Raw genomic sequence first — 55554 nt, forward strand, 5'->3', positions numbered from 1 at the left:
ACCTAGTCTGTCCGTCTCCCCGGACGATGTACTTATAGGTGCACAGCTCACCCAGACCCATGGGGCCACGGGCGTGGAGGCGCTGGGTGGAGATGCCCATCTCACAGCCCAGGCCAAACTGGCCCCCGTCGGTGAATCGGGTGGAGGCGTTCCAGTACACCGAGGAGCTGTCCACCTGGGTGGTAAAGGCCCGGGCGGCGGCCTCGTCGGCGGTGATGATGGCCTCACTGTGGCCGGTGGAGTGGGCGTTGATGTGGTCGATGGCCTCACTTACGCTGTCCACCACCCCCACGGCCAGGATGTAGTCCAGAAACTCCGTGTCGAAGTCCTGGTCTCCCGCCGGGGTGCCGGGGATGATGGCGGCGGCCCGAGCATCCAGCCGCAGCTGCACCGGGTTGGCCTGCCGTCCTTTTACCAGTCTGGCATAGACCATGGGCAGGAACTGCTCTGCCACAGCAGCGTGCACCAGGCACACCTCGCAGGCATTGCACACGGAGGGCCGGGAGCACTTGGCATTCTCCAAAATGTCCAGGGCCATATTCAAGTCCGCCGCTTGGTCCACATACACATGGCAGATGCCGGTGCCCGTCTGGATGACGGGGACGGTGGCCTGCTCCACACAGGCCCGAATGAGCCCCGCTCCGCCCCGGGGAATGAGCAGGTCCACCAGGCCGTTGGCCTGCATCAGTTCCGTGGACGAGGCCCGGGTGGTGTCCTCCACCAGCACCACGCTGTCTCCCGGCAGCCCCGCCTGCTCCAGGCCAGCTTGCAGGGCCGAGACAATGGCGGCGGCGGACTGGTGGGCCTCCTTGCCGCAGCGCAGCACGCAGGCGGACCCGGCCTTGAGGGCCAGGGCGGCGGCGTCCGAGGTGACGTTGGGGCGGCTCTCATAGATGATGGCGATGACACCCATGGGGCTGGCGGTCTTTTCAATGACCAGACCGTTGGGCCGCTCCTCACCCCGCAGCACCTGACCCACCGGGTCGGGCAGCTGGGCCACTTCCCGCATGCCTGTGGCCATGTCCTGGATGCGCTGGGGGGTGAGGAGGAGGCGGTCCAGCATCACCGGGGCGATGGCGCCCTTGGCCCGCTCCATATCCTGGGCGTTGGCGGCCAGAATGTCCGCCTCATGGGCCTCCAGCTGGTCCGCCATACACAGCAGAGCCTGGTTTTTCTCCTCCGTGGTGGCCGCTGCCACCTGTTTTTTGGCCGCCTTGGCGCGGCGCAGCAGTTCCTGGGTGGTCATACGTGTTCCTCCTTTTTGGCACAGAATCGGGTGCCCACCGGCTTTCCCTCCGCCAGATCATACAGCAGCTCCGGGTGCTCGCCGTGGGAGATGACCATGTCGCAGCCCTGCTCCATGACCATCTGGGCCGCCCGCAGCTTGGTGGCCATGCCGCCGGTGCCCAGGGTGGTGCCCGCTCCTCCGGCCAGGGCCAGTATTTCCGGGGAAATATGGTCCACTCGGTCGATGAGTTGGGCATTGGGGTCTTTGTGGGGGTCGGCGGTGTACAGGCCTTGGATATCACTGAGCAGCACCAGCACGTCCGCATGGATGCAGCAGGCCACCACAGCTCCCAAGGTGTCGTTGTCGCCCACCTTGATCTCGGCGGTGGCTACGGTGTCGTTTTCGTTGATGACGGGGAGCACCCCCAGCTCCAGCAGCCGCTCCAGGGTATTCTGGAAGTTCTCACGTCGGTCCGGGTGGTCGATGTCCTCCCCGGTGAGGAGGATTTGGGCTACCGTGTGGTTGTACATGGCAAAGAGCCGGTCGTAGGTGTACATCAGCTCACACTGGCCCACCGCCGCGGCGGCCTGCTTGGTGGGCATATCCTGGGGCTTGCCGGGCAGGTTGAGCTTGCCCACCCCCATGCCGATGGCGCCGGAGGAGACCAAAATGGTCTCGTGTCCTGCATTCTTCAAGTCAGACAGCACCTTCACCAGCTGCTCCACATGGCGAATGTTCAACAGGCCCGTGGGGTGTGCCAGGGTGGAAGTGCCGATTTTCACCACAATTCTCATAACATGTCCTCTCGCTTTAGTGTGTTAGATTGGAGTTATCATACCACGGGGGGAGAAAAAAAGAAAGCCCTATTTCAGGGCTTTCGGGCCACAGGTCATAGGTCCTGTACTTCTTTTCTGTTTTCTTTCACGCCCTTGCAAGGACGCGCTCCGCTGGGGTCCATTTTGAGTGGCCAAAATGGACAAAAAGCCACAAAAGGGGCTCACGCCCCTTTTGAAACCCCAAATGTTTTTATTTGTCTTGTGCAGTAGGGCCCAAGTCGGCCCTGGTTCTGGAAGGGTCACATAGATAGCGCCACACTTCTCTAGCCCATGCCAACTCCGCTGACAACTTCCACTTCTATCTCCAGGGCCTCAAGTCCGGGTGCTGTGCAGCCGATTCCCGGCCGCCGTCGGCCGGGTGCACCAGAAGAAGGGCCGAAATCAAGAGAAACCAGCACTCACCCAGCAGCAACCGGGCTAAAAAGCGTGTTTCATTTTCTGGTATGGCAAAAGCCTTTCGGCCCGATCTGAAAACACCGCAGCTTCTCGCTGTACCGCAGGGAGGATTCCACAAGGAGGGGAAAGGCCCCTCCTTTGGCGATTCTTTCGTCCATTTCTCATCGCTGAGAAATGGACCCCAGCGGAGCGCGTCTCCCCTTCGCCAAGGGGACGCGGCAAATGAAGCGCAAAAAGGCGGGGTGCGGCATGTCAATAACGCCGAACCACCGCCACCACCCGGCCCAGAATGGAGCACCCCTCCCCGTCAATGGGCTGGTACTCCCCGCTGGAGTTCTCCGGGTACAGCCAAACATGGCCATTTTCCCGGCGGAAGGTCTTCACCGTGGCCTCGTCCTCAAAGAGCGCCACCACAATGTCCCCGGGGTTCACCTCCGGCTGCTGGTGCACCACCACCAGGTCGCCAGGGAGAATCCCCGCCTCGATCATGGACTCTCCCCGCACCCGCAGGGCAAAGTGTTCCCCCACCCGGCCCCCGGTGTCAAAGGTCAGATAGTCCTCAATGCACTCCTCGGCCAAAATGGGGCTGCCGGCGGCCACCGAGCCCACCAGAGGCACCTGGTCCCGGCGGTTGTGGCAGCCGTCGGTGATGGTGATGGCCCGGGTCTTCCCCTCCGCCTGGCTGATGAGCCCCGCCTCCCGCAGGCCCTTCAGGTGGAAGTGCACCGTGGAGGGGGACTTGAGCCCCACATGCTGGGCAATCTCCCGCACCGAGGGAGGGTATCCGTTCTCCTGGGCGAAGGACAAAATGTAGTCGTAAATCTCCTGCTGCTTGTGGGTCAATTTACTCATGTGGCCCCGCCCCTTTCTCGCTGATTCCGTCATTTTTTTCATTGTACCATGTCCCCGCCACGATGTCAAACATTTGTTCCATTTCGTCCGGTTTCCAGGGATTTCCCCCGGGAGCGGTTGAAATAAGCCGGATGTTTTGCTATAATAAAAGATAATTTTTCTTAAGGAATGGGACCCTATGAAGTATGATCGGTGGAATCTCCGCCCCAGCGGCCCAGCCGGGTCCAGGGCGGAGCTGGAACGGGCAGGGTTACCCCCCTTGTGCGCCGCCGTTTTGTGTGCCCGGGGAGTGGACACCGCCCCAGCGGCCTCGGCCTTTTTGGCCCACGGCCCCGACCTGCTCCACGACCCCTTTCTCCTCCAAGACATGGAGAAGGCAGTGGAACGCATTTCCCGGGCCATCCGGGAGCAAGAGACCGTCGCCGTCTACGGCGACTACGACGTGGACGGCATCACCGCCACCTGTCTGCTCACCCAGTTTCTCCGCACGCTGGGTGGCCAGGTGGTCAGCTACATCCCAGACCGTACCGAAGAGGGATACGGTCTGAACAACCACGCCATTGACGCCCTGGCCCGCCAGGGGGTCACCTTGATTGTCACGGTGGACTGCGGCATCACCGCCGCCCAGGAGGTGGAGTACGCCCGGGCCCTGGGGGTGGACGTGGTCATCACCGACCACCACCAGTGCAAAGAGGTCCTGCCCCAGGCCGTGGCCGTGGTGGACCCCCGCCGCCCCGACTGCTCCTACCCCTTCCCCGATCTGGCGGGTGTGGGGGTAGCGTTGAAGCTGGCCCTGGCCCTCACCGCCCCGGCCCAGCGTCCCCAGGTGCTGCTGGACTACGGGGAGCTGGCCGCCATCGGCACGGTGGCGGACGTGATGCTCCTGCAAGGAGAAAACCGGGCCCTGGTCCACCTGGGGCTGGAACGGCTGGCCGACTGCTCCCGCCCCGGCCTCCAGGCCCTGCTGCGGGAGGCGGGCTGTCCCCGGGGACAAGTGCCCACCACCGTCACCATCGGCTATGGCCTGGCCCCCCGCATCAACGCCGCCGGGCGCATGGAGCAGGCGGGCACTGCCCTGGAGCTGCTGCTCACCCAGGACCCCCAGCGGGGGCAGGAGCTGGCCCAGGAGCTGTGCCAGCTCAACCGCCTGCGTCAGGCCATTGAATTGGAGATTTTCCAGCACTGCGACCAGCTGCTGACCCACACCCCAGCCCTGTCTGCCCCGGTGATTGTGCTGGCGGGGGAGGGCTGGCATCAGGGAGTCATCGGCATTGTGGCCTCCCGGCTGGCGGAGAAATTCGCCTGCCCCGCCTTTATGATCAGCCTGGACGGGGACAAGGGCAAGGGCTCTTGCCGCTCCTTCGGCGGCTTCAACCTGTTCGGCGCCCTGGAGCGCTGCGCTCCCCTGCTGGACAGCTACGGCGGCCACGAGTTGGCCGCGGGCTTTTCCATCCGGCGGGACAACATCCCCGCCTTCCGGGCCGCTCTGTGTCAGCTGGTGGAGGAGTTTGCCGGACACCAGCCCATGGAGTCCTCCCTGGACGTGGACTGTGAGATTCCCCACTGTTCCCTGCTGTCCACCCAGGACGTGGAGTCTCTGTCCCTGCTGGAGCCCTTCGGCTCGGGCAACCCCAAGCCGGTGTTTCTGCTGCGCTCGGTGTGTGTACTCTCCCACACGGATGTGGGAGGCGGCCGCCACCTGAAATTGAGGCTGCGCCGGGACGGAGTGGTCATGGACGCCATCTTCTTTTCCGCCAACACCGCCGCCTGCGGCATTGAAAACGGCCAGCGGCTGGATATCGCCTTTACGTTACAAATCAATCAGTTCCGGGGCAACCGCACGGTGCAATTGCAGCTGTGCGACCTGCGCCCCGCCCCCACCCGCTCCCAGCTGGAGCGCTCCCTGTTCCGCCGGCTCCAGGCCGGGGAGACCCTGTCCCCCTGGGAGGCGTCTCTGATGCTCCCCCAGCGCCGGGACTTCGCCCACCTGTGGCGGTATTTGGAGCAGCTGTGCGCCGCCGGGCCCGCCCAGGCCCCCATGGACCAGCTGCTGCGCCAAGTCACCCGCAGCTTCTCCGGCCACCGCTCCTACGGCAAGGCCCTGGTGTGCCTGCACGTGATGGATGAGCGGGGGCTCATCCAGGTGGCGGTGCAAAACCAGCAGGCCACAGTGCGGCTGTGCCGCCCCCGGGAGAAGGTGGATTTGGAGCAGGCGGGTATGATGCGCCAGCTCCGCCACGATTTGGGGTAAATCCATCCCCATTCCCTATATATTCCCCACGTTATGGTATGACCATGGACCAGATTGGTCCAGACTATGGAGAGAGAGTTTTGTGTGGGCCCGGCCCACGCCCGTGTCCGTTGCCCGGACGCCCGAGGAGGTATGACCATGGAATCCATCGAAACACGCTACCAGGCTCTGGAGCAACAGGTGCTTCAGCGCAACCCCAACGCCGATGTGAAGCGGCTGCGCACCGCCTTTGACTACGCCAACGCCCACCACGGCACCCAGCTGCGCAAGAGCGGAGAGCCCTACATCACCCACCCCCTGGCGGTGGCGGAGATTGTCAACGAGCTGGACCTGGATTTGGACTCCATCATCGCCGCCCTGCTCCACGACTGCATTGAGGACACCGACGCCTCCCACGACGACATCGCCAAACTCTTTGGCTCCACGGTGGCGGACCTGGTGGAGGGGGTCACCAAGCTGACCCGGATGCAGTACACCTCCAAGGAAGAGGAGCAGATGGAGAACCTGCGCAAGATGTTCATGGCCATGGCCCAGGACGTGCGGGTGATTCTCATCAAGCTGTGCGACCGCCTGCACAACATGCGCACCCTCCAGTACCAGTCGGAGAAAAAGCAGCGGGAGAAGGCCCTGGAGACCATGGAGATCTACGCCCCCATCGCCCACCGCTTAGGTATGCAGCGCATCAAGTGGGAGCTGGAGGACATCTCCCTGCGCTACCTGGACCCCATCGGCTATGAGGAAGTGGAGCAGGAGCTGGAGAGCATCACCACCCGCAACGCCCAGTTTTTCTCCAACATCCAGCAGCAGCTGGAGGAGCGGCTGGCCGCCGACGGCATCCAGTGCAAGGTATACGGCCGGGTCAAGCACATCTACTCCCTGTACCGGAAGATGTACACACAGAACAAAAATTTCAAGGAAATTTTTGATTTATATGCCTTCCGCGTCATTGTCCCAGACATCCCCAGCTGCTATAATGTGCTGGGTTCCATCCACGACATGTATAACCCGGTGCTGGGCCGGTTCAAAGACTACATCGGCACCCCCAAGCCCAACGGCTATCAGTCCCTGCACACCACCGTCATCGGCCGGGACGGCATCCCCTTCGAGGTGCAAATCCGCACCTGGGAGATGCACCAGACCGCCGAGTACGGCGTAGCCGCCCACTGGAAGTACAAGCAGGGGCTGGCCAACGACAAGCTGGGCAGCGAGAAGGAATTTGAGTGGGTGCGCAAGCTGCTGGAGAGCCAGCAGGACACCGACGCCGAGGAATTTGTCAGCACCTTGAAAGTGGATATGTTCGCCGACGAGGTGTTCGTGTTCACCCCCAACGGAGACGTGAAGAGCCTGCCCGCCGGGGCCACCCCCATCGACTTTGCCTACTCCATCCACTCCGCCGTGGGCAACTCCATGACGGGCGCCCGGGTCAATGGGCGCATTGTCACCTATGACACCCCCCTGAAAAACGGGGACATTGTGGAGATCATCACCTCCAAGGCCGCCCGAGGCCCCAGCCGGGACTGGATGAAGATCTGCAAATCCAACGAAGCGCGAAACAAAATTCGCCAGTGGTTTAAAAAGGAGCGCCGGGAGGAGAACATCGCCACCGGGCGGGCCGCCTTTGAGACCGAGCTGAAGCACATGGGCCTGACCATGGCCTCCATCACCACCACCCCCGAGGTCACCGACGCTCTGCTGCGGCGGCTGCGCTACGGGTCCCTGGATGAGGTATACGCCGCCATCGGCTACGGCGGCATGTCCGCCCAGAAGGCGGTGGCCCGCATCAAGGAGGAGTTGCAGCGCATCATCCGAGACGACCAGCACAAGGCGGAGCAGAAGGTGCTCCAGGCCTCTCTGGCCAAGGGAGATACCATCTTCCCCGCCGCTGCCAAGGTGTCCACCCCCACGGGCCAAAAGCCCCGCCACTCCTCCAACGGCATTCTGGTGGAGGGGCTGGACAACTGCACCGTCAAGTTCTCCAAGTGCTGCACCCCCGTCCCCGGAGACCCGGTGGTGGGCTTCATCACCCGGGGCTATGGCGTGTCCATCCACCGCAAGGACTGCCCCAACGCCGACCCCCTGCGCCGCAAGCCGGAGGAGGCGGGCCGCTGGGTGGCCGTGTCCTGGGTGGAGGGCGATCAGATCAACTACCGCACCTCCCTGGAGATCTCCGCCAAGGACCGGGACGGCCTGGCCCTGGACGTGGCCATGGCCCTGTCCACCCAGAAGGTGAAGGTGAACAACCTCTCCGCCCGCTCCCAGCCCGACGGCTACGCCACCATCTTCCTGGAGCTGTCGGTGAAGGACCGCAACGAGCTCACCGGAGTCATCAATAAGCTGTCCCAAATTCAGGGCGTGTTCCTGGTACAGCGTGCCAACGGATAAAAATAATGAAGAACGAAGAATGAAAAATGAAGAATGCAGGCCCTCCAGTTTGCGTCTTTCATTTAAATCCGTGCCGCATGGCGGCGCACCATAATTATTCACTATTCATTATTCATTTTTCACTTAAATATATAGTAAGGAGTCCTCTTTGAAATGGAAACCCATTCCTTCCAGCCCCTGCTCTTCGGCGGGGACATCAACGTATACAGCGTGGCCCGGGCCTTCCACGAGGCCTACGGGGTAAAGAGCATTGCCTTCGGCAAGTTCGCCGCCACCTTCCCCTGCGCCTTCTCCTCCATCATCGACTACCGCCCCTGCCTGGAGAATGAAGACGCCGACGCCTTTTTGAAAAACGTCACCGACGTGGCCCGGGAAGTGGCTCCCAAGACGGTGCTGGTCATCGGCTGCGGCGACAGCTATGTGAAGCTGGCCGCCCACCTGAAAGACAAGTTCCCCGAAAACGTCAAGTGCAACTACATCTCCGGGGAAATGCTGGACCAGCTCACCGACAAAGAGCAGTTCTACGCCCTGTGTGACCGCTACGGCATCGACCACCCCACCACCTTTGTCTACGACCAGGAGATGGGCCACGACTTTAAGCCCCCCTTCGGCGCCCCCTACATCGCCAAGCCCGCCGACGGCGTGGCCTATTGGGCCACCGGCCACCGGGAGCTGAAGAAGGTGTACCTGTGCGACACCTGGGAGGAGCTTCTCTCCGCCCTGGACGAGGTGTACGCCGCCGGGTATCCGGGCAAAATGATTCTCCAGGAGTTCATTCCCGGGGACGACACCTACATGCGGGTGCTGACCAACTACTCCGACCAGCACGGCAAGGTCAAGCTCATGTGCCTGGGCCACGTGCTCCTGGAGGAGCACTCCCCCCACGGCATTGGCAACCACGCCGTCATCATCACCGAGCACCAGCAGGAGCTGTGCGACAAGATTCGGGGCATGCTGGAGGACCTGGGGTATGTGGGCTTCTCCAACTTCGACATCAAGCTAGACCCTCGGGACGGCAAGTACAAGGCCTTTGAGATCAACTGCCGCCAGGGCCGCTCCAACTACTACGTCACCGGGTCCGGCCACAACATCGCCACCTACCTGGTGGGAGATCTCATCGAGGGCAAGGACCTGCCCCTCACCGTGGTGAAAAACCAGAGCCTGTGGCGGATGATTCCCCGGGTTCTGGCCTATGAGTTCATCCCCAAGAACTATCACCCCCAGATGAAGGCCCTCATTCGGGCCGGGGCCGACCACCACTCCATGGAGTACCGCCCCGACTACACTCTGGGCCGGGTGCTGCGGGTGTGGAAAAACCACATCGGCAACATCCACCGCTTCCGCCAGTACTGCAAAAAGCCCCAGAACTAAGGGAGATTCCGAATATGACTGAACAAAAGCTGGGCATTTTGGGGGGCATGGGCCCCCAGGCCACCCAGGTCTTCTATCAATATGTGCTGGACCGCACCGAGGCCAGCTGTGACCAGGAGCACCTGCCCACTCTCATCCTGTCCGACACCAAAATGCCCGACCGCACCGCCGCCATCCTTTCCGGGCACACCCAAGCCCTGTATGAGCGGCTGCTTCGAGACGCCAAGCTGCTGGAGGACTGCGGCTGCACCGCCATCGCCATCCCCTGCAACACCTCCCACTACTTTGTGGACAAGCTGCAAGGGGACCTTCACACCCCCATTCTCCACATGATTCGGGAGACCGCCGCCGCCATCTACGCCCAGGGCCGCCGCCGTCCCGCCATTCTGGCCACCGACGGCACCATCCAGTCCGGACTGTACCAGGCCGCCTGCGCCCAGTATGGGCTGGAGGCTGTGGCCCCGGATGCCGCCATTCAGGCCCTGGTGATGTCCATTATCTACGACGAGATCAAGCAGGGCGAGCGGGGCAGCCGGGAGAAGTTTGCCGCCATCGACAAGGCCATGCGTCAGGCCGGGTGCGACTGCGCCATTCTGGCCTGCACCGAGCTGTCCGTGTTCCGCACCTACCACAATTTGCCCCCCTTCTACGTGGACGCCATGGAGGTGTTGGCGGAGACTGCCGTCACCCGCTGTGGCTACCAGCTGCGTACCATTTAATTTCCCCGTAGGCCAAAAAGCCCTCGGCAGAATTTCCCCGCCCACAGGCGGGGAAATCAATTGAAATCACGTATTTTCCCAGGACATGCGCATGGGAAAATACACTTCTCAGCCCGCAAGCGTGCGCGTTTGCGCGTGCGACGCAGCGGGCTGCAACTCTCTCTTGGCAATGCTGGCATTGCCAAGACGATCATCGAGGTGTCTAGATATGAATCTGACCAAATATTCCCTGGGGGAGTACACCTCCCTCCTCACCACCAAAAACCTCCTGGCCTCCCCTCTGCCCGCAGGGCTGGACCTCTCCCGCACCGTGGAGCTGGTGTCCTACGACTCCAAAAATGTCGTCCCCGGCACCCTGTTTCTGTGTAAGGGCGCCCATTTCCGCCCCGAATACCTGCAGCAGGCTGCCGACCGGGGCGCCTTCGCCTACGTCAGTGAGACCCCCTACCCGGAGGTGGACCTGCCCTGCATCCACGTCACCGACATGCGCCAGGTCATCGCCCCCTTTGCAGTCCAGTACTACAATGACCCCTCCCGTCTGCTGAACGTCATCGGCATCACCGGCACCAAGGGCAAGTCCTCCACCACCTACTACCTCAAGTACATTCTGGACGAGTATCTCTCCAGCCGGAAGGTGCGCTGCGGGGTCATCTCCTCCATTGACACCTACGACGGCGTGGAGGAGTTCGAGTCCCACCTCACCACCCCCGAGCCTCTGGAACTGCAAAAGCACTTTGCCAATGCCCTCTCCTCCGGGCTGGGCTATCTGACCATGGAGGTGTCCTCCCAGGCGCTCAAGTACCACCGCACCCTGGGCACCCGGTTTGCCGCCGCCTGTTTCTTGAACATCGGCACCGACCACATCTCCCCCATCGAGCACCCCGACTTCGAGGACTACTTCCAGTCCAAGCTGAAGATCTTCGCCCAGGCGGAGGTGTCCTGCGTCAACCTGGACTGTGACCACGCCGACCGGGTGGAAGAAGCCGCCCGCCGGGACTGCCGCCGAGTGGTCACCTTCTCCCGCACCAATCCCAAGGCCGACGTGTACGGCTCCCACATCCGCAAGCGGGGCAACGACATCATCTTCCGGGTCACCATCACCGGGGGTCAGTCCCGGGAGTTCCAGCTGACCATGCCCGGCCTGTTCAACACCGAGAACGCCCTGGCCGCCATCGCCGTGTGCCACGCCCTGGGCATCCCCCAGCAGTGCATCTATGTGGGCCTCATGAAGGCTCGGGTGCCCGGCCGCATGGAGGTGTACACCAACGCCAACGACCACATCACCGCCATTGTGGACTACGCCCACAACCGCATGAGCTTTGAGACCCTGTTCAAATCCGTGCTGGAGGAGTACCCCGGGCGGCGCATTGTCACCGTGTTCGGCTGTCCCGGCAAAAAGGCCCTGGACCGCCGGAGGGACTTGGGCGAGGTGTCCGGCAAATACTCCGACCTGGTGGTGCTCACCGAGGAGGACTCCGGCGAGGAGGATACCGTGTCCATCTGCCAGGAGATCGCCACCCATGTGGCCGAGCAGGGCTGCGCCTATGAGATTCAGCCCAACCGGGGCGAGGCCATTCGCCAGGCCATTCTGGGCTGCGACAAGCCCACCGTAATTCTCATCACCGGTAAGGGGGCTGAGACCCGGCAGAAGCGGGGCCTGGAGTACATCGACACCCCCTCGGATGTGGACTACTCCAAGACCTTCCTGCAAGAATATGACGTGATCCACGGCCTGGACGGCCTGGAGAAGGTGCGCTCCATCTCCTCCGTCCTCCCCGCCCTGAAAGAAATGGCGGGCCAGACCGTGGTGGTGAAGTACGGCGGCTCCGCCCTGGGCCCTGACGGGGCAGTGGACTCCATCCTCCAGGACGTGGCCACCCTGCAAATGGCGGGCCTGCGGGTGGTGCTGGTCCACGGCGGCGGCAAGAACATCACCGCCCTGCTGGAGCGGCTCAACGTTCCCACCCACTTTGAAAACGGCTACCGGGTCACCGACGAGGCCGCCCTGGGGGTGGCGGAGATGGCCCTGTCCGCCCAGGTGAACAAGTCCATCGTCTCCGCCCTGAACGATTTGGACGTGGCGGCGGTGGGTGTGTCCGGCAAGGACGGCCACCTCATCACCGCTCAGTGCAAGAATCCCGCCCTGGGCCGGGTGGGTCAGATCACCCAGGTGGACACCCGTCTGCTGGAGACCCTGCTGGGGGCTGGCTTCCTCCCCGTGGTGTCCCCCATCGCTGGCGGCGATGGGGCCGGGTACAACTGCAACGCCGACGACGCCGCCCAGGCCATCGCCGAGGCCCTTCACGCCCACCGTCTGGTGTTTCTCACCGATGTGGGTGGCATCCTCATTGACAGCCACAACACCAAGACCGCCGTGGCCCACATGGACGCCCAGCGGGCCAGAGAGCTCATGGATGCCGGACTCATCGCCGGAGGCATGGTGCCCAAGGTCCAGGGCTGTCTCCACGCCCTGGAGAGCGGCGTGGGAGAGGTGTCCATCCTGGACGGACACTGTGAGCACGTGTTGCTGCTGGATGTGCTGCATCAACGGGTGTCTGGCACCATTCTCACTCCTTAAAAACCAAACAAAGAACCGACCGGAGAGGCAGAAGATTCTGCTTCTCCGGTTTTTTGTTGCTTCCACTACCCGCAGGGCAAACTGAGAGATTGCTCTTCTCCAATTTCTCAGGCGCAGACCAGCGCCCCGCCCGGGGACGCTCCGCTGGGCCCGATTTCTCCCCGATGAGAAATCGGGGAAAGAATCGCTTAGGGCGTTCCCCCCTAAGGACCTCCCTGGGGTACGAGGCTGGCCCTGCGGTGGTTCTCAGGCCGGGCCGAAAAGCAAGTACCATACCAAGGGAGTAAAAAGCTCTGATTTTCTCTATTACTGCCGGGATAGTGCACGTTTCTCCAGGTTTCGGCCCTTTCTGGTCCCCCCGGCCCACGGCGGCCGGGAATCGGCCGCACACCGCCAAACTTGAGGCCCTGGCAAGAGAAACGGAATCTATCAGCGGAGTAGGTATATCCCAGAGAGGCTATACGCCATCTATGTGACCTCTCCAGGTCCAGGGCCGACTACGGCCCCACCGCACAAAACAAAATAAAATCATTGGGGTTTCAAAAGGGGCGGGCCCCTTTTGTGGCTTTTCGTCCATTTTGGCCAGTCAAAATGGACCCCAGCGGAGCGTCCCCGGCTGGGGCGCTGAAGTGTGCCTGAGAAATTGGAGAAGTACACCCCCTCAGTCTGCCTAACGGCAGACATCTCCCCTTCTTTGAGCGTGGGAACCACGCCCGCTAAACCTGCATAGACTGGGTCAAAATCTCTCATCCAGAGGTGTTGACCCATGAAACTTGCCCCTTTGCTGGCCGTGCTCGGCCACTCCTGTGACCAGGATGTGGACATTTCCTCCCTCTCCTGCGACTCCCGCACCGTCACCCCCGGCGCCCTCTTTGTGGCCATCCCCGGCGAACACGCCGACGGCACCCAGTACATCCCCCAGGCCGTGGACCGGGGGGCCGCCGCTGTGGTCTCTCCCGTGTCCCTGCCCTGCTCCGTCCCCCTCTTTGTGGTGGAGGAGCCCCGGGATGCCCTGGCCCACCTGGCCGCCGCCTTCTATGGCCACCCCGCCAAGAGCCTGGCCCTCATCGGCATTACCGGCACCAAGGGCAAGACCACCACCGCCCACATGGTGCGGGACATTCTTCTAGCTGCCGGGCACACAGCCGGGATGATCGGCACCATGGGGGCATACATAGGGCGGGAGAAATGGGCCGACTGCCCCAACACCACCCCGGACCCCCTGCTCCTCCACCAGCTGCTGAGCGACATGGTGGCCCAGGGGTGCACCCACGTGGTAATGGAGGTGTCCTCCCAGGCCATGAAGCACCACCGGGTGGCGGGGCTCACCTTCGCCGCCGGGGTCTTCCTCAATCTCTCCCCCGACCACATCGGCCCCGGGGAGCACGCCGACTACGCCGAGTACGCCGCCTGCAAGGCCGCCTTCTTCGCCCAGTGCGCCGGAGCGGTGGGCAATGGGGAGGACATGGCCTGGCCCCAGATGGCCGCCCAGCTGCCCCCAGAGGCCCCAGTGGCCACCTTTGGGTTCTCCCCCACCTGCGGGGTGCAAGGGGTCACGGTGGCCCCCATAGAGGCTCCCAGTGCCCTGGGCAGCCGCTTCACGGTGGCGGGCTGTGACACCCCCTATACCATCCCCCTCCCCGGACGGCACCACGTCCAGGACGCCCTGGCGGCGGTGGCGGTATGCCGCCAGCTGGGGCTGCCGGAAGAGGCCATCCGCCAGGGGCTGGAGGGAGCCGCTGTGCCCGGGCGGGCCCAGGTATTCCCCAACCACCGGGGGATTCGGGTGGTGGTGGACTACGCCCACAACGCCGCCAGCTTCCGGGCCATTCTGAGCTGCCTCCACTGCTACCCCCACGGGAACATCATTGTGGTGTTTGGGGCCGGGGGCAACCGTCCCCCCATGCGGCGGCTGGACATGGCCCAAGTGGCGGCGGAACTGGCAGACTGCGCCATCGTCACCACCGACAACCCCCGGTGGGAGCCGGTGGAGGACATCTGCCGCTCCATCACCCAGGCCCTGGGCCGTCAAATTCCCTGGGAGGTGATCTACGACCGGAGAGAGGCCATTTTCCGGGCGTTAGACCTGGCCCAGCCCGGAGATATGGTGGCCCTGCTGGGCAAGGGCCACGAAGGGTATATTGAGACCTGTGGGCTGCGCCTGCCCTTTTCCGAGTGGGCGGTGCTGGAGGAATACTTCCACAGACACCCCTAGGTGGTGTGGAAGTTTCGCAGGAAAACAGCGGCGGGTGGAATTCTTCCACCCGCCGCTTATCTGTCTCGCTTCGTCAATATCCAAAGTTGCTGTAGTCGATCATGGCCAGATCAATGGAGTTAAAGTCGTCCTGAGATGGGGTCCAGATGTTCCCGTCGTCCTCAATCTGCACGGTGAAGGTCTCCGCCTCCCCGTTTCCGGTGTTGGGCAGCTCCTTCTCCAACAGGTCCACGATCTTCTCGGCGTACACCGCGTCAATCTCCTGATACTCCTCCTCGCTGAGGGCCTCCAGCTGCTCCTGGGTGGTGATGCCCCGGTCCGCCAGAATCTGCTCGAAGATTTTCTCGAAGTCGTCCGAGGTCACCTTGGTCATGAGATCAATGGGGCGCACCGTCACCTCCACGGCATAGTTGCCGCTGTCCAGCTTGGTGGCAGCCCCCACGGTGTAGTCGCTGTGGCTGTAAATCTCCTTGTACAGCTCGGTCAAACGCTGGGTGATCTCCTCGGTGGGGTAGTCAATGAGGCCAATGCCGCTTTCAAAGAACTCCACTTCCACCTGGATGCCCTCTTCGTACTGCTGTTGGGCCTCCTCCTCGGACAGCTCCATCTCGGTCTGATAGTCCTTGTTGAGCTTGCCCAGGTATGTCAGGTCCAAATAGCCCTGGACATAGCCCTCCATGCGGCTCTTCTCGCTGCCCAGGTTCAGGCTGATGCTGCCGCAGGCGGTGAGAGACAGGGCCAGTACCGCTGCCCCGGCCATGGCCACCCATTTCATACGCTTTTTCATGATGACGCCCCCTTTTCTTCCCAATTCTCACAACAGAAGGCGGAGAAATCCGTCCTCTTTTTGTCAGTATAGCACAAAAGCGCCCCCTTGTACAGATGCAAAAAAGCCTGGGCCCACGAGAACTCGTGAGTCCAGGCTCTTTTTGTTCTAATACGGTAGCCCGTATTCCATTACACCAGCTGGATGATGGCCATCTCGGCGGCGTCGCCGCGACGGGGACCCATCTTCAGCACACGGGTGTAACCGCCATTGCGGTCGGCGTACTTGGGGCCGATCTCGTCGAAGAGCTTCTTAGCCACATCCTCCTTGGTGATGTAGCTGAGCACCTGACGGTAAGAAGCCAGGTTGTTCTTCTTAGCCAGGGTGATCATCTTCTCGGCAATGGGGGCGACCTCCTTAGCGCGGGCGTAGGTGGTCTTGATCTGACCATTCTCCAGCAGGTAGGTGGTCATGGCGCGCAGCATGGCGCGGCGCTGATCGCTGGTCTTACCCAGTTTACGGTTCTGAGCCATTTTTAACACTCCTCCGACCTCGCGTTGCGAGATCTCATTCAAATTCGTTCTGGCACCCGGATGGGGGACACTTGCGTGTGGGTGAGGAGGAACGTTACATACCCTCTACCCTGCCTCCAGTGGGCCCCCGTGGATTTCTCCACGGGGAATCCTCACATTTTTTAGTTTTCCTCGCTGGCCAGGGACAGACCCATCATCGCCAGCTTGTTGATGACCTCTTCCAGGGACTTGCGGCCCAGGTTGCGCACCTTCATCATCTCGTCCTCGGTCTTGGAGATCAAGTCCTCCACGGTGTTGATGTTGGCCCGCTTGAGGCAGTTGAAGGAACGGACAGACAGGTCCAGCTCCTCGATGGTCAGCTCCAGCACCTTATCGCGCTGGGTCTCAGCCTTCTCCACCACGGTGGACTTGGAGCCCATGGTCTCAGAGAGATCGGTGAAGAGGGTGAAGTGGTCCAGCAGGATGCGGGCGCCCAGGGACACGGCGTCCCGGGCGGAGATGGTGCCGTTGGTCCAGACCTCCAGGGTCAGCTTGTCGTAGTCGGTGGCGTCTCCCACGCGGGTGTTCTCCACGGTGTAGTTGACCTTGCGCACAGGGGTGTACACAGAGTCCACGGGAATGACGCCGATGACCGTCTGAGCATTCTTGTTCCGGTCGGCGGTGACGTAGCCACGGCCCTGGGACAAGGTCAGCTCCATGTTCAGAGTGGCATCGGGGCCCAGAGTGGCGATGTGATGCTCAGGGTTGAGAATCTCCACATCGCTGTCGGCCTTGATGTCACCAGCCGTCACGACCCCCTCACCGGAGGCCTCGATATAGACGGTTTTGACCCCTTCGCTGTACAGCTTGGCAATGATGCCCTTGATGTTCAGAACGATCTGGGTCACGTCCTCCTTCACCCCGGGGATGGTGGAGAACTCGTGCTGGACGCCGGCGATTTTCACCGTGGTCACTGCGGTGCCGGGCAGAGAGGACAGAAGGATGCGGCGCAGGGAGTTGCCAATGGTGGTGCCGTAGCCCCGCTCCAGAGGCTCTACGACATACTTGCCGTAGGTCTCCTCACCCACGTTTTCGATGCACTCAATGCGCGGCTTCTGAATTTCTACCATATCGTGAATACCCTCCTTTTACTGTGGCGTAGCTTCCAAAACGGTTGCGAACTGCTTGAGTTGAGGGTGACGATTACTTGGAGTACAACTCCACGATCAGGTTGACAGCGACCTCGAAGTCGATATCCTCACGGGTGGGCATGGCCACGACCTTGCCCTGGAGGGGGGCGTTCTTGGTCTTCTCCAGCCAGGCGGGAGCGGCCACGAACTTATCCTCCTCCACCAGCTTCTTGAACTTGGCGGAAGAACGGCTCTTCTCGCACACGGCGATCTCCTCGCCCACCTTCACCAGGTAGGAGGGGATGTTCACGCGCTTGCCATTGACGGTGAAGTGGCCGTGGTTGACCAGCTGACGGGCCTCGCGGCGGGTGCTGGCCAGACCCAGACGGTACACCACGTTGTCCAGGCGGCGCTCCAGCAGGGTCATCAGCTCGTCGCCGGTGTTGCCCTTCATGCGGGCGGCCTTCTCATAGTAGGAACGGAACTGCTTCTCCAGCACGCCGTAGATGAACTTCACCTTCTGCTTCTCAGTCAGCTGCAGAGCGTACTCGCTCTTCTTGCTGCGGCGCTGGGGGCCGGGGTTCCGGTTGGACTCCTTATTCACGCCCATGGTGGCGGGAGAGATGCCCAGGGTTCTGCAACGCTTCAGATAGGGCTGCATATTCTTAGCCATATTGCTTTTCCTCCTTCCAGATTACACGCGGCGGCGCTTGGGGGGACGGCAGCCGTTGTGGGGCACGGGGGTCACGTCCTTGATCAGGGTGACTTCCAGGCCCACGGCCTGCAGAGCCCGGATGGCGGCCTCACGGCCCTGGCCGGGACCCTTGACGTACACCTCAACGCTCTTGAGGCCGCACTGCTCGATGGCAGCGTTGGCGGCAGTCTCAGCAGCGGTCTGGGCGGCGAAGGGGGTGGACTTACGAGAGCCACGGAAGCCCATCTCGCCGGAGGAAGCCCAGGACAGGGCGTTGCCCTGCATGTCGGTCACAGTAACCATGGTGTTGTTGAAGGAGGAACGGATGTGCACCTGACCCTTCTCCACGTTCTTGCGCTCACGACGGCGCTTGATCACTTTCTTAGCAGTAGCCATGTGTCTAATCCCTCCTTACTTCTTCTTGTTCGCCACAGTGCGCTTGGGACCCTTGCGGGTACGAGCGTTGGTCTTGGAACGCTGGCCGCGGACGGGCAAGCCCTTGCGGTGACGGACACCACGGTAGCAGCCGATCTCGGTCAGACGCTTGATGTCCATAGCCACATTCCGGCGCAGGTCGCCCTCCACCACGTAGTCGTGGCTGATGATCTCACGCAGCTTGGCCTCATCGGCGTCGGTGAGGTCCTTCACGCGGGTATCAGGGTTAATGCCAGCCTTCTCCAGAATCTTGGTAGCGCTGGTACGGCCAATGCCGTAGATATAGGTGAGTCCGATCTCGACTCGCTTCTCCTTAGGCAGATCAATGCCTGCAATACGTGCCATATTCTCCTTGCCCCTCCTTTAACCTTGTCTCTGCTTGTGCTTGGGGTTTTCACAAATGACCATTACTTTGCCCTTGCGCTTGATGATCTTGCACTTCTCGCACATGGGCTTGACAGACGGTCTTACTTTCATATCGGTTAACCTCCTGTGAATGCCTGATGGCCCCGAGTTGGGCGGAGGCAAGGCCCCGGCCCTTCTCGGTCGTGTTATCTCTTACTTGCTTCGCCAGGTGATGCGACCCCTGGTCAGGTCGTAGGGCGACATCTGTACGGTGACCTTGTCGCCGGGCAGGATGCGGATGAAGTTCATGCGCAGCTTGCCGGAAATGTGGGCCAGGATGATGTGTCCGTTCCCGATGTCCACATTGAAAGTCGTATTGGGCAGGGCCTCGGTGACGACGCCCTCCAGCTCGATCATATCGTCCTTCGCCAAAGCTTCATACCTCCATTTCGTCCCGGATGGCCGCCAACGCCGCCCGCAGCTCGCGGTTGCGGACAGGTTCGCCGGCCCGGACTTTTTCGATGGTTGGGTGTTGAAACTCTCCCACGCACTGAACGTGCTTGACGTTCTTGCGCTTGGGGTTCTCCACCCGCCGCCGCTTCCCATCTGCCAGCAGCACGAAGCTGCCATCCACTGCCAGGACACAGAACAGCTGGTCCTTGTCGTGGCCGCTGAGGGAGCGCACGATTTGGGCTTGTTGGAAACTCATGTCACATCTCTCCGCATTGGGTGAGAATCTCGACCTCTCCGTCGGTGATGAGTACGGTATTTTCGTAATGGGCCGCCAGAGAGCCGTCCACCGTCACGGTGGTCCAGCCGTCCTTGAGCACCTTTACCTGCCAGTCACCGGCACACACCATGGGCTCCACGGCAATGGTCATGCCGGGTTGGAGCCGGGGGCCGTGGCCAGCGGGACCGTAGTTGGGCACCTCGGGGGCCTCGTGGAGTTTCGCGCCCACACCGTGGCCAACGAAGTCGCGAACGACCGAGTAGCCGAAGCTCTCCACATACTTCTGAACGGCATGGGAGATGTCAGACACTCGTTGGCCGGCCTTGGCGTGCTTCATGCCTTCCCAGAAGCTCTGCTGGGTGACCTCGATGAGGCGCGCTGCCTCTTCGGAGATCTTCCCGCAGGGATAGGTGGCAGCACAGTCGCCGTGGAAACCATCGATGCAGGCACCCACGTCTACGCTGACGATGTCACCCTCCTTCAGCACCACCTTCTTGGAAGGGATGCCGTGGATGACCACGTCGTTGACCGAGATGCAGGCAGATCCAGAGAATCCGCCGTAGCCCAGGAAGGAAGGTTTCGCTCCCTGGCTCTCGATGAACTTGCGTACCGCGGTATCAATGTCTAAGGTCGTCACGCCGGGGGCCACCAGGCGCCCGGCCAGCTCTCTGGCCTGGGCGGCGATGCGGCCCGCGCGGCGCATTGCGTCCAGCTCTCTGGACGACTTGAGCGTAATCAGCTCCATCGTTTAGATCCCCAGAGCCTTCTCGATGACCTCAGTGGTGGCCTCGATGCTGGACTGATTGTCCACAGAGCAGAGCAGATTCCGCTCAGCATAGAACGCCTTGAGAGGCTCGGTCTCGGCATGATAGACCTCCAGGCGGTGCTGGACGGTCTCGGGCTTGTCGTCGTCCCGCAGCTCCAGGGTGCCGCCACACTTGTCGCACACGCCCTCCACCTTGGAAGGAGCGTTGACCACGTGGTAGGTGGCGCCGCAGGAAGCGCAGAAGCGGCGGCCGCTCATGCGCTTCTTGATCTCCTCGTCGGAGATCTCGATGGACAGGACGTGGTCGAACACCACGCCGGCCTGCTCCAGAGCCTCAGCCTGGGCGATGGTGCGGGGCACGCCGTCCAGAATGTAACCCTTAGAGCAGTCATCTTGGGCCAAGCGCTCAGCCACGATGCCGATGATGACCTGGTCGGGGACCAGTTTCCCGGCGTCCATGTAGCTCTTAGCCTCCAATCCCACGGGGGTGCCGTTCTTCACGGCAGAGCGCAGGATGTTACCAGTGGAAATGGTGGGGATACCCAGCTTCTCGCTCAAGATAGCGGCCTGAGTACCCTTACCGGCGCCAGGGGCGCCCAGCATAATCAGCTTCATCTCGTTCACCTTCTCCAATTACTCCAGGAAACCCTTGTAGTGACGCATCATCAGCTGAGCCTCCAGAACCTTCACGGTCTCCAGGGCGACGCCCACCACGATGATGATGGAAGTACCGCCGATGGCCAGGCTGTTGCCAGCGGAGCTGCCAAAGGCCAGCATGATGTTACCGGTGATGGCGGGCAGCAGGGCTACCACAGCCAGGTAGATGGCGCCGAACATGGTCAGGCGATTGATGACGCGGGCCAAGAAGTCAGCGGTGGGCTTGCCGGGACGGAAGCCGGGCACGAAGCCGCCGTTCTTCTTGAGGTTGTTGGCGATCTCCACGGGGTTGAACTGAATGGTGTTGTAGAAGTAGCTGAACACGATGATCAGCAGGAAGTACACCACGCAATAGATCAGGCCGTTGGAGTCAAACACCTTCAGGAAGGTGTTCCAGCCAGAGCCCTCGGTCTGAGCAGAGGGCACGAACATGCCGATGGTGGCGGGGATGGAGGCGATGGCCTGAGCGAAGATGATGGGCATCACGCCGGACATATTCACCTTGATGGGAATATGGCTGGACTGACCGCCGTACATCTTGCGACCCACCACGCGCTTGGCGTACTGCACGGGCACGCGGCGCTCGGAGTTGGTGATGAACACGATGAACACCACCAGCAGCAGAATACCCACCAGAATCAGGGGGATGAACGCGGGGTGCAGGGAGGCGGTGGTGGCGGAGGTGGAACCGGAGGCCCACACGCGCACGCCGTTGATCATGGAGGAGACCATGTGGGGTCCCCGGGCAATGATACCGCCGAACAGGATGATGGAAATACCGTTGCCCACACCGAACTCGGTGATCTGCTCGCCCAGCCACATCAGGAAGGCGGAGCCGGCAGTGAAGGCAAAGATGATAACGAAAGCGGGCCACAGGCCGTCAGCCACCAGTCCGTAGTAGCTGATGAGCTTGTAGTAGCCAAAGGCCTGAAGCAGGGCGATGGCCACAGTGGCGTAGCGAGTGATAGCGGCAATCTTCTTCTTGCCCTCCTCGCCCTCGTCCCGAGCCATCTTCTCCAGAGCGGGGATGGCGATGGTCAGCAGCTGCACAATGATGGAGCTGTTGATATAGGGCTGGATGGACAGAGCGAAGACGGTAGCCTGAGCAAAGGCGTCGCCGCTCATGACATTGAGCAGACCAAAGATACTGGAAGACTGAGAGGCCATGTAGGTCTTCAGAGATTCGGTATCAATGAAGGGAACGGGGATGGCAGAACCAACCCGGAAAATCAGCAGAGCAAAGATGGTAAACAGCAGCTTGTTGCGGAGCTCTTGCACCTTCCAGGCACTACGGATGGTCTGAATCATGTCAGATCACCTCCGCTGTACCGCCTGCCTTTTCGATCTTCTCTTTCGCGGAGGCGGAGAAAGCGGAAGCACGCACGGTGAGCTTCTTGGTGATCTCGCCGTTGCCCAGCACCTTAACACCGTACTCGCACTTGGAGAGGATGCCCTGCTCCAGCAGGTCGCAGACATTGACGGTGGCGCCATCCTCGAACTTGTTCAGAGCGGAGACATTGATGGTCTCCAGACGCTTGGCAAAAATGTTGTTAAAACCGCGCTTGGGCAGACGACGAGCCAGAGGCATCTGGCCGCCCTCGAAGCCCACACGGACACCGCCGCCGGAACGAGCCCACTGACCCTTGTGTCCACGGCCGGCAGTCTTGCCGTTACCGGAACCGGGGCCGCGGCCCTTGCGCTTGCCCACCTGAGTGGAACCAGCGGCGGGAGAGAGAGTATGCAGATTCATGTTGGGCACCTCCTTAGGCGTTCTCGGTGACCTGGAGCAGGTAACCGATGGCGGCAATCTTGCCGCGGGTAGCAGCGTTGTCGGGCTGCACGGTCACATCGCCGATGTGACGCAGGCCCAGAGCCTCGGCAGTGGCCTTGTGCTTGGCCAGACGGCCGTTCAGGCTCTTGACGAGCTTGATTTCAATGTTAGCCATAGTCGTGAGCCTCCTTAACCGATGATTTCTTCCACGCTCTTGCCGCGGATACGAGCGACTTCAGCGGGGCTGCGCAGAGCCTTCAGGCCAGCCATGGTGGCAGCCACCACGTTCTGGGGGTTGTTGGTGCGCAGGCACTTGGCACGGATGTCGGAGACACCCGCGGCCTCCATCACAGCACGCACGGGGCCGCCGGCGATGATACCGGTACCCTTGGAAGCGGGCTTGAGGAGCACACGGCCGGCGCCGAACTCACCGATGACCTCGTGGGGAATGGTGGTGCCGGACAGGGTCACGGTCACCATGTTCTTCTTGGCATCCTCGATGCCCTTGCGGATGGCCTCGGCCACCTCAGCGGCCTTGCCCAGGCCGTAGCCGACCTTGCCCTTCTCGTCGCCCACAACAACCAGGGCGGAGAACTTGGCCACACGGCCGCCCTTGACGGTCTTGGAGACGCGGTTGAGGTACACAACCTTCTCTACGAACTCCTTGGGTTCTTTCTCAAAACGAGCCATACTTTCTTCCTCCTCCCTTAGAACTGCAGGCCGCCCTCACGGGCGCCCTCGGCCAGAGCCTTCACGCGGCCGTGGTACAGGTAGCCACCACGGTCAAACACAACGGTCTCAATGCCCTTGGCACGGGCGCGCTCGGCAATGGCCTCGCCCACCTTCTTGGCAGCTTCGCAGTTGCTGCCGGAGCCTTCAAAGCCCTTCTCCAGGGAAGAAGCGGAAACCAGGGTCACACCCTTGGTGTCGTCGATGATCTGAGCATAGATGTTGGTCTCGCTGCGGAACACATTCAGACGGGGACGCTCGGAGGTGCCGGACACCTTACCACGAACGCGCTTATGACGATGCAGGCGCTGAGCCTTAGTGTTGGGTCTGTTAATCATAATCGGCACACCTCCTTAATTACTTCTTAGCACCGGTCTTACCAACCTTGCGGCGGATGACCTCGTCAGAGTACTTAATACCCTTACCCTTGTAGGGCTCGGGGGGACGCTTCTCGCGGACCTTGGCAGCGAACTGGCCGACCAGCTGCTTGTCATAGCCGGAGATGATGATCTGGTTCTGGTTGGGAACCTCGATGGTGATGCCCTCGGGAGCCTCCATGATGACCTGGTGAGAGAAGCCCAGGTTCATCACCAGCTTGCCGCCCTCCAGAGCCACACGGTAACCTACGCCGTTGACGTCCAGGGACTTCTTGTAGCCCTCGGTGACACCCACGATCATGTTGTGCACCAGGGTGCGGGTCAGACCGTGGAGCGCACGGTTCTCCTTCAGATCGTTGGGACGGGTGACGGTGATGACGCCGTCAGCCAGAGTGATGGTCATGTTGGGGTGGAACTGCTCCACCAGGGTGCCCTTGGGGCCCTTGACGGTGACCACGTTGTTGTCAGCAATGCTTACCTCCACGCCGGCGGGGACGGCGATAGGAGCTCTACCAATTCTAGACATTCCTATACCCTCCTTACCAAACGAAAGCCAGGACTTCGCCGCCGACATGGGCCTCGCGGGCCTTCTTGTCGGTCATGACGCCCTTGGAAGTGGACACGATAGCAATGCCCAGGCCACGGAGCACGCGGGGCAGCTCCTCAGCGCCAGCGTACACACGCAGGCCGGGCTTGGACACCCGGCGCAGACCAGTGATGGCCTTCTCCTTGCCGGGCTGCACATACTTCAGAGTGATGCGGATGACACCCTGGGTACCATCGTTGATGGTCTGGAAGTTCTTGATATAGCCCTCGTCCAGCAGAATCTGAGCGATGGCCTTCTTCATGTTAGAAGCAGGAACATCCACGGTGTCATGCTTTGCGTTGTTCGCGTTGCGGATGCGAGTGAGCATATCCGCAATGGGATCGGTGATTTGCATGATTTTTACCTCCTATAAAATTTACGGGCTTGATGCCCGTACAGGCGGAAAGGTATCGAAGGCTAGGTTGGTTCCTCCGACCTTTTGTCCGTCTTTTCCCACGCTGGGGGTCTCTTTTACCATTGGCACGGTGGCCAACGATTTATTATAACATGCCCATAGGCGGGGGTGCAACCCCCCGCCTGGGACTTGTTATCCAAATTTTTCTCCGGTATTCGACCGTTTTGCGGCAAATTACCAGGAGGCCTTCTTCACGCCAGGAATCTGGCCCTTGTAGGCCAGCTCGCGGAAGCAGATACGGCAGATGCCGTAGTCCCGGAGGTAAGCGTGGGGGCGACCGCAGATCTTGCAGCGGTTGTAGCGGCGGCTGGAGAACTTGGGCTCAGCCTGCTGCTTGAGAATCATAGACTTCTTAGCCATAGCTGGTTTCTCCTTCCATTAACCGTTGGTGGTGAAGGGAGCGCCCAGGAGAGTCAGCAGCTCCTTGGCCTCCTCGTCCGTCTTAGCAGTGGTGCAGATGACGATGTCCATACCACGGATCTTGTCGATCTTATCGTACTCGATCTCGGGGAAGATCAGCTGCTCCTTCAGGCCCAGGGCGTAGTTGCCGCGGCCGTCGAAGGCGTTGGGGTTGATGCCACGGAAGTCACGCACACGGGGCAGGGCCACGTTGAACAGACGATCCATGAACTCCCACATCTTGTCCTGGCGCAGGGTGACCTTAGCGCCGATGGGCATGCCCTCACGGAGCTTGAAGTTAGCCACGGACTTCTTGGCCCGGGTGATGACGGGCTTCTGGCCGGTGATGGTGGCCAGGTCGTTGACCACGCTCTCCAGCACCTTGGCGTTGTCGCGGGCCTCACCACAGCCCACGTTCACCACGATCTTGTGGATGCGGGGGATCTCCATGGTGGACTTGTAGCCGAACTTCTGCATCAGAGCAGGAGCGATCTCGGCATTGTACTTAGCCTTCAGATTGGGGTTAGCCATTTTCTATACTCCTCCTCTTTCTCAGATTTCAGCGCCGCAGTGCTTGCACACGCGCACCTTCTTGCCGTCCACGATCTTGTGGGCGACGCGGGTGGCCTTGTTGCACTTGGGGCACACGGTCATAACCTTGCAGGCGTAGATGGGGGTCTCCTTCTTGACGATGCCACCCTCCTCGCCCTGACGGCGAGCCTTCTGGTGACGGGTAGCGACGCTGACGCCCTCCACGACCACCTTGCCGGCCTCGGGGTTGACGGACAGGACCTTGCCCTGCTTGCCCTTGTCCTTACCGGACAGGACAACCACGGTATCGTTCTTCTTTACGTTCATACTCATACCTCGTAACCCCCCTCTTACAGCACTTCGGGAGCCAGGGACAGGATCTTCATGTAGTCCTTGTCACGCAGCTCACGAGCCACTGGGCCAAAGATACGGGTGCCGCGGGGGTTCTTGTCGTCGCGGATGATAACGGCGGCATTGTCGTCGAAACGCACATAGCTGCCGTCGGCACGGCGCACGCCGCGCTTGGAGCGGACGATAACGGCCTTGACCACTTCGCCCTTCTTCACGGTGCCGCCGGGAGCGGCCTTGCGTACGGAGGCGACCACCACGTCGCCGATGTTACCAAACTTGCGCTTGGAGCCGCCCAGTACGCGGATGGTCTTGATCTCCTTGGCGCCGGTGTTGTCGGCAACCTTCAGATAGCTTTCTTCCTGAATCATACTGGCACCTCCTTCTTACTTCGCCTTCTCGATGATCTCAACCACGCGCCAGCGCTTGTCCTTGGACAGGGGGCGGGTCTCCATCACACGAACACGGTCACCTACGCCGCACTGGTTCAGCTCGTCGTGAGCCTTCAGCTTGTAGGTGCGCTTGACAATCTTCTTATACAGAGGGTGGGCCACGCGGTCGGCGATGGCGACCACCACGGTCTTATCCATCTTATCCGAAACCACCAGGCCGACTCTGGTCTTACGAGAAGAGGTTCTCACTTCGCTCATCGTTTACTCCTCCTTATCGGCCCTGCTGCTCACGCAGGATGGTCTTGACTCGGGCAATGTCTTTCTTAACCTCTGCGATGCGGATGGGATTTTCCAGCTGATTGGTGGCGTGCTGAAGACGGAGGTTGAACAGGTCCTTCTTCAGCTCCACCAGCTTGGTCTCCAGCTCGGTTGCGCTCATCTTACGGACTTCGTTAGCTTTCATCTTCATTCACCACCATTCGTCTCTTTCTTGATAATCTTGCACTTGACAGGCAGCTTGTGGCTGGCCAGACGGAGGGCCTCACGGGCGACCTCCTCGGAAACGCCGGCGATCTCGAACATGACACGGCCGGGCTTGACAACGGCAACCCAGTACTCGGGAGCGCCCTTACCGGAACCCATTCGGGTACCCAGGGCCTTCTTGGTCACGGGCTTGTCGGGGAAGATCTTGATCCAGACCTTACCGCCACGCTTGGTGTAACGGGTCATGGCCACACGGGCGGCCTCGATCTGGTTACCGGTGATCCAAGCGGGCTCGGTGGTCACCAGGCCGAACTCACCGTAAGCGATGGTGTTGCCACGGGTGGCGACGCCGGTCATACGACCACGGTGCACGCGGCGATATTTCACTCTCTTAGGCAGCAGCATTACTGGGCGCCTCCTTCCTTAGCAGCGGGACGGCCCTGGCGGTTGCCACCATTGCGGTTGAAGCCGCCCTGGCGACGGTCACCACCGTTGCGGCGATCGCCATTGCGGCGGTCACGACGGGGGCGCTGCTCACGCTCTTTGTAGTTCTTGGTGTCGATGGTGCGGGGAGTGGTGCGCAGGGTCTGAGTCAGAACCTCGCCCTTGTAGATCCACACCTTGATGCCGATGCGGCCATAAGTGGTGGCAGCCTCAGCAAAGCCGTACTCGATGTCGGCACGCAGGGTCTGCAGGGGGATGGTGCCGTCGTGGTACTGCTCGGTGCGGGCGATCTCAGCGCCGTTGAGACGGCCGGAAGCCTGCACCTTGATGCCCAGGGCGCCCATGCGCATCGCGCGGCCCATGGCGTTCTTCATAGCGCGGCGGAACGCGATGCGCTTCTCCAGCTGCTGAGCGATGTTCTCAGCCACCAGCTGAGCGTTGGTGTCCACGTTCTTGACCTCAACGATGTTGAGAGCCACGGGCTTGCCCAGCTTCTTCTCCAGCTCCACGCGCAGCTTCTCGATCTCCTCGCCGCCCTTGCCGATGACGACACCGGGACGGGCGCAGTGCACATAGATGCGGATCTTGGCGTTGTCACGCTCGATCTCGATCTTGGGCACGCCGGCGGAGTAGAGCCGCTTCTTCAGATCGCGGCGGAGATTGTAGTCCTCAACCAGGAGGTCGCCCACTTTCTCATTGCGGGCATACCAACGGGAGTCCCAGTCTTTGATGACGCCCACGCGAAGGCCGTGGGGGTTAACTTTCTGTCCCATTACTCTTTGACCTCCTTACTTAGCGCTCTTTGACCACAACGGTCACGTGAGAAGTTCTCTTGTTGATGCGATAGGCACGACCCTGGGCCCGGGGCATGAAGCGCTTGATGATGGGGCCGGGGGTGGCGAAGGTGGCAGCAACGTACAGCTTCTCGGGGTCCATGCCGTGGTTGTTCTCGGCATTGGCGGCGGCGCTGTTGACCAGCTTCATCAGGGGCTCAGCAGCGGCCTTGGGGGTCAGAGCCAGGATGGCGTTGGCCTGAGCAATGCTCTTGCCACGGATCAGGTCGCACAGAATGCCGACCTTGCGGGGAGAGATACGAATGTATCTCAGTGTTGCTTTAGCTTCCATTCTATCTCTCCTCCTTACTTACCAGTCTTGCTGCCAGCGTGACCCTTGAAGGTACGGGTGGGAGCAAACTCGCCCAGCTTGTGGCCGACCATGTCCTCGGTGACGTACACGGGCACGTGCTTGCGGCCATCATGCACAGCAAAGGTGTGGCCCACGAAGGAGGGGAAGATGGTGGAGGCGCGGCTCCAGGTCTTCAGAACCTTCTTCTCGTTGGCCTTGTTCATTTCGTCGACCCGCTTCAGCAGCTCGGGAGCGCAAAAGGGGCCTTTCTTGATACTTCTGCTCATCTTTTACTGCCTCCTTACTTACCGTTACGACGCTTGACGATGAACTTGTCGGTGGGGTTCTTCTTCTTGCGGGTCTTGTAACCCATAGCAGGCTTGCCCCAGGGAGTGACAGGACCGGGACGGCCCACGGGGCTCTTGCCCTCACCACCGCCGTGGGGGTGGTCATTGGGGTTCATGACGGAGCCACGCACGGTGGGACGCCAGCCCATGTGACGCTTACGGCCGGCCTTACCGATGTGGATGTTGGCCCAGTCGGTGTTGCCAACCTGGCCGATGGTGGCCTTGCACTCCTCACGGATGAGGCGGACCTCGCCGGAGGGCAGACGCACCTGAGCCATGCCGTTCTCCTTAGCCATCAGCTGAGCGGCCACGCCAGCGGAACGAACCAGCTGAGCGCCCTTGCCGGGATACAGCTCGATGCAGTGGATCATTTCACCCACGGGGATGTTGGCGATGGGCAGGCAGTTGCCGGGCAGGATGTCGGCGTCGGCGCCGGTCATGATGATGTGGCCGGCCTTGATGCCCACGGGAGCCAGGATATAGCGGCGCTCGCCGTCCTCATACTCGATGAGGGCGATGTTGGCGGAGCGGTTGGGGTCGTACTGCAGGTTGATGACGGTAGCGCTGCCCACCTTATCACGCTTGAAGTCGATGATACGGTACTTGCGCTTGTTGCCGCCGCCGCGGTGGCGGACGGTGATGCGGCCGTAGCTGTTACGGCCGGCGTGCTTCTGGAGCACCTCGGTGAGGGAGCGCTCCGGCTTGGCCTTCTTATCAATGCCCTCGAAGGCGGACACAGTCATGTGACGGCGGGAGGGCGTTGTGGGCTTGTATACGCGAATAGCCATAGTTCAATTTCCTCCTCTTACACCATACCCTCGAAGAACTCGATGGTCTTGGACTCCTCGGTCAGAGTCACAACGGCCTTCTTCCAGCTGGCCCGACGGCCCTGGGGATAACGGCCCATGCGCTTGACCTTACCCTGCATGTTCAGGGTGTTAACCTTCGCCACGTTCACGCCGAAGATCTCCTCGACTGCCTTGGCGATCTCGATCTTGTTGGCGTCCTTGGCGACCTCGAAGGTGTACTTCTTCTCGGTGGCCAGCATCATGGACTGCTCGGTGACGATGGGGCGCTTAATGATATCGTAAGCGGTCTTCATTAGGCGAACACCTCCTCGATGGTGGCCAGCGCAGCCTTGTCGATGATCAGCTGGTTGGCGTTGACAATGTCATAGACATTGATCAGGTTGGCGGGAGTGGTGACCACGCCGGGAATGTTGCGAGCGGACTTGACCACGTTGGCGCAGCTGGTGACAACCACAGCCTTGTCGGCCTCCACGGCGTTCAGGAAGCCCTGGAAGGTACGGGTCTTAATCTCGTTCATGCCCAGGCCGTCCACCACCAGCAGGTTGCCGGAGGCAGCCTTAGCGGACAGAACGGACTTCAGGGCCAGACGCTTCACCTTCTTGTTGAGGGTGTAGCTGTAATCGCGGGGCTTGGGAGCGAACACGATACCGCCGTGGGTCCACTGAGGAGCACGGGTGGAACCCTGACGGGCGTGACCGGTGCCCTTCTGGCGCCAGGGCTTGCGGCCGCCGCCGGAAACCTCGGCACGGGTCAGAGCGCTCTGAGTGCCCTGACGGCAGTTGGCCAGGTGATTCTTGACCACATCGTGAACGACGTACTGGTTGGGCTCGATGCCGAAGATGGACTCGGAGAGCTCGACCTCGCCGATCTGCTTACCGGCCATATCATAAAGGTTAGCTTTAGGCATTTGTCATTCTCTCCTTTCTTACTTGTTACGCGCAGAGGCCTTCTGGGGATTGACACGGGCGGAAGCCTTCTGAGGATTGACGCGGCCAGCCTCGGTGACCTTCTTCTCCATGACCTTCTTGACGGAGCTGCGCAGAGCGACCACGCCGCCCTTGGGGCCGGGGATAGCGCCGCGCACGGCAACCAGGCCCATCTCCTCGTCGACCACCACAACGTCCAGGTTCATCACAGTGACCTGCTCGTTGCCCATCTGGCCGGCGCCGATCTTGCCCTTGAAGATGCGGGAAGGATCGGTGCTGGAGCCCATAGAACCGGCGTGACGGTGCACAGGACCGGTACCGTGGGTATTCTTCAGGGTATGAGCGCCCCAGCGCTTGACGACGCCCTGATAGCCGTGACCCTTGCTGATGCCGGTCACGTCCACGCGATCGCCCACGGCGAACACGGTGGCGTTGATCTCGTCGCCCACGTTGAGCTCGGCGGCGTTATCCAGCTTGAACTCCTTCAGGACGCGCAGGACCTTGCCGGACTTCTTGCTGTGGCCCACCTCGGGCTTGGACAGCTTGCGCTCGGGAACTTCCTCAAATCCCAGCTGAACGGCGGTGTAGCCGTCCTTTTCCTCGGTCTTCTTCTGCACCACGGTGCAGGGGCCTGCCTGGATGACAGTGACCGGGATGACCTTGCCGGCTTCATCGAAGATCTGGGTCATGCCCAGCTTCTTGCCGATAATGGCCTTTTCCATGTGTATTCCTCCTTAATAAGGTTATTGGTTGAAAAACGTGAGACATTGGGTGCTCATTGGTTTTCCAACATGACCCGCTCACCTCAATTTCAGCGGTGAGCTGCGGGTACAACAAAGTTGTGTGAAATCAGGCTCTGTCTTACTTCTTAGAGTTTGATTTCAATGTCCACGCCGGCGGGCAGGTCCAGGCTCATCAGAGCCTCCACAGTCTTGGCAGAGGGCTTCACCACGTCGATCAGACGCTTGTGAGTGCGACGCTCAAACTGCTCACGGCTGTCCTTGTACTTGTGGACAGCGCGCAGGATGGTGACCACTTCCTTCTTGGTGGGCAGGGGGATGGGGCCGGAGACGGTGGCGCCGGAGCGCTTGGCGGTCTCCACGATCTTCTCGGCGGCCTGGTCGATCAGCTGATGATCGTAAGCCTTGAGCCGAATGCGAATCATTTCTTTCTGAGCTGCCATTTGGGTTTTCCTCCTTAATAACATACGAAGTGATGATTGGTCGTCCCTTCGTACGGTGAAAAACTCCGTCCACGTTTCCGTGCGTATCACTCTGGGGCATGAATAAAACCGGCACAAAAGCTGGCCGGTTTCACCCATTTCCCGGCGATATACGCCGTGAACTGAGTCTCTCAGCCGCCCGATTCTCGGACATACTCCGCGGAAGTTACCTCGTTTTCACGAGCAATCTCCCGCATCATCGCATAGTGCACCCTTTGCAGGCGCTTGATTATTGTACTATATACACTTTGTAAAGTCAAGGGAAAATTCAAGTTTTTTCGCTGCAAACTCCGCCAGTTCCCGGGGAAAACCAGGGGGTTTTTGTGTGCAGTTTGACCTTTGCTTTTCCGGCCCCCAGGCCCTCGAAACCTCTGCCGCTCTCTTGACGTTTCCGCCCCCCATGCGGCGCTGTGGTAGGGGCCGTGGCTTGCCCGGCCCGTGGCCACCCCGGCATTGCCCCGGGGGATTCGGGAGGGGCAAGCCCCTCCCCTACGCCCATCAACGCAGGAAATGCACCGATGTTAGGGCTGCCTCAATCAAAATCCGTGCCGCCCAGCGGCACACCACACTTCTTCACTATTCACTCTTCACTATTCACTCTTCACTTTTCATTAACCACAGCATCCGCCCCCGCATCCACCGCTGCAACCGCAAGAACTCCCCTGCCCCTCTCTCAGATGGCTGGGCAGAGACTCGTCCTCCTCAATCCACTCCTTCTCCACATCCACAATGCGGTACTCCGTCTCCGTATCCCGGATGACCAGCTGGGAGATGCCCGCGTTGATGATGAGGCGGCGGCACATGGAGCAGGAGGTGGACCCGGCCAGAAGGGTGCGGGTCTTGGGGTCCACGCACACCATATATAAGGCAGCCCCCAGCACTTCCCGGCGGGAGGCAGAGATGATGGCGTTGGCCTCGGCGTGCACCGAACGGCACAGCTCGTACCGCTCCCCAGAGGGGATGTTCATGGCCTCCCGGGTGCAGTAGCCCAAATCGATGCAGTTTTTCCGGCCCCGGGGGGCGCCGTTGTAGCCGGTGGACACGATCTCGTCGTTTTGGACGATGATGGCCCCATAGTGGCGGCGCAGGCAGGTGGAGCGCTCGGACACCGTCTGTGCAATGTCCAGATAATAGTTTGTCTTGTCAATGCGTGGCATGGGACCATCCCTCCATATTTCGTACTGCCTGCCATTATATCAGCCTTTTTTCCGTGACACAACGGTCAAATTCACATTTTGTTTACCGTTACCCCATTGACGTTGCCAAACGTTGCGATTATCATAATAGTAACAATACAGCGACGCCTTAGGCTGTCAGGAGGTAAGAACCTGTGATTCGTCAATATCTCAGCCGTTTTATGACTGGCCGCTATGGCATGGACCAACTCAATCTGTTTCTCACGGTCACCTATCTGGTGCTCTACCTGGTGTTTTTCCTCACCGGGCTGTGGGTGCTGGACATGATCGTACTGGTACTATTACTGGTGGTGCTGTTTCGGATGCTGTCCCGGGACATCTACCGCCGTCAGGCAGAAAACACCCGGTTTCTCCAGATTGTCCGGCCCATCCAACATAAATTCCGCACCTTCCGCACCCGGATGAAAGACCGGGAGCACCGTTACTTCAAGTGCCCCAGCTGCGGCCAGCAGATGCGGGTGCCCCGGGGCAAGGGACGTATCACCGTCCACTGCCGCTCCTGCGGGGCCACCTTCGAGGAAAAAAGTTAAAAAAATGGGTCGGACGAACGTCCGACCCATTTTTTATGGAATTACTTGTTCTGGTTGGGCTGCTTGACCTGCACAGAGTCCTTGGTCATGGGACGGCGCAGCAGGCGGAAGTTGGGCATACCGCCGGCCTCGCACACCCGGCTGACCAGGGTGTCGGCGTAGCAGAACAGCTGCTCGTAGCAGCGCACGTGGAACTCCTTCTTATCGTCGTCGGTGACCTCACCAGTGACCTGGAACAGGCCCACCAGCTCCACAGAGGCGAAGAAACGGTGATCGGGGTTGTCGGTCTTGTCCTTCACGCACTGATACAGCTTGGCCACGCACTTGGTGGAGTCCGCGTTGTACTTAACGGTGAAATTGGAGTTGTTCTCCAGCTGGACCTGCCCAGCCTTGTCCAGCTTGTTGAAAAACTGGAGGTCCTCCAGCTTGTAGGAAAGCATTTGCAAATCTGCCATGGTTGGCACCTCGCCCTTCTTGTTGATTTTTCCTGTGTTCCATTGTACCATAGAGATACCATGGCCGGACGTCTCTGACGCCCCTCGCCTTTGGCGACACTGCCGCTATTGTACCATAACTTGACAGGGTGTGCAACCGTCCTTGTGTAAATTTCTCTCTCTTTTGCACACACGCCCCCTGGCTTTTCGAGGTGATTTTTATGAATGATACCATTGCCGCCATTGCCACCGGGCACCAGGCCACTGCCATCGGCATCCTCCGCCTCTCGGGGCCCCAGGCCATTTCCGCCCTGGACCAGGTGTTTACCCCCGCCAGCGGCAAGCCCATGGCAGAGCAGCCCAACCGCCTGCTGGTGTACGGCACCCTCCACGACGCCCAGGGCAACGCCCTGGACCACTGCCTGGCCACCGTCTCCCGTGGCCCCCACAGCTATACGGGAGAGGACACCGCCGAGCTGCAATGCCACGGCTCCCCGGTGCTGCTGACCATGGCCCTAGAGGCCCTGTTTGCCTGTGGGGTGCGCCAGGCCCAGGCGGGCGAGTTCACCCGGCGGGCCTTCCTGGCGGGAAAAATGGATTTGACCCGCACCGAGGCGGTGGCAGACCTCATCCACGCCGAGACCCAGGGGGCGGTGTATCAGGCCGCCGGACAGCTGGGGGGCGCTCTGGCCCAGGTCATTGAGGACATCTACCACCAGCTCACCGCCCTCATGGCCCACTTCCACGCCGTCCTGGACTACCCCGACGAGGACATCGACCCCTTCGAGGCCCAGGAGATCAACCACACCCTGGGCCAGACGGAGAAACAGCTGGATCAGCTCACCGCCACCTACCAGCGGGGCAAAGCCCTGGTGGAGGGCATTCCCTGCGCCATCGTGGGCAAGCCCAACGCCGGAAAATCCACCCTGTTCAACGCCCTGTTGGGCTATGACCGGGCCATCGTCACCCCCATCGCCGGCACCACCCGGGACACCGTGGAGGAGCGGCTGAACCTGGGCGGCGTGCTGCTGCGCCTCATCGACACCGCCGGGCTGCGGGACAGCGACGACCAGGTGGAGCAGCTGGGGGTGGAGCGCAGCCGGGAAGCCCTGCGCCGCTCCGAGTTGACCCTGGTGGTGGTGGACGCCTCCCGGCCCCGGGACGAGGAGGAGGAAGAGCTGCTGCGGCTGGCCGCCCAGAACGGCCCCACCATCCTGGTGTACAACAAGGAGGACCTGCCCTCCGCCGCTCCCCTGCCCCAGCCCCCCGCCGGAGTGGAGACGGTGACCCTGTCCGCCCTCACCGGGGACGGCATCGACCAGCTGGAGCTGGCCATTGGCCGCCTGTTCCCCCACGACCCCGGCCTGCGCCCCGGAGCGCTCCTCACCAATGCCCGCCAGGCCCAGGCCGCCGCCCAGGCCCGGGACTGCCTCACCCGTGCCCAGCTGGCCCTCCAGGCCGGGCTCTCCCCCGACGCCGTCCTCACCGATGTGGAAGACGCCCTCCAATATCTGGGCCAGCTCACCGGGCGTGTGGTGCGGGACGACATTACTTCCCAAATTTTCCAGCGCTTTTGCGTGGGTAAATGACAGTTTTTGTCACTTTTTAGGGGTTGACACCATATCTATGGATAGCCTTCCACAACTCACACACCATGTGGAAAACTTTGTGGAAGCTGTGGAAGTCTCTCTCACCGGGAAAGGCAGACCGCCTTTCCCGGTGTCTTTTTTTGCACCCTGCTGCGCGCATTTTTGTCCGCCACAGGCGGCCAAAACCACACTTGCAGGGCGAGAAGTATGGGATCCCATGCGCATGTCCTGGGATCCCATGCATTTCAATGTTTCCCGCCTGGCGGCGGGAACTCTGCGAGGCTTTTCCCCCCTTCCCTGCCACACAGGCCGCTATAGGTGGTGGGTTGTTTCCCGTTCCTTGCCGATGTTTGGCTATCCTGGGGGGATACTGGACTTTTCTCTCCCCCTGTGCTAAGATGCTCTCATCCCCACCCAGGGGAGAGAAAGAGAGAGAGTTTATGAACAAGAAAATTTCCAACGCCTACGCTGGGTTTGCCCAGCGCCTGGGGTTGCAGATGGACCCCAGCGGTGGCCTGTACGGCCAGCGGGGCGGCTACGCCTGGACCATCTTCGCCCCGGACCCCCGCTACCCCTATCAGCTTTTGGTGACCACCCCCGCCCGCCGGGCTGCCGGAGCCCTGAACAAGGAGGACGTGCGCCAGTTCAGACGGGAGCACAAAGAGGTTTTTATCTTCAACCAGCGGCAAAATGACGTCTCCATCACCGTCCGGGTCAAGGGGGCCAAGGGCGGCGAGCGGCTGGAGTCGGCCATGAACGCCTTCATCGAGCTGCTGCGCACCCAGTCCTTCCGGCCCTGCTGCCAGAACTGCGGCCAGGAGTTGCCTGTGGAGGGCTACTTTGTCTCCGGCGGCTACATGCAGGTGTGCGACAGCTGCGCCCAGGCTCTGAAGCAGTCCCACAACACCGCCCAGACCCAGAGAGCCCAGAAGAGCGAAAATGTGGCGGGCGGCATCGTGGGCAGCCTCATCGGCTCCCTGTTGGGAGTGCTGTGCATCGTCCTGCTCAGCCAGTTGGGGGTTGTAGCCGCCCTGTCCGGCCTCATCATGGCCGTGTGTACCCTCAAGGGCTATGAGATGCTGGGGGGCAAGCTGTCCAACCGTGGTATTGTCATCAGCATTGTGGTGATGATCGTCATGACCTTTGTGGGCGACCGGATCGACTGGGCCATTCTGGTGTCTCAGCAGCTGGAAATGCCCCTGCCCATGGCCTTCCAGGCCGTGCCCGTGCTGCTGGCCGAGGAGATCATCGTGCCCTCTGCCTATTGGACCAACCTGGTGCTGCTGTATGTATTCATGTTGGGCGGCGCTGTGCCCACCATCCGCAGCTCCATCCGCAACCGCCGATTTGTGGATGTGGTGTACCGCCTGGGCCACCCGCCGGTGGAACTGTAAGGAAAAAGCCGCTGTGCAAAGGCTGCACAGCGGCTTTTTTGTCTCAGTTGCGGGTTGTTAAGCGGTCTGCCACCACCCGGGCAGCCTTGACGCCGGAGGCGCCCGCCTGGGCCAGGCCACGGGTGACACCGGCGCCGTCGCCCACGGCGAAGAAGCCGGGCAGGGCGGTCTCCAGCTGGTTGGACAGGGAGATGCGGGCGGAGTAGAACTTCACCTCGGCACCATACAGCAGGGTGTCGTAGTTGGCGGTACCAGGGGCCAGCTTGTCCAGGGCGTAGATCATCTCGATGATGTCGTCCAGCTGCCGCTTGGGCAGAGCCAGGGACAGATCGCCGGGGACGGCGGCGGTGAGAGTGGGCCGCACAAAGGACTTGGACAGGCGGTGCTCATTGGTGCGGATGCCGGACACCAGGTCCCCGAACCGCTGCACCAGCACGCCACCCGCCAGCATGTTGGACAGAGAGGCGATGTGCTTGCCGTAGCGGTAGGGCTCATTGAAGGGCTGGGTGAACCGGTTGGACACCAACAGAGCGAAGTTGGTGTTGCGGCTTTGCAGCTTGGGGTCGGAGTAGGAGTGGCCATTGACGGTGTTGATGCCCTCCACGTTCTCCGCCACCACGTGACCGTAGGGGTTCATGCAGAAGGTGCGCACCGAGTCGCCGTACTGCTTGGTGCGGTAGACCAGCTTGGACTCGTACACCACGTCGGTGATGTGCTCGAAGACGGTGGCGGGCAGCTCCACCCGCACGCCGATGTCCACCTGGTTGTTGATGAGCTCCAGCCCCAGCCCCTTGCACTGGTTGGCAAACCACTCCGCGCCGGAGCGGCCAGGAGCAGCGATGAGATAGGGGGCGTTGAAGGTGTCCCCGTTCTCGCTGGCCAGGGTGTAGGTGCCGTCGGCCTCCACGGTGATGGAGCGGATGGCGGTGCGGAACCGGAAGTCGTGATTGTCCCGGATGTGCTCATAGATGTTGGTCAAAATGCGCAGGTTGTTCTCGGTGCCCAGGTGCTTGCACCGGGCCTGGAGCAGGTGCAGGTCGAACTCCAGGGCCTTTTTCTCCAGCTCCCGGGCCTGGGGCGTGGTGGTGGAGAAGCACTGGGTAGTGGCGCCGTGCTGGACATTGATGGAGTCCACGTAGTCGATGAGCTCCATCACCTCTTCCTGGCTGAGGAAGTCGGTGAGCCAGCCGCCGAAATCGGTGGTAAAGTTAAATTTGCCATCGGAGAAGGCCCCGGCTCCGCCGAAGCCGCACATGGTGTCGCACACCTTGCAGTTGATGCAGGCCTTCACTTTGCCCGCCACAATGGGACAGCTGCGGTGGTAGATATCGGCGCCCTGGTCCACCACCAGCACCTTGGCCTCGGGACAGCGCAGCGCCAGCTCATAGGCGGCAAAAATGCCCGCCTCTCCGGTGCCAAGCACCATAACATCATAACGATTGGTCATGAACGTTCCTCATTTCCGTAATAGTAGGGGCAAAGCCCCGATGCAGTATAGCAGAGGTTTGGGATTGTTGCAATGGAGTTTTCTGTCAAGAAAGGCCCCTTCGACTAAAATCCGTGCCGCTATGCGGCACACCTTACTTCTTCACTCTTCACTATTACCTATTCCCTGCCCGTTATCCTTCCCCGGTACCAGCCCGTCACCCCGTGTTTTTTCACCAGGTAGCCCCGGCTGCATTCGGTAACCAGGGCCAGCCGGTCCCCGGCCTGGATGGGAAGCTCATAGTCGGTGGTGTCCTCGGTGTGGGTCAGGCCGTCGCTCTGGCGGGTGTACAGGTAGTGGCGCAAAATCCACATCTCCCGCCCGGTGGACACATGGCGGCACCAGCACACGTCCTCCCCCTCCTCTAAAATCTCCACCACGCTGTCGCTCCAGCGGATGTTAAAGGAATCCTGGGATGGCGCCTGGTCATCCAGGGCCGTCACCACCGGCAGGCCGTCATAGGCCACATAGTCCATGTGCTCCTGGGTGATGTCGGGGATGATAAGGGCGTTGAGCTGGCCGTCCACCTTGAGCACACAGCCGCCGTCAATGGACACGATGTGCTGGTCCTCTTTCATCCACGGCCGGGCCACGGGAATGTCGGTGCGGTAGAGGGTCACTGGCCAGTGGCCCACCACCACCCAGTGGTGGAAGTTCCGGCCCTGGCCCACAAAGTTGTCGTTTTTCATGCAGCCGTAGGCGGGCAGGGACTCCAGGTCCTCCTCCCGGTCAATGCCGCCGTGGACAAAAATGTACCGCCCTGCCTGTAGGATGTGGGCCATCCCCCGCAAATATGCCACCTCCCGGGGCATTTTTTCCAAAATCTCCGCCCGTAGCTGGGGCAGGTCCTCCGGCCCCTGGGGATGCAGCCCCAGCTCTGCCCCCATCTGGAGGATGAGGGAGCGTCGGTCCCAGGTGCGAAACACCGGCCAGAGGGCCTCGTCGATGCCGGGCCGTCCCTCCAAAAAGATGAGGTCCAGGTGATCGCAGTTGCCGCACAGGGGGTACACGGTGTGGGTCTCCCCCAGCTCCATGAGATAGCGCAGCAGGCCCAGGCTCTCCTCCCCTTTTTCAAACAAGTCTCCCACCAGGATGAGCACATCTTCAGGGGAAAATTCGGCTTTTTTCAGCACACCCCGAAAAAAGGGCAGGTTTCCGTGGATATCGCTGATGGCCAGCACCCGTCTGCCCGGGGCAATGTCAGGCCGTAGGACCTTAGCTGTGGAACTCATGGGACTCATCCTTCCGTGTGGCATGTATTCCCTTTTATCATATCACGACTTCTCCCCCGGTGCAAAAGAAACCCGCCGCAAGGCGGAGTGAAAAAAACCGTTTACTTCATCGCTTCAATGTGTTAGGATAAACGTATCAGAAACTACCCATCCACAAGGAGGAGCCTATGCCCAAAGTAGCGAGCAAGGAGCGCAGCATGGCGCTGTATGAGAGCATTGTGCAGCTGAAGAGCGTGGAGGAGTGTTGCGCCTTTTTTGATGATTTGTGTACCGTGGGAGAGCTGCGGGCCATGGAGCAGCGGTATGACGTGGCCCGCCTGCTGGACCAGGGGCTGGTGTACACCGAGATTCTGGAGAAGACCGGGGCCAGCTCCGCCACCATCAGCCGGGTCAACCGGATTTTCTCCTTCGGCACCGGAGGCATGCACCGGATGATTCAGCGGCAGAAAGAGGACCAGGAGCCCTCAGAATAACGTCCCAACAACAAGCAGGAGGAAGCGCCAGCTTTGGCTCTTCCTCCCATTGTCCATACACAGCCCGGTCTTCATCTTGACATTCCTCCGAAAACGGGCTATCATATAAGCGAAGGGTGCTACCGGTGACGGTTGTCCCCCAGCGTTTACTTAAGAAGTAACCGGAAGTTTGGGAGACTGGCGGTTACTTCTTTTTTATGTTCTGAAACAGAGCAATTATCCCCACGACTAAAATGCCAATCTGAATCAAATCAGAAAATGTCACATATGTCACCGGGACCACCCCCTTTCTCAGGGGGCAAGAAGCACCCCCTTATGAAGCAGGGGGGACAAACCGCCAACCGTATGGTAGCACCCACATCATGATACCGGATATGACACAAAATAGCAAGCCCCCAGGCCGTTTGGCCTGGGGGCTTGTCTTATTTTGCTTATTTGAAGTACTCAGCGCCGGACTCGAAGATGGGCTGCATCTTGTCGCCCACGATGTTCACGCCCACATGGGGCCCCCGCCGCTCGGAGTGGCCCATCTTGCCGAACACCCGGCCATCGGGGGAGAAAATACCCTCAATGGCGCACACCGAGCCGTTGGGGTTGCCCACCATGTCCATGGTGGGGGCTCCGGTGAGGGGGTTGACGTACTGGGTGGCCACCTGGCCGTTGGCGATGAGCTGCTCCACCACGTTCTCGGGGGCCACGAAGCGGCCCTCGCCGTGGGAGATGGCGATGGAGTGCAGGTCGCCCACCTGGCTCTTGAGCATCCAGGGAGACCGGACGGAAGCCACACGGGTGGTGACGTAGCGGCTCTGGTGGCGGCCGATGGTGTTATAGGTCAGAGTGGGGCAGCTGTCGTCCATGTCCCGAATCTCGCCGTAGGGCACCAGGCCCAGCTTGATGAGGGCCTGGAAGCCGTTGCAGATGCCCAGCATCAGGCCGTCCCGATGTCGAAGCAGGTCGTGGACCGCATCGGTGAGCCGGGGGTTGCGGAAGAAGGAGCAGATGAACTTGGCGGAGCCGTCGGGCTCGTCGCCGCCGGAGAAGCCACCGGGCACAAAGATGATCTGGCTTCTGGCAATGGCTTTCTCCAGCTCCACAGCGGACTGCTGGAGGTCCTCGGCGGTGAGGTTGCGCACCACCACGATCTCCGCCTCCATGCCGGCCCGCACACAGGCCCGGGCGGAGTCAAACTCACAGTTGGTGCCGGGGAACACGGGGATGACCACCCGGGGCTTGGCAATGGAGGCGCTGAACACGGCGGGAGAGCGCTTCTCACAGGAGATGGTCTCCACGTCGCCGGACAGGCCCGCATCGGTGGGGTACACGGTCTCCAGCACGCTGTCGTTGAGCTCCAGCAGCTCGGCGATGGGGGCAGTGTCGTCACCGATGGTGACGGCACCGGACTCGTCGGTGTAGCCCAGCAGCACGCCGCCCTCCACCTCCTCGGTGCACTCGGCAATGATCATGCCGGGACAGGGCGTGTACCAGGGGGCGTTGACACCGTCGGCGGCTTTGAAGCCCACGCCGTTGCCGAAGGCCATCTTCATGACGCCCTCGGCCACGCCGTTCTCCACGGCCCAGGCGGCGGCCACCTTTCCGGTGCGGCACAGGGCGTGGAACTGCTCAAAGGCGTTGCGGTGACCGGCGTAGTCGGTGAGGTCGGCCCCGCCGAAGAGGTACACGGGGTGGCCAGCGGCCTTAAACTCCTGGGTGATGACCTCGCCCGCCTTCACAGGGGCGATGGCAAAGGAGATGAGGGTGGGGGGCACGTCCAGTTCCATGAAGGAGCCGGACATGGAGTCCTTGCCGCCGATGGCGGCACAGTTCAGGCCCAGCTGAGCGTCCAGAGCGCCCAGCAGCGCCTGGAAGGGCTTGCCCCAGCGCTTGGCCTCGTCCCGGAGCTTCTCAAAGAACTCCTGGAAGGTGAGGTAAGCACGGGTGTAGTCGGCGCCAGCGGCCACAATCTTGGCCACGGAGGTGACCACGCTGGCCTGAGCCCCCAGGTAGGGGTCGGCGCTCATCCAGTCGGGGTCAAAGCCCCAGGCCATGAGGCTGGCCTGGTCGGTCTCCTGGCCGGGCTCCACGGGGAACAGGGCGGCCATGGCCTGGGCGGGGGTGCGCTGGGTTTTGCCGCCAAAGGGCATGAGCACGCTGCCAGCGCCGATGGAGCCGTCGAACCGCTCGGTAAGGCCACGGCGGGAGGCGCTCTTCAAGCTCCCGGCCATATCCCGCAGGGTGTTGGCCCCGTCCACAGGCTTCACGGTGCCCTGGGGCACCTCCACCTGGGCGTGCTTGACGGCGCCGTTGGTGTTCAAAAAGGCTCGGCTCAGGTTGGCGATGGTCTGGCCCTTCCAGGTCATGACCATGCGGGGGCTCTCGGTGACCACAGCCACCTGGTACGCCTCCAGGTTCTCGCTCGCTGCGGCGGCCATGAAGGCGGCGGCGTCCTCGGGGGCCACCACCACGGCCATACGCTCCTGGCTCTCGCTGATGGCCAGCTCAGTGCCGTCCAGGCCGTCGTATTTCTTGCGCACGGCGTCCAGGTCGATGGTCAGGCCGTCGGCCAGCTCACCGATGGCCACGGACACACCGCCAGCGCCGAAGTCGTTGCAGCGCTTGATGAGGCGGGTCACGTCGCCCCGGCGGAACAGACGCTGAATCTTCCGCTCCTCGGGGGCGTTGCCCTTCTGCACCTCACTGGCCATGGTGGACAGAGAGGTCATGTTGTGGCTCTTGGAGGAGCCGGTGGCACCGCCGATGCCGTCCCGGCCGGTGCGGCCGCCCAGCAGGATGACCACGTCACCGGGGGCGGGCACTTCCCGGCGCACGTGGCTGGCGGGAGCGGCACCCACCACAGCGCCGCACTCCATGCGCTTGGCGATGTAGCCGGGGTGATAGACCTCGGCCACGTGTCCGGTAGCCAGGCCGATCTGGTTGCCGTAAGAGGAGTAGCCCGCGGCAGCGGTCTGGGCGATCTTGCGCTGGGGCAGCTTGCCGGGGATGGTGTCCGAGAAGGGCACGGTGGGGTCGCCGCCGCCGGTGACACGCATGGCCTGGTGGACATACACACGGCCGGACAGGGGGTCCCGGATACAGCCGCCGATGCAGGTGGCCGCGCCGCCGAAGGGCTCAATCTCGGTGGGATGGTTGTGGGTCTCGTTTTTGAACATCAGGAGCCAGTCCTGCTCCTTGCCGTCCACCTGGGCGGGGACGTGGATGGAGCAGGCGTTGATCTCCTCGCTCTCGTCCAGCTCAGGAAGCATGCCCCGCTTTTTCAGGGTCTTGGCGCCGATGGTGGCCAGGTCCATGAGGGTCTGGGGCCGCTTGTCCGCCTTCTCCTGGCCGTACACCTCCACCCGGGCGTCCAGGTAGCGCTGATAGGCGGCCTTCACGTCGTCCCGCTTGACACTGACGCTGTCCAAGTGGGTGGAGAAGGTGGTGTGGCGGCAGTGGTCGGACCAATAGGTGTCCACCACCCGCACCTCGGTGAGGGTGGGGTCCCGCCCCTCCTCGTCCCGGAAATAGGTCTGGAGGAAGGTCAGGTCGGAGAGGTCCATGGCCAGGCCGTACTGGGCCAGCAGCTCTTCCAGCCCCTCCCGGTCCAGCTGAGTAAAGCCGTGGAGCACAGGCACCGCCTCGGGCACGGGGTACTGGCCCTGGAGGGTCTCGGGCTTGTCCAGGGAAGCCTCACGGCTCTCCACGGGGTTGATGAGGTGGCCACGAATCTTGTCCAGCTGCTCCTCGGTGAGGGTGCCCTCCAGCACGTACACGGTGGCGCAGCGCACGGTGGGGCGCTCGCCGCCGGTCATCATCTGGAAGCACTGGGCGCAGGAGTCTGCCCGCTGGTCATACTGGCCGGGCAGGGCCTCCACAGCCACGATGGTGTGGGGCTCCTGGGGCAGCTGGGGCATCTCCTCATCCCAAATGCCGTCCACCTGGGGCTCCGAGAGGATGGTGGTGCGGGCGGCGTCGTAGACGCTGCGCTCCACTCCCTCCACGTCGTAGCGGCGGATGACCCGCACCCCGGTGAGGGAGTCCACCCCCAGGGGGCCTTTCAGCTCTCCCATCAGGTGCCCTGCCTCCACGTCAAAGCCGGGCTTCTTTTCCACAAAGCAGCGAAATACCTTGCTCATTGCCACACTCTCCCTTATTTATCTTTGTCTTGCTGTTGGATACCAGCGTTTTTATCTTCCACGGACGACCAGATCGTCCACTGATCCACATTCGCATAGAGATTTGACTGGGTGGGGGTCACCCCCGTCACCAGGCCCCACCGCACCAGCAGGGAACCCCGTAAAAAACAGATGGGAGCCAGCGGGGTCTGCTGGGCAAAGCCCGCCAGATAGGCCTCCAGCTCCGTCTCTCCCCCGGTCCTGCGCCAGGCGTTGAGCAGCTCCTGCACCTCGCTCTGGGTGCCCCCATAGCTCAAGGACCCGGTGAGCAGAGCGGTGAGGTCAAAATCCGAAGTGAGCTGCACCTGACCCAGGTACAAATCAAAATTGCCCCGCTCCAGGGCGGACACATAGTCCTCCCAGGCCAGGGACTTCACCGTTACGGTAAACCCCGCCCCCTCCAGCTGATTGGCCACAGCCTGGGCCACCTGCTGCCGGGTAGAGTTGTCCTCGTTGACGATGAGGGTGAGGCTCCCCCCGGTACTCTCCTCCGTGCCCCCCTGGGTCCACTCCGGCAGCTCCCCCCACGCCGGGGAGATGGGCCATGGGGTGGGGTTCCCGTGGCCGGACAGCTGCACCTGCACCAGGCTGTCCCGGTTCAGGGCCGAGGAGATGCGCTGGCGCACTCCGGCGTCGGCACACGCCCCTCGCTGGGTCTGAAAGCCCAGGTATAAAAGCTGGCTGGTGGGGTAGTCGGACACCTCACAGGTGCCGGAGTAGCCCAGGGCATTGGGGTCGGAAAACTGGGTGGTGGCCATCCACACCTCGCCGCTGTCAAAGGCGGCCTTGCGCCGGTCCGGGGTGCTCACCTCCACCAGGGGGATGGTCTGGGCGGGCAGGGCGTCCACCTGCCCGCTGTAAGGGTTGGCCACCAGGGCCCCATCCTGCAACAGGTAGGGCCCGGTGCCCAAGGGGTCCTGTCCCTCCCGCTCCAGCACCACCGGAATATCCAGCAGGGCGGGCAGGTTGGCGTTGGGGCGGGACAGGGTGATGGTGAGGGTATAGGTCCCGGTCTGGGCCACCCCAGTGACGCCGGACAGGCGGTTTTGGTACCGGGTGGCGGTGCGGGCGGTCTCCAGGGAGGAGACCACATGGGCGGCGGTGAGGGGGGTGCCGTCGGAGAAGCACACCCCCTGGGCCACCTCCACCGTCCAGGTCAGGCCGTCGGACCCGGCGGTGGCCCCGGCAGCCAGCCGGGGCTGGGGCTGGAAACTCTGGTCCAGCTCATACAGGCCCTGGTACACCAATCCCCCCAGCTCCAAATTCGCCCCGTTGGTGCCCGTGATGGGGTGCATGGTCTGTTTGGGGTCATAGGCCAGGGAAAAGGTCCCGGTCTGGACCGGCTGCACCGTCCCGGTGGGGGCGGCCGACGGGGCCGGGTTTTCCTCCGTGGCGGCGGTACAGCCGGACAGGAGCAGCGCCCCCGCCACGGCCAGGGCCGCTAGTTGGGTCTTGCGTCTCATTTCAAACCAATGGCGGCGGCCATGGAGCCCCGGTTGGTGCCCACACAGCGATGGCTCCAGAACAGGTCCGGGTGGCAGCTGGTGCACAGCTCACAGACGCCGATGTTCTCGGTGGGCACGCCCGCCTTTTCCAGGCGCATGGCGTTGATGCCCTTCAAATCCACGGAATACTTCCCGTTTTCCTGGATGTGCAGGTACTTGAGCACCGGGGTGGAGAAGGCGGACATCATGGCGTTGGGCACGTCCTCATGGGTCTCAAAGCAGCAGGGGCCGATGCCCGGGCCGATGGCGGCCAGGATGTTCTGGGGGTCACAGCCGTATACCTCCTCCATCTTGCGCACCACCGCCCCGGCGATGTCGGCGGCGGTGCCCCGCCACCCGGCGTGGGCGGCGGCCACCACCTGGCGCACCGGGTCATAGTACAAGATGGGCAGGCAGTCGGCGGAGAAGATCACCAGGGTCACCCCGGGCAGGTCGGTGACCAGGCCGTCGGCCTCGTAGTTCACCTTCTCGTAGGGGTCCTCCTTCACGTCCGCCTTGGTGATCACCCGCACATGGTTTTCATGGACCTGGTTGGACATGGCCACCCGGGACCCCTGGGCCCCGATGGCCTCCAGAAACCGGCGGTAGTTCTCCCGCACATGGTCCGGGTCGTCCCCCCGGCTCACGCCCAGGTTCAGGGACGCCCACATGCCCTCTGAGATGCCGCCCAAGCGGGTGGAGAAGCCGTGGGCCACGCCCCCGGCCTGTTCCATCTCCTCAGAGGCCAAAAAGACCACAGATTGATGTTGCTTCTGGACAATTGTCATGGTGGGTTACCTCCCGGTGATTGGGTCACAAAGGTTACTCTTCCCCGTGGTGGTACTGCTCGCAGGTGCACTTCTTCCACTTCAGGCCGGACCCGCAGGGGCAGGGGTCGTTGCGGCCGATCTTCACCGTCTTCTTGGTGGGCTGCTGGGTCACGGTGTTGTCCGAACCGCCGGACTCGCCGGTGACCTTGGCCACACGCTGACGCTGGATGCCCTGGTTGGTGCGGATGCGGGCGGAGTACAGACGCCGCAGGGTCTCCTCCTGGATGGCGGCGATCATCTCCTCGAACATGTCGTAGCCTTCCCGCTTGTACTCCACCACGGGGTCAGACTGGCCGTAAGCCCGCAGGCCGATGCCCTGGCGCAGCTCGGTCATGGCGTCGATGTGGTCCATCCAGTACTCATCCACCACGCGCAGCAGGATGACCCGCTCCAGCTCACCCATGGGGTTCTGAATGGCGGTCTGGCCCAGTTCCGCCAGCTGCTGGGCAATGGAGTCGGCCTGGTGCTCGTAGTTGGCATGGGCCAGCTCCAGCAGCTTGTCGGTGAGGGCCTGGGTGGACAGGCTCCCCAGCTGTCCCTTCACATCGTCCAGCTGCTGGGCGGTAAACATCACGTTGACCCAGGGGGCCATGGCCACCTTGAAGCCAGCCTCGTCCAGCTTGCCCTGCTCTCCGGTGTGTCCGGCGATGAGGTTGGTGACGGTGGTGGTGAGCATGTTCTCAATGGCGGCGTGGACGTCCTCGCCGTCCAGCACCTGGCGGCGCTGCTTGTAGATGACCTCACGCTGGGTGTTCATCACGTCGTCGTACTCCAGCACGGTCTTACGGATCTGGAAGTTCTGAGACTCCACCTTCCGCTGGGCCTTCTCGATGGCGTTGGACAGCATCTTCTGGTCCAGGGGGGTGTCCTCGTCCACGCCCAGCTTATCCATGACGCTCTGAATCCAGTCGGAGGCGAACAGGCGGAGGATGTCGTCCTCCAGAGACAGGAAGAAGCAGCTCTCGCCGGGGTCGCCCTGACGGCCGGCACGGCCGCGCAGCTGGTTGTCGATACGGCGGGACTCGTGGCGCTCGGTGCCCAGGATGTACAATCCACCCACTTCCCGGACCTTCTCGGCCTCTTCCTTGATCTCGGCCTTGAACTGGGCCTCAGCCTGGGCGAAGGCCTCACGGGCGGCGAGAATCTCCTCGTTGTCGGTGTCGGCGTGGCCGTCGCACTCGGCTAAAAGCTCGTCGCTCATGCCCTGGCGGCGGAGCAGCGCCTTGGCCATGTACTCGGCGTTACCGCCCAGCATAATATCGGTACCACGGCCGGCCATGTTGGTGGCCACGGTGACGGCGCCCAGCTTACCGGCCTGGGCCACGATCTCCGCTTCCTTGTCGTGGTGCTTGGCGTTCAACACGTTGTGGGGAATGCCCTCCCGGGTCAGCAGCTTGCTCACCAGCTCGGAGATCTCAATGGACACGGTACCCACCAGCACAGGCTGGCCCTTCTCGTGGCACTCCTTGATCTGACGGACCACAGCCCGGTACTTGCCGGCCTGGGTCTTGTACACCTGGTCGGGGTGGTCCACACGGGCCACGGGGCGGTTGGTGGGAATCTCCACGATATCCAGGGAGTAGATCTGGCCGAACTCCTCCTCCTCGGTCATGGCGGTACCGGTCATACCGGACAGCTTGTCGTAGAGGCGGAAGTAGTTCTGGAAGGTGATGGTGGCCAGGGTCTTGGACTCGTGGGCCACGGTGACGTGCTCCTTGGCCTCGATGGCCTGGTGCAAGCCCTCGTTATAGCGGCGGCCGTACATGAGACGGCCGGTGAACTCGTCGACGATGATGACCTCGCCGTCCTTCACCACGTAGTCAATGTCCCGGCGCATGACGCCACGGGCCTTGATGGCCTGGTTGATGTGGTGGGACAGGGTGGTGTTCTCGGGGTCGGACAGGTTCTCCAGGTTGAACTGCTGCTCGGCCTTGGCCACGCCACGGGCGGTGAGGGTGGCGGTGCGGGCCTTCTCGTCCACGATGTAGTCGGCGTCGATGTTGACGTCCTCCTCCTCCTTGGCGTCCACGGAGGCCACCCGCTGGCAGGTCAGACGGGCCACGAAGTTATCCACCAGTTGGTAGAGCTGGGTGGACTTCTCGCCCTGACCGGAGATGATCAGAGGGGTACGGGCCTCGTCGATGAGGATGGAGTCCACCTCGTCCACGATGGCGAAGCTGTGGCCACGCTGCACCAGCTCCTTGGAGTAGATGGCCATGTTGTCTCGCAGGTAGTCGAAGCCGAACTCGTTGTTGGTGCCGTAGGTGATGTCAGCGGCGTAGGCGGCCTTCTTGGCCTCCTTGTCCACGCCGTGGATGACCAGGCCCACAGTCAGCCCCAGGAATCGGTACACCTTACCCATCCACTCCGAGTCACGCTTGGCCAGGTAGTCGTTGACGGTGATGATGTGCACGCCCTTGCCGGACAGGCCGTTCAAGTAGGCGGGCAGGGTGGCCACCAGGGTCTTACCTTCACCGGTGCGCATCTCGGCGATACGGCCCTGGTGGAGGATGATGCCGCCGATGAGCTGCACCCGATAGGGACGCATACCCAGAACACGCCAGTCTGCCTCCCGACACACGGCAAAGGCCTCGGGGAGAATGTCGTCCAGGGTCTCGCCGTTGGCCAGACGGGCCTTAAACTCGTCGGTTTTTGCCCGCAGCTGCTGGTCGGTGAGGGCCTTCATTTCCTCTTCCAGGGCCTCAATTTTATCCACGAGGGGGGTGAGCGCCTTGACCGCCCGTTGGGACGGGGTGCCAAATATTTTCGTAAACAAACCCATGTTGCGCGCTTCCTTTCTGGTTCAGTGCTTGGGTAGAAAAACCCATTTTAACTTATGTAGTATACCATACTCCCCCACGAGAAAAAAGAGGAAATTGAAAATAACGTATGGTTTTCTCCTGAAGCCCCCGGAGAAACAAAGAGACGAAGGATGCGTATCCACACCCTCCGTCGATCTCTCTATGCTTTCTGTGTGTGCTGGGCCAGTCGCCGGACCAGGGCCGCCACATGGGCCAAAGTCTCCTGGTCCAGATTCTTCAAATCCTCCACCACCGGTCCCAGCTGGGCGGGATAGAGATTGCCCCGGTCAAAAAACTCCTGGGGCGTGATGCCAAAATACTCGCAGATATAGAACAACCCCTGGAGAGACGGCAATGATTTTCCATTCTCAATCTGGTTGATATAGCTATTGTTTTGTCCCAGAGACAGGGACATATCCCGGGCGGAAACCTTTTTCTCCGTGCGCAGCTGGGCAATGCGCCCTTGGGTAAATTCCTCGTACACGGCAACCGCCTCCCTTCTCGGTTTGTTCTTGCTTCATTTTATCCTGTGCCTATGCCAAAAATACAATATTTAATCCCTCTTGTGTATTGACATGCAAGATTAAATCCTTTATTCTTGCTTATAGCGACGGTTAAAATCTGTATATGGAGGCGCAAATGGGTATGCAGACAAAAACATGCTGTGTTACAGGACACCGAAACATTTCAGACCAACAGCTTCCCTTGGTGAAACAACAGCTACAAGAGGCTGTACAACAGGCCATTGCAGACGGTTATACCCGATTTTTATCCGGTTTTGCCAATGGCGCAGACTTGATATTTGCCGCTGTCGTAGCCGATGCAAAAGCCCAAAACCCAGAGCTGCTCTTGGAAGCTGCTATTCCCTATGAAGGACGATTAAATTCAAAACATGCAGATTTTTATCCTCTGTTACAGACATGTGACCGTGTGTATGTAGCATGTGAGCAGTATGTACCATCTTGTTTTATGAAGCGCAACCGATACATGGTAGAAGCGTCTCAGCGTATCATCGCAGTCTACGATGGCCGCAAATCCGGTGGAACCTTTCATACCATACGTTACGCCCACAAACTGGAACGAGAGATACAGTTTATTCGAATTTAAATCTATCACTACCCAACAAACAAGGCCGCTCCGCTTTGTCTTCTTCTTCTGGTGCGTCCGGCCCTCGGCGGCCGGGAAGCGGCCGCATGCCACCAGACTTGAGGCCCTGGCAATGGAAGGGAAACCTGCCAGCGGAGCAGGCACACCCCAGAGATGTGATACGCCATCTATGTGACCCCTCCAGGCCCAGGGCCGACTACGGCCCCACCGCACAAAACAACATAAAACCATTGGGGTTTCAAAAGGGGCGTGCCCCTTTTGTGGCTTTTTGTCCATTTTGGCCACTCAAAATGGACCCCCAGCGGGGAGCGTCCCCGCCAGGCTGGCAAGCCTGAAACAGGGGCGGTTAGACGGGTCTGCCTAGCGGCAGACAGCTCCCCCTGCACCGGGGGTGCTCTGCGCCTGGAGGTGCATCTAAATTCCCACCCCTTTATGCACCACTTTACTGTACAAAATTCCCCTTGACACTGTCCGCATGTGGCGGTATAATGTCCATCACAACAAAACAAAAGCAGACGAAGCGTGCAGGAAAAGGCCAGGGTCGGCCTACCGAAGGAGTGACACTCTCAGGTTCCCCGGGACACGGGGTGAGGACTGTACGTGGATGTAACTCTGGAGAAGCTCAGCAATGAGTGCCGAAGGTGCAACGTGGGGACCGCTGGTTCCCGCCAATCTCTCAGGCAAAAGGACAGAGGAAATCATACGCCAACGCACCCGCTCCCCGTTGGGGCGCAGGTGCCAGCACCGTCATTTCCTCAGGTTGCGGAGTATTCCATCCGCAACCTGTTTTTGTTTTGTCAAAAACAGCTCGAGGAGAGGATTCAACATGGTTCAGCAATTGGAAGCCGCACTTTTACCCGTGGTCAACGCCTTAAATGACTACCTATCCAGCTACATTCTGGTGTTTCTGCTCATTGGCGTTGGCCTGTTCTACTCCATCCGCACCCGGTTTGTGCAGGTGCGCTGCTTTGGCGAGGGCATGAAACAGGTCTTTGGCAACCTGTCCCTGCGGGGCGGGGCCCAGGCCCAAGGCATGAGCTCCTTCCAGGCCCTGGCCACCGCCATCGCCGCCCAGGTGGGCACCGGCAACATCGTGGGCGCCTCCGGCGCCATCCTCACCGGCGGCCCCGGGGCCATCTTCTGGATGTGGATCATCGCCTTCTTCGGCATGGCCACCATTTACGCCGAGGCCACCCTGGCCATCCACACCCGGGTCATTGACCAGGACGGCCACATCCACGGCGGCCCGGTGTACTACATCACCACCGCCTTCCGGGGCGCCTTCGGCAAGTTTCTGGCCGGGTTCTTCGCCGTGGCCATCATCCTGGCCCTGGGCTTTATGGGCTGCATGGTCCAGTCCAACTCCATCGGCTCCACCTTCCAGACCGCCTTTGGCGTGCCCTCCTGGGTGATGGGCGTGGTGCTGGTGGTCATCTGCGCCTTCATCTTCCTGGGCGGCGTGCAGCGTCTGGCCGCCGTCACCGAGAAGCTGGTGCCCATCATGGCCGCCATCTTCCTGCTGGGTGCTCTGGCCGTACTGGTGGCCCGCATCGCCTACCTGCCCGAGACCTTCGCCATGATCTTCCGCTACGCCTTCCAGCCCCAGGCCATCATCGGCGGCGGCTTCGGCTACGCCATCAAGACCGCCGTCAGCCAGGGCGCCAAGCGGGGCCTGTTCTCCAATGAGGCGGGCATGGGCTCCACCCCCCACGCCCACGCCCAGGCCAACGTGAAAGACCCCCACGAGCAGGGCGTGGTGGCCATGGTGGGCGTGTTCATCGACACCTTCGTGGTGCTCACCCTCAACGCCCTGGTGGTCATCTCCACCCTGTACACCTCCGACGGCCCCTTGGCCGGCGGCTATGTGGGGGACGTCACCGCCACCCTCAACAGCGCCAACCTGGCCCAGACCGCCTTTGGCACCGTGTTCGGCGCCCACTTCGGGGCCATCTTCGTGGCCATCTGCCTGTTCTTCTTTGCCTTCTCCACCGTGTTGGGCTGGAACCTGTTCGGTAAGATCAACGTGATGTACCTCTTCGGCAAAAAGGCTGCCCCTGTCTACGGGGTGCTGGCCCTGGTGTTCATCTTCCTGGGCACCACCATGTCCAACGACCTGGTGTGGGGCCTCACCGACCTGTTCAACAACCTCATGGTCATCCCCAACGCCATCGCCCTGTTTGCCCTGTCCTCCATCGTGGTGGGCATCGCCAAACGCCGGGGAAACGCCCTGAAATAATGGGAATTTCCCTATAGTTTCCCCGTCCCCCCTCCACTCCCCCGGTCAGGTTTGCCAAAAATCTTCGGATTGGTTGACAACCCTGCCCGGGGGAGATATAATACCGCCAAAATGAACCACTGATAGAGGCGCGGTGCCAATGGGCATCCCACACATAAGCCTGGAAGGGCGTGGGGTGCGAGGTGTCACCGCCGAAGGGCAAAGGGGCTTCCACCCTCTTTGTGCCTGGGCCGTCGGGAAATACCCGGCGGACTGTCACACCCCCTGGTGTGAAGCGCTATCATGGCAAGCCAAAAGTTCCCGTCCCCCACAGTGTGGGCGGGGGTTTGTTGACCATGATCGCATCACGCGGTTCATGGTCTTTTTGTTTACTCGAAAAAAGAAGGAGAGAGGAACCCCCATGAAACAGAAACTCTTTGCCCTGCTCCTGGCGGTGGCGCTGGTGCTGTCCCTGGCGGCCTGTACCGCCAGCCCCTCGGACTCCGGCTCCAACACCTCTGCCAGCCAGGCACCGGCCGCGGACGTCCCCGACGTCCCCGACTTCACCGACGTGGACACCTCCACCATCCCCGGATTGGAGGACGGCGTGCTCACCGTGGGTATGGAGTGCGCCTACGCCCCCTACAACTGGATGCAGATGGACGACTCCAACGGAGCCGTGCCCATCTCCAACGTGTCCGGGTCCTACGCCAACGGCTACGACGTGATGATCGCCAAGCGCATCTGTGAGGCCTACGGCTGGGAGCTGGAAGTGGTGTCCAGCTCCTGGGACTCCCTGACCCCCGCCGTCCAGGCGGGCACCATGGACGCCAACATCGCCGGCCAGTCCATGACCGCCGACCGGATGAAGGAAGTGGACATGGCTGGCCCCTACTACTACGCCACCATCGTGTGCCTGACCTCCAAGGACAGCCCCTACGCCTCCGCCACCTCCATTGCCGACCTGGCCGGGGGCATCTGCACCGCCCAGTCCGGCACCATCTGGTATGACTCCTGTCTGCCCCAGATTCCCGACGCCAACATTCTGTCCCCCGCCGACAACGCCCCTGCCATGATTATGCAGCTGCAAACCGGCATGGCCGACTTCATCTGCACCGACATGCCCACCGCCAAGGGCGCCGCCGCCAAGGACGACAACCTGGTGGTGCTGGACTTCTCCGGCACCGACGGGGACTTCCAGTTTGAGACCGAGGCCGAGCGGGCGGAGAACGTGAACATCGGCATCTCGGTCAAGAAGGGCAACACCCAGCTCAAGGACGCCATGGACGCCGTGCTCTCCCAGCTCACAGCGGAGGACTTTGACGCCATCATGGACCAGGCCATCGCCGCCCAGCCCGCCACCGACGACACCGACGCCAACCTCTTTGTCAAGCTGGGCCGCGACATGGCCCAGCTGTGGAGCGAGTACCACACCGGCTACCTCAAGGGCATCTTGAACACCCTGGTGCTGGCCGTGGCCGCCACCGTCATTGGATGTGTCATCGGCCTGGTGTGCGGCATTCTGAACACCATCCCCTACGCCAAGCAGGACCCCCTGCCCAAGCGGGTCATCCTCAAGGTGATTCGGGCCCTGGTGCGCATCTATGTGGAGGTGTTCCGCGGCACTCCCATGGTGCTGCAAGCGGTGTTCATCTACTACGGCCTGCCCTACTTCACCAATGGCTCGGTGGCCTTCCGGGGGGCTGAAGGCATCTGGCTGGCCTCCATCATCGTGGTGTCCATCAACACCGGCGCCTACATGGCCGAGTCGGTGCGTGGCGGTATCATCTCCATTGATCCCGGCCAGACCGAGGGCGCCCGGGCCATCGGCATGAATCACTTCCAGACCATGACCTCGGTGATCCTGCCCCAGGCCATCCGCAACATCATCCCCCAGATCGGCAACAACTTCATCATCAACATCAAGGATACGTCCGTGATGTTTATCATCAGCTTCACCGAGTTCTTCGCCTTCCACCGCTACATCGTGGGCGTGAACAACCTGTACTTCCCCTCCGCCGCCATCGAGATGATCGGCTACCTGACCATGACCCTGCTGGCCTCTGCGGCGCTGCGGCTCATTGAGAAGCGCATGGACGGCTCGGACAACTACGAGCTGGTGCAGGTGGACGCCCTGACCATGTCCGCCGGAACCTACAACCACCCCAACCGCACCAATCCCTTTGACAAAGACTGAGAAGGAGGACACGGATATGAACGACGCAATTTTGGAAATCAAGCATCTGTCCAAGTCCTTTGGCAATCATGAGGTGCTGAAAGATATCGACTTCACCGTCCGACCCGGAGACGTGACCTCCATCATCGGTGCCTCCGGCTCGGGCAAGTCCACCCTGCTGCGGTGCATCAACCTCCTGGAGACCCCCTCCGCCGGAGACATCCTCTTCCACGGGGAGAACATCACCGCCCGGGGCTTCAACCCCTGCCGCTACCGCTCCCAGGTGGGCATGGTGTTCCAGTCCTTCAACCTGTTCAACAACATGACCGTGCTGGAAAACTGCATGGTAGGCCAGGTGAAGGTGCTGAAAAAGTCTAAGGCGGAGGCCAAGGAAAACGCCATGAAGTACTTGGAGCAGGTGGGCATGGCCCCCTACATCAACGCCCGGCCCCGGCAGATCTCCGGCGGCCAGCGCCAGCGTGTGGCCATCGCCCGGGCCCTGGCCATGGAGCCGGAGGTGCTGCTCTTCGACGAGCCCACCTCCGCCCTGGACCCGGAGATGGTGGGCGAGGTGCTCTCGGTGATGAAGGACCTGGCCTCCCAGGGCATGACCATGCTGGTGGTGACCCACGAGATGGCCTTCGCCCGGGACGTGTCCAACCATGTGGTGT

59 protein-coding genes and 2 riboswitches (1 of these 61 only partly in view) are annotated in these 55554 nt (G+C 61.5%); of the genes, 14 read left to right on the top strand and 45 right to left on the bottom strand.

The window, feature by feature from the left end; genetic code table 11:
• The 3 genes from E0L15_RS04125 to lexA form a co-directional block, all read right to left on the bottom strand.
• On the bottom strand, positions 1 to 1246 hold a 1246-nt coding region (locus E0L15_RS04125), incomplete at its 3' end, for a glutamate-5-semialdehyde dehydrogenase (RefSeq protein ID WP_168124645.1).
• Complete coding sequence (gene proB, locus E0L15_RS04130) at positions 1243 to 2022, bottom strand: glutamate 5-kinase (RefSeq protein ID WP_087370817.1); 780 nt, start codon at positions 2020 to 2022, stop codon at positions 1243 to 1245. The genes E0L15_RS04125 and proB, both read right to left, overlap by 4 nt.
• A gap of 690 nt (positions 2023 to 2712) precedes the next feature.
• Positions 2713 to 3312 (bottom strand): transcriptional repressor LexA, encoded by a 600-nt coding sequence (lexA, locus tag E0L15_RS04135; RefSeq protein WP_087230453.1) that lies wholly within the window; start codon positions 3310 to 3312, stop codon positions 2713 to 2715.
• A gap of 178 nt (positions 3313 to 3490) precedes the next feature.
• On the opposite strand from lexA, the gene recJ reads away from it, so the two are divergent.
• The 6 genes from recJ to E0L15_RS04165 all read left to right on the top strand — a co-directional run bounded on the left by recJ (position 3491) and on the right by E0L15_RS04165 (position 14828).
• A complete protein-coding gene (gene recJ / locus E0L15_RS04140) occupies positions 3491 to 5563 on the top strand; it encodes a single-stranded-DNA-specific exonuclease RecJ (protein WP_168124646.1) in 2073 nt (690 codons plus the stop codon).
• A 138-nt stretch (positions 5564 to 5701) separates the two neighbouring features.
• Positions 5702 to 7945 (top strand): bifunctional (p)ppGpp synthetase/guanosine-3',5'-bis(diphosphate) 3'-pyrophosphohydrolase, encoded by a 2244-nt coding sequence (locus E0L15_RS04145; protein ID WP_087230459.1) that lies wholly within the window; start codon positions 5702 to 5704, stop codon positions 7943 to 7945.
• A 153-nt stretch (positions 7946 to 8098) separates the two neighbouring features.
• Positions 8099 to 9316, top strand: a complete 1218-nt coding sequence (locus E0L15_RS04150) for an ATP-grasp domain-containing protein (protein ID WP_168124647.1) — start codon at positions 8099 to 8101, stop codon at positions 9314 to 9316.
• 14 nt (positions 9317 to 9330) lie between these two features.
• Entirely contained in the window at positions 9331 to 10035 is a 705-nt protein-coding gene (locus E0L15_RS04155) for an amino acid racemase (protein ID WP_168124648.1), read from the top strand.
• A 208-nt stretch (positions 10036 to 10243) separates the two neighbouring features.
• Positions 10244 to 12613, top strand: a complete 2370-nt coding sequence (gene argB / locus E0L15_RS04160; protein ID WP_168124649.1) for an acetylglutamate kinase — start codon at positions 10244 to 10246, stop codon at positions 12611 to 12613.
• A 766-nt stretch (positions 12614 to 13379) separates the two neighbouring features.
• Complete coding sequence (locus E0L15_RS04165; protein WP_168124650.1) at positions 13380 to 14828, top strand: UDP-N-acetylmuramoyl-L-alanyl-D-glutamate--2,6-diaminopimelate ligase; 1449 nt, start codon at positions 13380 to 13382, stop codon at positions 14826 to 14828.
• Positions 14829 to 14901: 73 nt separating this feature from the next.
• On the opposite strand, the gene E0L15_RS04170 is transcribed toward E0L15_RS04165, so the two are convergent.
• The 34 genes from E0L15_RS04170 to E0L15_RS04335 form a co-directional block, all read right to left on the bottom strand.
• Complete coding sequence (locus tag E0L15_RS04170) at positions 14902 to 15615, bottom strand: hypothetical protein (protein WP_168124651.1); 714 nt, start codon at positions 15613 to 15615, stop codon at positions 14902 to 14904.
• Positions 15616 to 15785: 170 nt separating this feature from the next.
• Positions 15786 to 16127, bottom strand: a complete 342-nt coding sequence (gene rplQ, locus E0L15_RS04175) for a 50S ribosomal protein L17 (RefSeq protein ID WP_087230477.1) — start codon at positions 16125 to 16127, stop codon at positions 15786 to 15788.
• Positions 16128 to 16288: 161 nt separating this feature from the next.
• On the bottom strand, positions 16289 to 17236 hold the full coding sequence (locus E0L15_RS04180) for a DNA-directed RNA polymerase subunit alpha (RefSeq protein WP_087230480.1): 948 nt from the start codon (positions 17234 to 17236) through the stop codon (positions 16289 to 16291).
• Positions 17237 to 17309: 73 nt separating this feature from the next.
• Entirely contained in the window at positions 17310 to 17909 is a 600-nt protein-coding gene (gene rpsD / locus E0L15_RS04185) for a 30S ribosomal protein S4 (RefSeq protein WP_087230483.1), read from the bottom strand.
• Positions 17910 to 17930: 21 nt separating this feature from the next.
• Positions 17931 to 18326: a 30S ribosomal protein S11 gene (gene rpsK / locus E0L15_RS04190; protein ID WP_087230488.1), complete on the bottom strand. Its 396-nt coding sequence runs from the start codon at positions 18324 to 18326 to the stop codon at positions 17931 to 17933.
• Between the two features lie 15 nt (positions 18327 to 18341).
• The gene (rpsM, locus tag E0L15_RS04195; RefSeq protein WP_087230492.1) at positions 18342 to 18710 is read right to left on the bottom strand and encodes a 30S ribosomal protein S13; all 369 of its coding nucleotides are present in this window, start codon (positions 18708 to 18710) and stop codon (positions 18342 to 18344) included.
• An 18-nt stretch (positions 18711 to 18728) separates the two neighbouring features.
• Positions 18729 to 18842, bottom strand: a complete 114-nt coding sequence (gene rpmJ / locus E0L15_RS04200) for a 50S ribosomal protein L36 (protein WP_006573428.1) — start codon at positions 18840 to 18842, stop codon at positions 18729 to 18731.
• 81 nt (positions 18843 to 18923) lie between these two features.
• The gene (infA, locus tag E0L15_RS04205) at positions 18924 to 19142 is read right to left on the bottom strand and encodes a translation initiation factor IF-1 (protein WP_087230495.1); all 219 of its coding nucleotides are present in this window, start codon (positions 19140 to 19142) and stop codon (positions 18924 to 18926) included.
• Positions 19143 to 19146: 4 nt separating this feature from the next.
• A complete protein-coding gene (locus E0L15_RS04210; protein ID WP_168124652.1) occupies positions 19147 to 19419 on the bottom strand; it encodes a KOW domain-containing RNA-binding protein in 273 nt (90 codons plus the stop codon).
• Position 19420: 1 nt separating this feature from the next.
• Complete coding sequence (gene map / locus E0L15_RS04215; RefSeq protein ID WP_168124673.1) at positions 19421 to 20179, bottom strand: type I methionyl aminopeptidase; 759 nt, start codon at positions 20177 to 20179, stop codon at positions 19421 to 19423.
• A gap of 9 nt (positions 20180 to 20188) precedes the next feature.
• The gene (locus E0L15_RS04220; RefSeq protein WP_087230746.1) at positions 20189 to 20821 is read right to left on the bottom strand and encodes an adenylate kinase; all 633 of its coding nucleotides are present in this window, start codon (positions 20819 to 20821) and stop codon (positions 20189 to 20191) included.
• 18 nt (positions 20822 to 20839) lie between these two features.
• A complete protein-coding gene (secY, locus tag E0L15_RS04225) occupies positions 20840 to 22171 on the bottom strand; it encodes a preprotein translocase subunit SecY (RefSeq protein WP_168124653.1) in 1332 nt (443 codons plus the stop codon).
• Between the two features lies 1 nt (position 22172).
• On the bottom strand, positions 22173 to 22613 hold the full coding sequence (gene rplO, locus E0L15_RS04230) for a 50S ribosomal protein L15 (RefSeq protein ID WP_087371454.1): 441 nt from the start codon (positions 22611 to 22613) through the stop codon (positions 22173 to 22175).
• Positions 22614 to 22626: 13 nt separating this feature from the next.
• Complete coding sequence (rpmD, locus tag E0L15_RS04235) at positions 22627 to 22809, bottom strand: 50S ribosomal protein L30 (protein WP_087230507.1); 183 nt, start codon at positions 22807 to 22809, stop codon at positions 22627 to 22629.
• Between the two features lie 14 nt (positions 22810 to 22823).
• Positions 22824 to 23324 carry a 30S ribosomal protein S5 gene (rpsE, locus tag E0L15_RS04240; protein ID WP_087230510.1) on the bottom strand — a complete coding sequence of 167 codons (501 nt, stop codon included), beginning with the start codon at positions 23322 to 23324 and terminating at the stop codon, positions 22824 to 22826.
• Positions 23325 to 23341: 17 nt separating this feature from the next.
• Positions 23342 to 23701: a 50S ribosomal protein L18 gene (rplR, locus tag E0L15_RS04245; RefSeq protein ID WP_087391754.1), complete on the bottom strand. Its 360-nt coding sequence runs from the start codon at positions 23699 to 23701 to the stop codon at positions 23342 to 23344.
• 19 nt (positions 23702 to 23720) lie between these two features.
• A complete protein-coding gene (gene rplF / locus E0L15_RS04250) occupies positions 23721 to 24266 on the bottom strand; it encodes a 50S ribosomal protein L6 (protein ID WP_168124654.1) in 546 nt (181 codons plus the stop codon).
• Positions 24267 to 24279: 13 nt separating this feature from the next.
• Positions 24280 to 24681, bottom strand: a complete 402-nt coding sequence (rpsH, locus tag E0L15_RS04255) for a 30S ribosomal protein S8 (RefSeq protein ID WP_087230519.1) — start codon at positions 24679 to 24681, stop codon at positions 24280 to 24282.
• 234 nt (positions 24682 to 24915) lie between these two features.
• The gene (locus E0L15_RS04260; protein WP_080906393.1) at positions 24916 to 25101 is read right to left on the bottom strand and encodes a type Z 30S ribosomal protein S14; all 186 of its coding nucleotides are present in this window, start codon (positions 25099 to 25101) and stop codon (positions 24916 to 24918) included.
• 18 nt (positions 25102 to 25119) lie between these two features.
• A complete protein-coding gene (gene rplE, locus E0L15_RS04265; protein WP_087230521.1) occupies positions 25120 to 25671 on the bottom strand; it encodes a 50S ribosomal protein L5 in 552 nt (183 codons plus the stop codon).
• Positions 25672 to 25692: 21 nt separating this feature from the next.
• Positions 25693 to 26004, bottom strand: a complete 312-nt coding sequence (gene rplX / locus E0L15_RS04270; RefSeq protein ID WP_087230524.1) for a 50S ribosomal protein L24 — start codon at positions 26002 to 26004, stop codon at positions 25693 to 25695.
• 17 nt (positions 26005 to 26021) lie between these two features.
• A complete protein-coding gene (gene rplN / locus E0L15_RS04275) occupies positions 26022 to 26390 on the bottom strand; it encodes a 50S ribosomal protein L14 (protein ID WP_087230527.1) in 369 nt (122 codons plus the stop codon).
• A 15-nt stretch (positions 26391 to 26405) separates the two neighbouring features.
• Positions 26406 to 26669 carry a 30S ribosomal protein S17 gene (gene rpsQ, locus E0L15_RS04280; RefSeq protein WP_087230530.1) on the bottom strand — a complete coding sequence of 88 codons (264 nt, stop codon included), beginning with the start codon at positions 26667 to 26669 and terminating at the stop codon, positions 26406 to 26408.
• 13 nt (positions 26670 to 26682) lie between these two features.
• Positions 26683 to 26874: a 50S ribosomal protein L29 gene (gene rpmC / locus E0L15_RS04285; RefSeq protein WP_143482197.1), complete on the bottom strand. Its 192-nt coding sequence runs from the start codon at positions 26872 to 26874 to the stop codon at positions 26683 to 26685.
• A 2-nt stretch (positions 26875 to 26876) separates the two neighbouring features.
• Entirely contained in the window at positions 26877 to 27299 is a 423-nt protein-coding gene (rplP, locus tag E0L15_RS04290; RefSeq protein WP_087230536.1) for a 50S ribosomal protein L16, read from the bottom strand.
• The gene (gene rpsC / locus E0L15_RS04295; protein ID WP_087230539.1) at positions 27299 to 28111 is read right to left on the bottom strand and encodes a 30S ribosomal protein S3; all 813 of its coding nucleotides are present in this window, start codon (positions 28109 to 28111) and stop codon (positions 27299 to 27301) included. The genes rplP and rpsC overlap by 1 nt, the downstream gene beginning before the upstream one ends.
• Positions 28112 to 28130: 19 nt before the next feature.
• Positions 28131 to 28463 (bottom strand): 50S ribosomal protein L22, encoded by a 333-nt coding sequence (rplV, locus tag E0L15_RS04300; protein ID WP_087230542.1) that lies wholly within the window; start codon positions 28461 to 28463, stop codon positions 28131 to 28133.
• A 14-nt stretch (positions 28464 to 28477) separates the two neighbouring features.
• Positions 28478 to 28750 carry a 30S ribosomal protein S19 gene (gene rpsS / locus E0L15_RS04305; RefSeq protein WP_087230545.1) on the bottom strand — a complete coding sequence of 91 codons (273 nt, stop codon included), beginning with the start codon at positions 28748 to 28750 and terminating at the stop codon, positions 28478 to 28480.
• A gap of 14 nt (positions 28751 to 28764) precedes the next feature.
• Complete coding sequence (gene rplB / locus E0L15_RS04310; RefSeq protein ID WP_087230548.1) at positions 28765 to 29598, bottom strand: 50S ribosomal protein L2; 834 nt, start codon at positions 29596 to 29598, stop codon at positions 28765 to 28767.
• 17 nt (positions 29599 to 29615) lie between these two features.
• Positions 29616 to 29912, bottom strand: a complete 297-nt coding sequence (gene rplW, locus E0L15_RS04315) for a 50S ribosomal protein L23 (protein ID WP_087230550.1) — start codon at positions 29910 to 29912, stop codon at positions 29616 to 29618.
• Positions 29912 to 30526, bottom strand: coding sequence for a 50S ribosomal protein L4 (rplD, locus tag E0L15_RS04320; RefSeq protein WP_087230553.1), 615 nt, complete (start codon positions 30524 to 30526; stop codon positions 29912 to 29914). The genes rplW and rplD overlap by 1 nt, the downstream gene beginning before the upstream one ends.
• An 18-nt stretch (positions 30527 to 30544) precedes the next feature.
• Positions 30545 to 31267 carry a 50S ribosomal protein L3 gene (gene rplC / locus E0L15_RS04325; RefSeq protein WP_087230556.1) on the bottom strand — a complete coding sequence of 241 codons (723 nt, stop codon included), beginning with the start codon at positions 31265 to 31267 and terminating at the stop codon, positions 30545 to 30547.
• A gap of 146 nt (positions 31268 to 31413) precedes the next feature.
• The gene (gene rpsJ, locus E0L15_RS04330; RefSeq protein ID WP_087230559.1) at positions 31414 to 31728 is read right to left on the bottom strand and encodes a 30S ribosomal protein S10; all 315 of its coding nucleotides are present in this window, start codon (positions 31726 to 31728) and stop codon (positions 31414 to 31416) included.
• 650 nt (positions 31729 to 32378) lie between these two features.
• A complete protein-coding gene (locus E0L15_RS04335) occupies positions 32379 to 32924 on the bottom strand; it encodes a dCMP deaminase family protein (RefSeq protein ID WP_168124655.1) in 546 nt (181 codons plus the stop codon).
• A gap of 173 nt (positions 32925 to 33097) precedes the next feature.
• Here E0L15_RS04335 and E0L15_RS04340 point away from each other — a divergent pair, with 173 nt between their 5' ends.
• On the top strand, positions 33098 to 33493 hold the full coding sequence (locus E0L15_RS04340) for a hypothetical protein (RefSeq protein WP_087230565.1): 396 nt from the start codon (positions 33098 to 33100) through the stop codon (positions 33491 to 33493).
• Between the two features lie 41 nt (positions 33494 to 33534).
• Here E0L15_RS04340 and E0L15_RS04345 read toward each other — a convergent pair whose 3' ends face one another.
• Positions 33535 to 33948, bottom strand: coding sequence for a protein-export chaperone SecB (locus tag E0L15_RS04345; protein ID WP_158096737.1), 414 nt, complete (start codon positions 33946 to 33948; stop codon positions 33535 to 33537).
• 200 nt (positions 33949 to 34148) lie between these two features.
• Here E0L15_RS04345 and mnmE point away from each other — a divergent pair, with 200 nt between their 5' ends.
• Entirely contained in the window at positions 34149 to 35516 is a 1368-nt protein-coding gene (gene mnmE, locus E0L15_RS04350) for a tRNA uridine-5-carboxymethylaminomethyl(34) synthesis GTPase MnmE (protein ID WP_168124656.1), read from the top strand.
• 440 nt (positions 35517 to 35956) lie between these two features.
• On the top strand, positions 35957 to 36910 hold the full coding sequence (locus E0L15_RS04355; protein WP_168124657.1) for a hypothetical protein: 954 nt from the start codon (positions 35957 to 35959) through the stop codon (positions 36908 to 36910).
• Between the two features lie 43 nt (positions 36911 to 36953).
• On the opposite strand, the gene E0L15_RS04360 is transcribed toward E0L15_RS04355, so the two are convergent.
• Entirely contained in the window at positions 36954 to 38357 is a 1404-nt protein-coding gene (locus E0L15_RS04360) for an NAD(P)/FAD-dependent oxidoreductase (protein WP_168124658.1), read from the bottom strand.
• A 158-nt stretch (positions 38358 to 38515) separates the two neighbouring features.
• Positions 38516 to 39628 (bottom strand): metallophosphoesterase, encoded by a 1113-nt coding sequence (locus tag E0L15_RS04365; protein WP_168124659.1) that lies wholly within the window; start codon positions 39626 to 39628, stop codon positions 38516 to 38518.
• A 167-nt stretch (positions 39629 to 39795) separates the two neighbouring features.
• Between E0L15_RS04365 and E0L15_RS04370 the strand changes: the two genes are divergently transcribed.
• Positions 39796 to 40101, top strand: coding sequence for a YerC/YecD family TrpR-related protein (locus E0L15_RS04370; RefSeq protein WP_087230582.1), 306 nt, complete (start codon positions 39796 to 39798; stop codon positions 40099 to 40101).
• Positions 40102 to 40532: 431 nt separating this feature from the next.
• Here E0L15_RS04370 and E0L15_RS04375 read toward each other — a convergent pair whose 3' ends face one another.
• The 5 genes from E0L15_RS04375 to E0L15_RS04395 all read right to left on the bottom strand — a co-directional run bounded on the left by E0L15_RS04375 (position 40533) and on the right by E0L15_RS04395 (position 49869).
• Positions 40533 to 44231 carry a phosphoribosylformylglycinamidine synthase gene (locus tag E0L15_RS04375; RefSeq protein ID WP_168124660.1) on the bottom strand — a complete coding sequence of 1233 codons (3699 nt, stop codon included), beginning with the start codon at positions 44229 to 44231 and terminating at the stop codon, positions 40533 to 40535.
• Positions 44232 to 44245: 14 nt separating this feature from the next.
• Positions 44246 to 45733, bottom strand: coding sequence for an ABC transporter substrate-binding protein (locus E0L15_RS04380; protein ID WP_168124661.1), 1488 nt, complete (start codon positions 45731 to 45733; stop codon positions 44246 to 44248).
• A complete protein-coding gene (gene pgeF / locus E0L15_RS04385; protein WP_168124662.1) occupies positions 45730 to 46542 on the bottom strand; it encodes a peptidoglycan editing factor PgeF in 813 nt (270 codons plus the stop codon). Before pgeF ends, E0L15_RS04380 begins: the two co-directional genes overlap by 4 nt.
• Before the next feature lie 34 nt (positions 46543 to 46576).
• Positions 46577 to 49366 (bottom strand): preprotein translocase subunit SecA, encoded by a 2790-nt coding sequence (gene secA, locus E0L15_RS04390; protein WP_087230597.1) that lies wholly within the window; start codon positions 49364 to 49366, stop codon positions 46577 to 46579.
• Between the two features lie 179 nt (positions 49367 to 49545).
• On the bottom strand, positions 49546 to 49869 hold the full coding sequence (locus E0L15_RS04395) for a helix-turn-helix transcriptional regulator (protein WP_168124663.1): 324 nt from the start codon (positions 49867 to 49869) through the stop codon (positions 49546 to 49548).
• Between the two features lie 161 nt (positions 49870 to 50030).
• On the opposite strand from E0L15_RS04395, the gene E0L15_RS04400 reads away from it, so the two are divergent.
• The 4 genes from E0L15_RS04400 to E0L15_RS04415 form a co-directional block, all read left to right on the top strand.
• Positions 50031 to 50492 carry an SLOG family protein gene (locus tag E0L15_RS04400; protein ID WP_168124664.1) on the top strand — a complete coding sequence of 154 codons (462 nt, stop codon included), beginning with the start codon at positions 50031 to 50033 and terminating at the stop codon, positions 50490 to 50492.
• A gap of 602 nt (positions 50493 to 51094) precedes the next feature.
• A riboswitch (glycine riboswitch) is annotated at positions 51095 to 51194 on the top strand.
• Positions 51195 to 51318: 124 nt separating this feature from the next.
• Positions 51319 to 52728 (top strand): sodium:alanine symporter family protein, encoded by a 1410-nt coding sequence (locus tag E0L15_RS04405; RefSeq protein WP_168124665.1) that lies wholly within the window; start codon positions 51319 to 51321, stop codon positions 52726 to 52728.
• Between the two features lie 115 nt (positions 52729 to 52843).
• A riboswitch (Lysine riboswitch) is annotated at positions 52844 to 53016 on the top strand.
• A gap of 112 nt (positions 53017 to 53128) precedes the next feature.
• Positions 53129 to 54904, top strand: coding sequence for an ABC transporter substrate-binding protein/permease (locus E0L15_RS12325; protein ID WP_243155380.1), 1776 nt, complete (start codon positions 53129 to 53131; stop codon positions 54902 to 54904).
• Between the two features lie 16 nt (positions 54905 to 54920).
• A protein-coding gene (locus E0L15_RS04415) for an amino acid ABC transporter ATP-binding protein (RefSeq protein WP_168124666.1) crosses the window boundary here: on the top strand, positions 54921 to 55554 show its 5' portion. The gene runs 107 nt beyond the window's last position; only the first 634 of its 741 coding nucleotides appear in the window; it begins with the start codon at positions 54921 to 54923; its stop codon lies off the right edge, out of view.

Source organism: Pseudoflavonifractor sp. SW1122 (genome assembly GCF_012027765.1).
Taxonomy (GTDB): domain Bacteria; phylum Bacillota; class Clostridia; order Oscillospirales; family Oscillospiraceae; genus Enterenecus; species Enterenecus faecium.

Bases quoted from the DNA above. Each gene is read 5' to 3' on its own strand.
- E0L15_RS04335 (WP_168124655.1), bottom strand. From the start codon at position 32,924: ATGCCACGCATTGACAAGACAAACTATTATCTGGACATTGCACAGACG.
- E0L15_RS04180 (WP_087230480.1), bottom strand. From the start codon at position 17,236: ATGGTAGAAATTCAGAAGCCGCGCATTGAGTGCATCGAAAACGTGGGT.
- rplD (WP_087230553.1), bottom strand. From the start codon at position 30,526: ATGCCTAAAGCTAACCTTTATGATATGGCCGGTAAGCAGATCGGCGAG.
- rpsE (WP_087230510.1), bottom strand. From the start codon at position 23,324: ATGGCTCGTTTTGAGAAAGAACCCAAGGAGTTCGTAGAGAAGGTTGTG.
- E0L15_RS04355 (WP_168124657.1), top strand. From the start codon at position 35,957: ATGAACAAGAAAATTTCCAACGCCTACGCTGGGTTTGCCCAGCGCCTG.
- E0L15_RS04145 (WP_087230459.1), top strand. From the start codon at position 5,702: ATGGAATCCATCGAAACACGCTACCAGGCTCTGGAGCAACAGGTGCTT.
- E0L15_RS04165 (WP_168124650.1), top strand. From the start codon at position 13,380: ATGAAACTTGCCCCTTTGCTGGCCGTGCTCGGCCACTCCTGTGACCAG.
- pgeF (WP_168124662.1), bottom strand. From the start codon at position 46,542: ATGACAATTGTCCAGAAGCAACATCAATCTGTGGTCTTTTTGGCCTCT.
- rpsQ (WP_087230530.1), bottom strand. From the start codon at position 26,669: ATGAGCGAAGTGAGAACCTCTTCTCGTAAGACCAGAGTCGGCCTGGTG.
- rpsS (WP_087230545.1), bottom strand. From the start codon at position 28,750: ATGAGCAGAAGTATCAAGAAAGGCCCCTTTTGCGCTCCCGAGCTGCTG.
- secY (WP_168124653.1), bottom strand. From the start codon at position 22,171: ATGATTCAGACCATCCGTAGTGCCTGGAAGGTGCAAGAGCTCCGCAAC.
- secA (WP_087230597.1), bottom strand. From the start codon at position 49,366: ATGGGTTTGTTTACGAAAATATTTGGCACCCCGTCCCAACGGGCGGTC.
- E0L15_RS04220 (WP_087230746.1), bottom strand. From the start codon at position 20,821: ATGAAGCTGATTATGCTGGGCGCCCCTGGCGCCGGTAAGGGTACTCAG.
- rplB (WP_087230548.1), bottom strand. From the start codon at position 29,598: ATGGCTATTCGCGTATACAAGCCCACAACGCCCTCCCGCCGTCACATG.
- E0L15_RS04345 (WP_158096737.1), bottom strand. From the start codon at position 33,948: ATGGCAGATTTGCAAATGCTTTCCTACAAGCTGGAGGACCTCCAGTTT.
- E0L15_RS04170 (WP_168124651.1), bottom strand. From the start codon at position 15,615: ATGAAAAAGCGTATGAAATGGGTGGCCATGGCCGGGGCAGCGGTACTG.
- mnmE (WP_168124656.1), top strand. From the start codon at position 34,149: ATGAATGATACCATTGCCGCCATTGCCACCGGGCACCAGGCCACTGCC.
- E0L15_RS04155 (WP_168124648.1), top strand. From the start codon at position 9,331: ATGACTGAACAAAAGCTGGGCATTTTGGGGGGCATGGGCCCCCAGGCC.
- rplO (WP_087371454.1), bottom strand. From the start codon at position 22,613: ATGAATCTGCATACTCTCTCTCCCGCCGCTGGTTCCACTCAGGTGGGC.
- rplP (WP_087230536.1), bottom strand. From the start codon at position 27,299: ATGCTGCTGCCTAAGAGAGTGAAATATCGCCGCGTGCACCGTGGTCGT.
- rpmD (WP_087230507.1), bottom strand. From the start codon at position 22,809: ATGGCTAACATTGAAATCAAGCTCGTCAAGAGCCTGAACGGCCGTCTG.
- E0L15_RS04405 (WP_168124665.1), top strand. From the start codon at position 51,319: ATGGTTCAGCAATTGGAAGCCGCACTTTTACCCGTGGTCAACGCCTTA.
- rplC (WP_087230556.1), bottom strand. From the start codon at position 31,267: ATGGAAAAGGCCATTATCGGCAAGAAGCTGGGCATGACCCAGATCTTC.
- rplN (WP_087230527.1), bottom strand. From the start codon at position 26,390: ATGATTCAGGAAGAAAGCTATCTGAAGGTTGCCGACAACACCGGCGCC.
- rplR (WP_087391754.1), bottom strand. From the start codon at position 23,701: ATGATTAACAGACCCAACACTAAGGCTCAGCGCCTGCATCGTCATAAG.
- E0L15_RS04360 (WP_168124658.1), bottom strand. From the start codon at position 38,357: ATGACCAATCGTTATGATGTTATGGTGCTTGGCACCGGAGAGGCGGGC.
- rpmC (WP_143482197.1), bottom strand. From the start codon at position 26,874: ATGAAAGCTAACGAAGTCCGTAAGATGAGCGCAACCGAGCTGGAGACC.
- rpsK (WP_087230488.1), bottom strand. From the start codon at position 18,326: ATGGCTACTGCTAAGAAAGTGATCAAGCGCCGTCGTGAGCGCAAGAAC.
- lexA (WP_087230453.1), bottom strand. From the start codon at position 3,312: ATGAGTAAATTGACCCACAAGCAGCAGGAGATTTACGACTACATTTTG.
- rplF (WP_168124654.1), bottom strand. From the start codon at position 24,266: ATGTCTAGAATTGGTAGAGCTCCTATCGCCGTCCCCGCCGGCGTGGAG.
- E0L15_RS04210 (WP_168124652.1), bottom strand. From the start codon at position 19,419: ATGAGTTTCCAACAAGCCCAAATCGTGCGCTCCCTCAGCGGCCACGAC.
- proB (WP_087370817.1), bottom strand. From the start codon at position 2,022: ATGAGAATTGTGGTGAAAATCGGCACTTCCACCCTGGCACACCCCACG.
- E0L15_RS04260 (WP_080906393.1), bottom strand. From the start codon at position 25,101: ATGGCTAAGAAGTCTATGATTCTCAAGCAGCAGGCTGAGCCCAAGTTC.
- rplV (WP_087230542.1), bottom strand. From the start codon at position 28,463: ATGGAAGCTAAAGCAACACTGAGATACATTCGTATCTCTCCCCGCAAG.
- rpsM (WP_087230492.1), bottom strand. From the start codon at position 18,710: ATGGCACGTATTGCAGGCATTGATCTGCCTAAGGAGAAGCGAGTCGAG.
- rplE (WP_087230521.1), bottom strand. From the start codon at position 25,671: ATGGCTAACCCCAATCTGAAGGCTAAGTACAATGCCGAGATCGCTCCT.
- E0L15_RS04370 (WP_087230582.1), top strand. From the start codon at position 39,796: ATGCCCAAAGTAGCGAGCAAGGAGCGCAGCATGGCGCTGTATGAGAGC.
- E0L15_RS04365 (WP_168124659.1), bottom strand. From the start codon at position 39,628: ATGAGTTCCACAGCTAAGGTCCTACGGCCTGACATTGCCCCGGGCAGA.
- rplQ (WP_087230477.1), bottom strand. From the start codon at position 16,127: ATGGCTCAGAACCGTAAACTGGGTAAGACCAGCGATCAGCGCCGCGCC.
- recJ (WP_168124646.1), top strand. From the start codon at position 3,491: ATGAAGTATGATCGGTGGAATCTCCGCCCCAGCGGCCCAGCCGGGTCC.
- rpsC (WP_087230539.1), bottom strand. From the start codon at position 28,111: ATGGGACAGAAAGTTAACCCCCACGGCCTTCGCGTGGGCGTCATCAAA.
- E0L15_RS04400 (WP_168124664.1), top strand. From the start codon at position 50,031: ATGCAGACAAAAACATGCTGTGTTACAGGACACCGAAACATTTCAGAC.
- rpsJ (WP_087230559.1), bottom strand. From the start codon at position 31,728: ATGGCAGCTCAGAAAGAAATGATTCGCATTCGGCTCAAGGCTTACGAT.
- rpsH (WP_087230519.1), bottom strand. From the start codon at position 24,681: ATGCAAATCACCGATCCCATTGCGGATATGCTCACTCGCATCCGCAAC.
- E0L15_RS04150 (WP_168124647.1), top strand. From the start codon at position 8,099: ATGGAAACCCATTCCTTCCAGCCCCTGCTCTTCGGCGGGGACATCAAC.
- E0L15_RS12325 (WP_243155380.1), top strand. From the start codon at position 53,129: ATGAAACAGAAACTCTTTGCCCTGCTCCTGGCGGTGGCGCTGGTGCTG.
- argB (WP_168124649.1), top strand. From the start codon at position 10,244: ATGAATCTGACCAAATATTCCCTGGGGGAGTACACCTCCCTCCTCACC.
- E0L15_RS04375 (WP_168124660.1), bottom strand. From the start codon at position 44,231: ATGAGCAAGGTATTTCGCTGCTTTGTGGAAAAGAAGCCCGGCTTTGAC.
- rplX (WP_087230524.1), bottom strand. From the start codon at position 26,004: ATGAGTATGAACGTAAAGAAGAACGATACCGTGGTTGTCCTGTCCGGT.
- rpsD (WP_087230483.1), bottom strand. From the start codon at position 17,909: ATGGCTAAGAATATGCAGCCCTATCTGAAGCGTTGCAGAACCCTGGGC.
- E0L15_RS04380 (WP_168124661.1), bottom strand. From the start codon at position 45,733: ATGAGACGCAAGACCCAACTAGCGGCCCTGGCCGTGGCGGGGGCGCTG.
- rpmJ (WP_006573428.1), bottom strand. From the start codon at position 18,842: ATGAAAGTAAGACCGTCTGTCAAGCCCATGTGCGAGAAGTGCAAGATC.
- rplW (WP_087230550.1), bottom strand. From the start codon at position 29,912: ATGAAGACCGCTTACGATATCATTAAGCGCCCCATCGTCACCGAGCAG.